This is a genomic window from Arcobacter sp. CECT 8985 (genome assembly GCF_004116495.1).
In the GTDB taxonomy this organism is placed as follows: Bacteria; Campylobacterota; Campylobacteria; order Campylobacterales; family Arcobacteraceae; genus Malaciobacter.
On sequence record NZ_PDKC01000018.1, the window covers coordinates 1 to 57,671 of the forward strand.

Sequence of the window (57,671 nt, forward strand, 5' to 3'; positions counted from 1 at the left end):
TAAATAAACTTAGACTCAAAATTATTTTTCTATTAAAAGATATCTTTTTCTTATTTTGAATAATATTAAATTTATTATAGTTAATTAATGAATAATAACAAATAGTTAAGTAATTAATAGCTACTATTTTTAAAACAATATAAGGGATAAGATGTCAAATAGCAGTAAAATAAATGAAATTTATGAAAAGATAAAGGGTTTAGAAGAAGAATTAAAACAAGAATATGAAAAAAATAAACATAGTTTTCACTTTAGAAAAGCTTTTAATAAATTCCAATTTGATAGGGATTATATAAATAAATATAAAAGTAAAGTTATGAACTCTTTTAAATATTTATGGAGAGAAAGAGTTAGCATAATCTTAACTATTCCTATTATATGGTCAGTTTTAATACCAGCATTTTTATTAGATATATTTGTTACTTTATATCAAAATATATGTTTTCCTATTTATAGAATTCCAAAAGTAATTAGAAAAGAGTATATAATTATTGATAGATATAATCTTTTTTATTTAAATAAAATACAACAGATAAATTGCTTATATTGTGAATATTTCAATGGACTTATGGGATATGTAAGAGAAGTTGCAGGAAGAACAGAACAATATTGGTGTCCTATCAAACACGCAGAAAAAATGCATGATAATCACTCACGATATAATAAATTTTTTGATTATGGTGATGCAAAATCATATCAAGAAAATATTGATAAAGTAAGAGAAGACTTTGAAGATATAAAAAAGGAAAAATAAATGAATTTAAGATTTAATTTAGAAGATATTTCTCAGCTTATTATTGGAGCATTTGCCCTTTGTGTTCCTATTTGTTTTTCACAAGAAGCTTGGAATATTGCTGAAACTTTACCCGAATTAAATCTAATTTTATTAGCAGTTTTAACTATATTTTTTCTTAGTTTTTATGTTTATGGAAGTATTTTTCAATCAAATATAAAATCAAGATTTTTAGTATTTTTATTTAGAATAATTATTGCTTATTTGATTACTATGCTAGTAGTAGCTTTAACTTTGTTTGCTTTGCATAAATTACCAATTTTTACTGATATTTTATTATCAATAAAAAGAGTAATTGTAATATCAATGCCAGCATCAATTGGAGCAATAATCGTAGATGGATTAGATAAGGAGTAAACTCCTTATTCTAATGCATCTTGAACTTTTTCAAAAATAGATACATCTTTAAATATATTAGACTTATCTAATGATTCAATCTTTTTAATATGTCTTTGTTTTAAAACTAGGCATATATCTATACCCAAATCTTTCAATTTTAAAATCAATTCTTCCAAAGTAAAAATTGCAGATATATCCATAAAAGGTACATTTTTACAATTTATAACTAATTTCTTTGTATCTAAAAGTTTATTTATTTCTTCTTCAAAAAAAGATGCAGAACCAAAGAAAAAAGCTCCATTTATATCCAATACTCGAACTTTACTATCTTCTTCATTTATATTTTTATTCTGTATATTTTTTTCTAAGGAAATCTTTAAATTAGCTTCTTTTGATATTCTATAAACAATTAATAAAGAAGCAAGAGTTATTCCCACTCCAACTGCCATAATTAAATCAACAAATACTGTTAAAATAAAAACTATAACCATTACAATCATATCATTTCTAGGAGCAAATCTTGCAACTTTCAAGAATTTATAATCTAATATATCTAATCCTACTTTCATTAAAATACCAGCAAGAACTGCAAGAGGTATTTTTGAAGCAATAGGAGCTAAAAATAGTACAATCAATAATAAAACTACTGCATGGATTATTCCAGATAATTTAGTTCTTCCACCACTTTTAACATTTACTACTGTTCTCATTGTAGCACCTGCGCCTGGAATACCACCTATTAAAGATACTAAAGTATTACCAATACCTTGACCAATTAATTCTTTATTTGAATTATGTTTTGTTTTCGTAATAGAATCTGCAACCAAAGAAGTTAATAAAGTATCAATAGTCCCTAATAAAGCTAAAGTTATAGCTAATACTATAATATCTTTACTTTTTGCAAAGTCAAATGAAGGTATTACAAATTCAGGAATAGAAGTAGGAATTTCACCTATAGTCTTAATATCAAAATTCAATACAATACTAAGAATAGTCATAGAAGTTAATGCTAATAATGCAGGTGGAATTATATTTGCTATTTTTTTAGGAGTTCCTAACATTATTGCTAAAGTTAAAGAAGATAATAACAATGCCTTATAATTCATATTTGAAAAGGTATCACCTAAATGTGATACTGTTTGTATAATTGAACTATGTGCATCAACACCAACAAAAGGATTTATTTGTAGAATTATTATAATTATTCCAATTCCACTCATAAAACCTGAAATAACTGGATAAGGTATATATCTTACAAATTTACCAATTTTAAAAACACCAAACAATATTTGAAATACTCCAGCAAGAAAAACTACACACATTACAGCTTTTAAATCATTATGAAAAACAGTAATTGTACTTGCCATTACAACAGTCATAGGTCCAGTAGGACCTGAAATCTGTGAAGAAGTACCTCCGAATAAAGAAGCAAAGAAACCTAATACTATTGCCCCATAAAGTCCAGCAACTGCACCTGCTCCACTTGCTACTCCAAAAGCTAGAGCTAATGGTAGTGCTATAATTGCAGCTGTTAAACCACCAAAAAAATCACCTTTTAAATTTGACAATTATTCATTCCTTTTATAACTTATCTAAAAGATAAAAATAACTTTAACTTATTTATCTTGACGTGAAGTGTACTCCTTTTTTCCTTATAGTGTATTTTTTCTTTTGTTATATATCTATCACTAAAAAGCTTATATTTAACTACTTTATTTTTATATTTAATCCAAAATTTAGAATCATTTATCAATACATAAACCACTCTTTTTTGTTTAAATTTTAAAAATCTATTTTTTCTTCTTTCAAAAGTTAGATTTATTTTATATTGGTTATTTCCAATAAATAAAACATCACTTTTTTTTAGTTTATATTTACCATCAATAACATTTCCTAAAGCATCTACTTTTAAAGATCCTTTTTCTATACTAAAAGGCATTGAATTATTAAAGTCTTCAATTTCATCTGTCAAAAAAGAACTATTTTTAGCAAAGATTACCCCTGAAATAAAAAATATCAATATAAAAACTTTTTTCATTGTATTTCCTTTTTTATTTGATACAATAATTTTAAAAGATTTTTGTGGAAAAATAGTTTAAGACTCAAAGGATTTGAAAATGAAAATATTTGATTTAATAGTAATTGGAGCAGGAAGAGGAAGTAATTTAGCAGTAAAAGCAGCAAAACTTGGGAAAAAAGTTGCTATTATAGAAAAAGACAAATTAGGTGGAACTTGCCCCAATAGAGGTTGTGTTCCTTCAAAACTTTTGATTGGTTATGCAAATAAAATAAGAGAAATAAAATCATCAAAAAAACACTATATAAACTCTTATATTGATACTATTGACAAAGAAAAAATATTTGAAGATACAAATGATTATATTGATTCAGTAGAAAGTTTTTACGAAAAAAAATTTAATGAAAATGTTACCGTTTATAAGGGTGAAGCTTCATTTATTGAAAATAAAATAATACAAATAAATGAAGATAAAATTACTGCAGAAAATATTGTCATCTCAACAGGTTCAAGACCGGCTGAACCTTTAACAAAAGAATCTTGGACTAGTGATGATATTTTTCCTTTAGAAAAAATACCTAAATCCATTACTATTGTAGGTGCTGGATTTATAGCATGTGAATTAGCAAATTTCTTTGATGCTATTGAAGTAAAAACTATTCAATTAGTAAGAGGAGAAACTTTACTTGAAAATGAAGATAAAGATATTCAAGAGATTTTCAAAAATGAATATACAAAAAATGTAGATGTAAGATTTAATTCATCTATAAAAGAAGCAAAACAAAAAGAAGATTATTTTGATATAGAATTAGAAGATGGTAACTTTATTCAAACCCAAGCTCTTCTTTATGCCATTGGAAGAGTTTCAAATGCAGATACATTAAATTTAGAAAATACAGATATTAAACTAACAAAAAGAGGTTTCATAAAAAGAGACGAATTTTTCCAAACTGATGTAAAAGGTGTTTATGTTGTAGGTGATGCAAGTGGAGAGAATATGCTTCAACACGCCGCTGCATATGAAGTAAACTATCTTTTCAAAATACTTTTTGAAGAAGAGAATAAGCCATTAAAATTTAAATATATGCCACACGCAGTATTTTCAAATCCTGAAGTTGCAAGCGTTGGATTCACAGAGCAAAAAGCTAAAGAACTGAATTTAAATTATGTAATATCAACTACAAGTTGGAAAGCAAGTGCAAAAGCTAAATCTTTAAAAATAGATTATCCAAAAACAAAATTTATATTAAATCCTTATACATATGAAATTTTAGGTTGTCATTTAATTGGTTTTGAAAGTGCAACAATTATTCATCAAGTCCTTGCAATAATGCACATAGAAAACGATATAAGACACTTAAAAGATATGCTATATATTCATCCTGCATTAAGTGAAGTTTTATTGCCAGCTGCTGTAAATGCAGTAAAAGTTATTGAAGAGTATAAAAAGTCACAAGAATCGTGACTTTTTATTGCTTAGTTATTTTGCAAGATTTTCAGCTACGAAATCCCAATTAACTAATTTCCAGAAATTTTCTAAATATGCTGGTCTTGCATTTCTACAGTCAATATAGTATGCATGTTCCCAAACATCACATGTTAATAGTGGTGTTAAACCTTCAGTAATTGGTGTTGCAGCATTTGGAGTTGAAATAATACTTAGTTTTCCACTTGCATCTTTTACTAACCATGCCCAACCTGAACCAAAGTGTGTAACGGCTTTATTTGTAAATTCAGTTTTAAACTCTTCAACAGAACCAAAATTTTCAACTAATGCAGCTTCTAATTCAGATGAAACTGTTGTTTCATTAGGAGTTAAACTATTCCAGAAGAAATCATGATTAAATACTTGTGCAGCATTGTTAAAAACCCCACCTTCTGAATCTTTAATAATATCTTCTAAACTTGAATCTTCGTGCTTTGTACCTGCAATTAATTCATTTAATTTATTTACATATGTTTGATGGTGTTTACCATAATGAAATTCTAAAGTCTCTTTAGACATTAAAGGTGCTAAAGCATCTAAGCTATAAGGTAAAGTCATTAATTCATGTTTCATTTTTAATCCTTTGTTAAATTTGTTTTTGTACTTTCAGAATACAATTAAAAGCTTAAAAGAATTATTATACATAGAAACTAATTTTTATTTTAAGACAATTTTTGTCCTATATAAGAAAGCCTGTTATCTTGTTAAATAAAGGATTCTTCCTTTAAAAGGTTTGTCTAAATAAGAAGCTGTAGGTTTTTTAAATTCAGAACTAAATCCATATGTACTCATTTTTTTACAAAATGTATTATGATTTCCCCTACCTGGATCAACAATTATTATTTCACATTTTTCATTTGCATAAAGATTAATAAAAGAAGATAATAAATCTACATGAGTTCTTTCATATAAAACATCACTTCCTATAATAAGATCAAATTTATTTGTAACAAGCTTTTTATTATGCCAATCTGCTTGAAAGTAAGGAATATTATGATTACTATTTAATGAGCAATTGTATTTTAAAAATCGCCCCACCTCTGGATGATAATCTGTTGCAGTTATATCAGCATCTCTTTCATTTAATAGTAAACTAGCTAACCCTAACCCACAACCTAATTCTAATATACGTTTATTTTTAATATTATATGATGCCATTAAATGTGATAAAACTTTTGAAGAATCCCAAACAATACCAAATAATGGCCACTGTGCAGAAGAAATCCCCATATCTTCTGCAATATGATTTTTATCATAAAATTGTTGATTATCCCTTAACATTGTTAAATGTATATCGAAAGATTCAATCTCCACTGTTGCGTATCTGACCCTATAATTGTCATGTTGAAACATAATAAAATACCTTAATTTATATAATAATTGAAATGTATTAATCGTGGTATTAGGAAGTAGATTTTACTTAAGTAGTTATGTAGTTAGGCAGAATTTATTTGATAAAAACCAGTTTTTCAATTACTTCATCATAGCTAAAATATAAGATAATAGCAAATAATAATTAATCTAATTGCCTTAATTTTAACCTTGAAGCCTTATCTACAAAAGAAAATATTTTATCTATTTCATCTTTTGTTTCACTTTTTTTATGTCCTTTTATCTTTATAATTTCAAAGTCGTACTTTTCATATAATAAAAAAAACTCTTTATAAAGTTCTTTATTTTTAACTTCTTTTCCTGTTTTTGTTAGATAATTATTTGATTGTAATTTTTCTTTTCTATTTAATAAAGACAAGATATTTTGACAATCAGTATATACTATAAATTTATGTTTCAAATCTATATCTTTTAAAGCCCACAAAAAAGTTTGCACTTCTAATTTTGTAGAAGAAGTATCTTCAAAAAATTTTGATTTAATTAACTTCTTATCACAATTTACTATTTCTTCACAAAGTAAATAAGAACCAAAACCAATCTTCTTCTGAGGATTTACACTTCCATCTACAAAAAGTTTATATTTTTTATTCATGTTAAATTATAACATTAAAACTATAAACCTAACTTGCTCATACAAGGATAATCATCCGGTCTTACATCTGTTTCCCAAAGAAGCTTTCTATCTTGTTCATTGATTTTTATATCATTTATACAAGCAAATCTTTTTTGCATAAGACCATTTTCATCAAATTCCCAATTTTCATTTCCATAACTTCTATACCATTGATTATTTTCATCGCACCATTCATATGCAAATCTAACTGCAATTTTGTTTTCTGTATAAGCCCAAAGTTCTTTTATCAATTTATAATTTAACTCTTTTTCAAACTTATTTTTTAAAAAATCAACAATTTGTTCTCTTCCATTTATAAATTGATCTCTATTTCGCCAATAACTATCTATTGTGTATGAAAGACTTATATTTTCTGCATTTTTACTATTCCAAGCATTTTCAGCTAATCTTGCTTTTTTTATTGCACCTTCTAAATTAAATGGTGGTAATGGTTTTTTTTGAATTTTCATAATTTTTCCTTTTATTAACCAAACGATTGTTTGATTTTAAATACAAAAAAAATATTAGTCAAAAAGACTAATAATTTCTTCACCTACTCTTAAATAATCTTCTTTTTTATCATATAGATTCATCATCATTATTGCTCCTTGAGTTAAAGCTACATATTTTTTTGATAGTAAAATTGCTTCTTCTTTATTATATTTATTTTCCAATATATTACTCAAAGAATTTTGCCAATTTAAAAAATAACTTCTTATCTCTTTAGCAAATACTTCATTTTGAAGTGATGTTTCCAATGCAAGATTTCCTAATAAACAACCACCTTCACTATTTAAAAAATATTCATCAACTTTTTTTACAAAAAGTTTCAATTTATCCTTTGCTGTTAACTCATCTTTATAAGAAATAGAATATATATTATTAATAAAATAACTATGTATATATTTTAATGACTCTATGCCTATTTCATCTTTACTTTTAAAATGGTGGTAAATACTTCCTTTTATTAATCCACATGCATCAGCAATATTTGCCATTGAAGTGTTATAATAACCATTTACTTTAAAAAGATGAATTGAATTTTTAAGAATCTCTTCTTTTGATGTTTTTTTTATTGCCATAGTTTTTCCCAAACGATTGTTTGGCAAAATTTTAGCAATATTATTTATAATTGTCAAGAAACAATAAGTAAACTTATATAAAATATAAAAAATTAAAAGGTAATTTATGAAATTTGAAAAACTATATGAAGGTAAGCTAATAAAAAGATATAAAAGATTTTTAGCAGATATAAAACTAAATAATGGTGAAGAGATAACAGCCCATGTACCAAATAGTGGAGCCATGACTTCATGTATTGAAGAAAATTGCCCTGTTTGGGTAACTTTTCATGATAACCCAAAAAGAAAATTAAAGTACACTTTAGAACTAACAAAAATGGGTGAAAACTTAATTTGTACAAACACAGGTGTTGCAAATAAAATTGCAATTGAAGCTATAAAAAATGGAACAATAAAAGAGCTTCAAGGTTATGATAGTTTAAAACCAGAACAAAAATATGGACAAAATAGTAGGATTGATATTTTATTAGAAAATGAAAACAGTGATAAAAAATGTTACGTGGAAGTAAAAAGTGTAAGTTTAAAACTAAATGATACATTAGCTTTTCCAGATGCAGTTACGACAAGAGGAACAAAACACTTAAATGAATTAAGAGATATGGCAAAACAAGGTCATAGAGCTGTAATGTTATATGTTATTCAAAGAACTGATAATGAAAATTTTAGACTTGCAAAAGAGATTGATTTAAAATATTATGAAACATTTCAAGAAGTAATAAAAGATGGAGTAGAAGTTATAGTGTACCAATCAAATATAAATTTTAATGAGATATATATAAGTAAAAGAAAAGAAATTATATAATTTTTTCTTATAATATTACTTTAAAGATACATAACATATAATTATATATCTTTTATAAAGGAAACTTATATGAATAAATTTGACAAAATTAGAAATTTTTGCAGAACTTTTAGAATTTTTCTAGGAATTGCTTTAATTATTGCAGGAATTGTTACAGGAATTTATTGGTTTTATTTAGGAGTAATTCCTTTAATTATTGGACTTACAAACTTTTGTCCATTATGTAAAATTACAAAAAAATGTAGTATTAATTAACTACATTTTTTTCTTTGTTTTATTTGTAGCTTGAGCTTCATGGGGATTTTCTGGCCAATAGTGCTTTTTATATTTTCCCCTAAGTTCTTTTCTTACCTCAGCATAAGAGTTTTGCCAAAAACTTTTTAAATCATACGTAATTTGTATAGGTCTTAAAGCAGGAGTTAATAACTCTATTTGTAAAGGAATTTTTCCATCTAAAACTTTTGGTGTTTCATAAGTACCAAATATCTCTTGTATTTTAATACTTATTTTTGGTTTATTTATATCTGTGTAATTTATTTTTATTTTTGAACCACTTGGAGCATCAAAAAAAACTGGAGCTAATTTTTCTAAATTTTGCTGTTGTTCCCAAGATAAACGATTAATCAAAATATTATATAAATCTAATTTTTTTAGTTCATCAACTGATTTAATGTTTAATAAATATATTTCAAGCCACTCGTCTAAAGTATTAATTAATTCATCATTACAAAAAGATGGAAAATTTAAACTACGATTATTTTTATTTACAAACTCAACTCTTTGTTTTAATGATATTGCTTTTTTATCCCAGTTTAATAACTCCAACCCTTCTGTTTTTATAAGATTAAGTATCAAACTAGGTATTTTATTATTTTGTATTTTTAAAGGTTGAGAACTTAAAGACAAATCTAAAAATGTAGTAAACTCTTTAGCAATAAGTTTGTTTAATTGTCTATCAAAATTCACTATTTGCTGTATTTTTACAAATTCTTTAAAATATTTTAAAATATTAGCAAGTTTTATTTTTAATGCTTGAATTATAAAAGAATCTTTTGACTTAGCATTTATATTAACTGCAACTAAAAATTTTTCATTAAATAAATAACTATTTTTATGAAGTTTTGCACCTTTATTATTACTAAGTTTATACCTAATATCATTTTCATCTCTAATTTTTGCCAACCTATCAGGATAAGCATAAAGAGCCAAAACTCCTAGCATTTCATAATCAAATTTTTCTTTTTTAATTTTTTGTATTTTTTCTAATTTTTTTAAATATAGTCTTGATTCTTTTAAAATAGCATTATTATTACCATATTCATAACAATCAACAAAAGTATTATAAATATCACCTTCTAAATTATTAGTATTTAATATTGAAGCTAAAAGTGAAGCTTCATAAGCAAAACCCAACTCATTTGCTTTTAAAATCATGTATGCAAATCTTGGGTGAATTCCTAAACTTATAGCTTTTTTACCAAAAGAAGTTATATTATATTTTTCATCAATCATTTTTAAATCTATTAAAAGTTTTTTTGCATGTAATATTGAAATTTCATCAGGAATATCAAGCCATTTTAAATCTTCAAAACTATCAATTTGCCATAAAGATAATTCTAATAATGTCTGAGTCAAATCAGTTCTTAATATCTCAGGTTTTGAACTTTTTTCTAAAATCTTTGATTTGTGCCACAACTTATAACAAGTTCCTTCTTCCAATCGCCCTGCTCTTCCTTGTCTTTGAGTAGCAGATTCTAAGGAAATAAAACATAATTCTAAATGGTTCATACCAGTTGAACTATCATATCTTGATATTTTTTCTAATCCCGTATCAATTACTATATTTACACCTTCTATTGTCAAAGAAGTTTGAGCAACATTAGTAGCTAAAATGACTTTTCTTTTCTCTTGTTTATTTATTGCTAAATCTTGTTGTTTTTTATCAAGATTGGAATACAAAGGTAAAACCAAAATATCATCACTCAATTTTAAACTATTTTTTACTTCCATTATTTGTTTAAATCCAGGTAAAAAAACTAAAATATCTTTTTTACTACTCTTTACAGCTTTATTAATAGTTTGCATTACAAGAGTTAAATCATCATAACTTGGCTGTTTTATATTTGGATCTAAATAAATAGTTTTTACTTCATAATTTTTAGCAATTGATGTAACTATTGAAGCTTGTAAAAAACTAGACAATTTTTCGCAATTTAATGTTGCAGACATTATTAAAAGTTTTAAATCGTCTCTTAAAAACTCTTGTATTTGTAAACAAAAAGCCAAAGATAAATCAGTATAAATACTTCTTTCATGAAATTCATCAAAGATAATCAATCCAATATCATCTAAACTTTGACTTGCTTGTATTTTCCTAATTAAAATAGCTTCTGTAACAACTAAAATCTTTGTTTCATCACAAAAACAACTATCTAGTTTCACTTGATAACCTACAGTTTTTCCTACTTCTTCCCCTAAGTTCTTTGCAAGACGCGTTGCAACTACTCTTGCGGCTACTCTTCTTGGTTCTAATACTATAATTTTTTTATTTTTTATATATTGTTCTTGTAAAAGCTCAATTGGAACAACTGTACTTTTACCTACACCAGTTGTAGCTTGAAGGATTATTCTGTTGTTTTCATTTAGTTTTGATTTTAAATCATCTAAGACTTCATATATTGGTAGTTTATTCATCAATATAATTATACTTAAAAAATCTTTTAGCTAATATTTCATATTAAAAAGGATAATTATGGCAAAACAAGCAACAGCTAGACATATTTTAGTTACAACTGAAAAACTAGCAAAAAAATTAAAAAAAGAGATATCAAATAAAGAGATAACTTTTGAAAAGGCTGCAAAAAAGTTTTCAAAGTGTCCATCAGGTAAAAAAGGTGGAGAGCTTGGAATGTTTAAAAAAGGTGATATGGTAAAAGAGTTTGATGAAGTAGTTTTTAACAAAGAGTTAAACAAAGTTCATGGACCAGTTGAAACTGAATTTGGATTTCATCTAATAGAAATAACAGGAAGAATCTAAAGAGATTCTTCTTACGCAAGAGATAAAGCTGAAGCTAAAACCTCTTTTGAAACACTATTTGTTATTAAATCTTTCCAATATGCTTTTCTGTCTTCTAATTCATCAGCAAATTGAAGTTGCATCTTTACATCAAAAAAACCATCATTCATAATCTTCTCATGATAAGAATCATAAACTTTATCTTTATTTGTCAAATCTTTATTATTATCAACAAAATCTTTTAAAGCATGCAAAAAGGCATTTACTTTCAAGTTATCTTCATATATCTGTTCAAAATCTTCATCATCATGAAAATTTGTAATTAATTTAATCATTACATTTAATACATTTTCAACATTTATATCAAGACTTAACTCTTCAAGTTTTGAAGCCATTTCATCTTCATCAAAACAAGTCTCTCTTACAAGAGTTCCTAAAGCCATTTGATAATATATTTGATATTTTGATATGGCATCAACTAAACCATCTTTTTGAAATTTTTGTCTTATTAATTGTTCTTTTTCCATGAAAATATTTTATATTATTTATTGTTGTTTTTAGCTTATATATAATAAAAGTTTTTTTATTGTCATAATTCTTTGGTATAATAAAAATAAAAGATAAAATTTGTTTAAATACAAAAAAGAAAAGAGGTGATCAAAATATTTCTAAATCTAAAAAAAACTAAAATAGCACTTTATGCTATGTTCTTGACAAATAAGTATGGACTAAAACTAAAAAAAACTAAAAATTCAAAAGAGAAAATGAACCTTAGGTTAGAATACTCTTCAAAACTTTTAGAAAAACTCAACATTAGTGTAAATGTTTTAAATAAAGATAAAATACCTTCATCAGGACAATTTTTATTGGTTTCAAATCATAGAAGTATAATTGATCCATTAATTATTGAAATTGCTTTAAAAAACAGTTCTATAAAAGGTTTTTGGGTAGCAAAAAAAGAGTTATACAATTCACTTTTTTTTGGAAGTTTTACAAAAAATGCGGGGTCAATATTAATTGATAGAGAATCAAGTAATATGTCTGATTTTTTCAAAAGAACAAAAGAGATAGTAAAAGAAGGTCATTCAATTTTCATCTTTCCTGAAGGAACAAGAAATACTACAAATGAAGTATTAAATGGATTCAAAGATGGTTCAAAATTAATTGCTTTAAAAAATAGATTAGATATTTTACCAATTTTTATAAAAACAAATGCAAATGAAGCACTAAAACAAGCAATAGAAAATGGTAAAGAAAACATAAAAATTGATGTTTTAATGGGTGAACCTATTAGTTACAAAGATAGAACCTCTTTAGAAGAAAATTATAAAAAACAGTTTAATATCTAAACTGTTTTTTACTATCTATTCATCCAATCAATAATTTGTAAACTAAGATTTTGGGCATCTTCTAAAGGTATATTATGACTATTACCTACTCTACTTTTTATTACAATATTCTCTAAATTCATTTGCTCTAATTTTGCTATTGAATCATGATTTAACAATCTGTCATTTTTACTAAAATAATAATTTATAGGATGTTTAAGTTTACTTATTTTTTCGTATAAATCTTCTCTATTTAATGTAGAGGCTAATTGGGCTAAAAATACATCTTTGCCTAAATCTTCATACATTTTTTGTATTAAATCAATTACAATTTGATCATCTTTATTCTCTAATAAAGAGATTGCTTTTCTCTTGCCTAACAAAGAAAAGCCATTTTTTTTAATTGCTTCAATTCTATCTTTTCTTCTAAATATCTCAATTGAGTTTGTTTTGCTTGGTGTTCCTGCAAGATTAAAAAGTTTTTTTACTCTATGTGGATATTTTATTGTAAAATATGTAGCAATATAACTTCCAAGAGAAAAACCTAAAATATTAATTTTTTCATCTTCAATTTGTTCATTTAAAATCTCATTTATTTCATCATAATCTTCACTATTTGGTATTTTGATATATACAAATTCAAATTTATCATCTAATAAATGTATTAATCTTTGCCATAATCTCTCATCTGTCATAAGTCCAGGTATTAAATATATTTTCTCTTTCATCTCTCATCTTCAAGTATTTTTTTTAAAATATCATATTTATTCTAAAAAGTGACAATAATTAAACACTAAAATGTTCAAAATAGATCATAAATAAATTATAATAATAGAAATTATACATTAGGAGAACTATGAATTCTTTTATAAAAGAAGAGTTAAGAAATTATACGTATATTATTATAGGCTCTATTTTATTAGCACTTTCAGTTAGCATATTTTTTTCACCAAATGAACTTCTTACAGGAGGAACAGCTGGTTTTGCACTTTTACTTCATTATATTACACCACTTAGTATTGGTACTTTAATAATATTGATAAATATTCCTCTTTTACTTATTGGTATTAAGTATTTAGGCAAGATGTTTGCTATTAGAACAATCATTACTCTTATTCTAATTTCAGTTTTTGTAGATTACTTTGATAAATTTCTAGATATTCCAGCATTAGTTCATGACTCAGCACTTAGTGCAATTTTTGGTGGTATTTTAATAGGAATTGGAATTACATTAGTTATAAAAGCTGATTCAAGTGCAGGAGGTTCTACAATTGTAGCTAGAATAGTAAGTACAAAAACAGAGATAAAAGCAGGAGTTATACTTCTTGTAATTGATTCAATGATTATTTTATCTTCATTTCTAGTATTAGAAAATAAAGAAAAAATACTATGGAGTATAGTAAGTATTTATGTTACATCAAAAGTTATTGATACTATTTTAACTGGTAGATTAGATAAAAAAGTTGTATATTTAGTTACAGATAAAACAGAAGAATTAAAAGTAAAAATAAGAGAAGAGCTAGGTCCTAAAGGTACTATTATAAATGGTGATGGACTTTTTGAAGGTGAAAATAAAAAAATGATTTTAATTGTAGTTGAAGTAAGTAAATTACAAAATTTAAGAAAAATGGTTAAAATAATAGATCCTGAAGGCTTTTTAATCATCACAGAAGCAACAGAGATGCTAGGAAGAGGAAACTAAAATAGGCATACGCCTATTTTAAATTGATACAAATTTTTATATATCAATGTAACCTTGTAAATAATTAATAGCTTTACCACTAACTAATACTCTATCATCTTTTACTTCACAATGTAATACCCCTGTTCTTTTAGAAGCTTGAAGAGCAATAAGTTTATTTTTATTTAATTTATCTTTCCATAAAGGAGCAAGTCCTGCATGAATTGAACCAGTTACTGGATCTTCATCTCCTCCATTTGCAGGCCAAAAATATCTAGAAATAAAATCATATTTACCACTATTATCTAAAGCTGTTACAACTACATCTAAAGGTGCTAGTTTTTTAAGAATCTCACTTTTATATGTTACATTTAAAACATCTTCTTTTTTCTCATAAACAGCAAAATATGCTTGTTCACTTTTATAAACCTCTTTAGGAGTTATAGATAAACCTTCTATTATATCTTTTGGCATTTCATCTAAAAATTCTGGTTTTCTATTTGGGAAGTCCATTTGTATTAAATCATCAACTTTTTTTACTTCAAACTCTCCAATAGCTTTTGCAAAAAATGTTAAATTATTAAGCTGTTTATTTTCAGAAAATAAAATATGAGAACTTGCTAATGTTGCATGTCCACAAAATTCTATTTCACAAATAGGAGAAAACCATCTTATATGGTATATATCATCTTTATCTTGAACTAAAAATGCAGTTTCTGATAGATTGTTTTCTATTGCAATATTTTGCATTACACTTTCATCTAACCACTCATTTAAAATAATTACAGCTGCTTGATTTCCTTTAAATAATTCATCTGCAAAAGCATCTACTATATCAATTTTTAATCTCATTTTATACCTTATTTATTTTAAATATTAAAAACCATTTTTTTTAGTTTTTCTAAATAATTTTCAAATGCTATATTATTATAATTTTTTGACTTTTTATTCATAAAACCATGATTATATATACTTATTTCAACTTTTATATTTTCTTTTTCTAATAAAATATTTGATATTTGTTTTGTATCAAAGCATTTTTCATATTTTGCAAAAAATATATTCGTATTAACTTTTGGTTCTAATTGCAAATATTTTCTAATTAAAGAAGGATAAAAACATATTACTTTTTTTAGATTATGCAAATGTAAAGAAGCTAATCTCCATGCAACAGTTCCTCCTGCACTAAATCCAAGAATAACATCAATATTTTCTTTTTTACAAATATTCAATGCTTTTTCAAAATATTTTTCATGTCCGCACTTTTTTATAAAACTCTCATAAGCTTCTTGTTCATCTAAAAAAAAGAGTTTTTCATCTTCATAAGGATCTAAAATATTCAAATTACTTGTAAAGTTTATTAATTCATTAGACAAATAAACTTTACCAAAAATATCTGTCAAAACAAGAATTTTCAAATTTTATAAACCATTAACTATATTAATTGGTTTTTTACCTTCAATTACTCTTTTTGCATTCAATGCAGCTTTATTTCTCATATCAAATTCTGCTTTATCACTATAAAATGCTGTATGCGGATTGATAATAAATCTTCCATCAAGCCATTGTTCTTTGGCTCTCCATGCATCTAACATTAAGCCATCACCAGCTGGCTCATTTGGTAATACATCTAAGTTTACACAATTTAATTGTCCACTTTTTAAAGGTTCATAAAAAACATCTAAATCTTTCACAATTGCACCACGTGCTGTATTTACAATAGAAGCACCCTTTTTCATCTTTGCAATAAATTTTTCATCTATCATCGCTCTTGTTTCATCAGTTAAAGGACAATTTATTGAGATAATATCGCAAGTTTCCAAAAGTTCATCAAGTGTATCAAACCTTTTTGCTCCAAGCATTTTTTCTGTTCCTGCTGATAAATAAGGATCATAAAAATGTGTTTGAAATCTAAGTGCATTTGCTTTTAAAATAACACTTCCTCCAATTCTTCCTGCACCAATTACACCAAGTTTATAATCACTTGTTCTTTTTATATAATCTAGTGTATTTATTTGCCAAGAATCTCTATAATCTCTACATTTATAATCATATCTTGAAATACCTCTTGCAATATTCATAATCATTGCAATGGCACTATCACTAACTTCATCTGTACCATAATCAGGAGTATTTGCTGCGTAAATTCCTTTTTGCTTAAAATAGTCTAATTCTTGAAAAACATCATACCCAACACCATATCTAATCATTGCTTTTAATTTTGGTAATTTATCTACAAACTCTTTTGTAATTTGTTTATGCCAAACTATTATTACTTCTATATCTTCATGTAAACTATCTGATAATTCATCACCTAATACATCTTTTTCAATATAAGGATCAACAACTTTATCAGTTATATAAACTTTATTCATTTATACTCTCTCCTAAAAAATTATATTTATATTTCTTTTGATTTTAAACCTTGTTTTTCATCAAGTCCTAACATAATATTCATACATTGAACTGCTGCACCTGATGCACCTTTTCCAAGATTATCTAATCTTGAAATTACTACCATATCAGTTTCATTTTCATATACAGATATTTCTAATGTATTTGTATTATTACATTTCATTGGATTTAATAACCCATTATCTAAATACTCGTCATTATTTTCTATTATATTTATAAATTTTTCATCTTTATAATATTCTTTATATATATTTAGTATCTCTTCTCTTGAAACTTTTGTTTTAAAATCTTTCTTAACTAAATAACTCATTACAAGCATACCTTGTTTAAAGTTACCAACACTTGGCGTAAAAAGTGGAGCTTCATCTAAATCTAACATATATTTCATTTCTGGTAAATGCTTATGATTTAATCCTAATGAATATGGTCTTTGACCTGCTATATTTTCAAAGCTTCCGCTTTCATAATCATCAATCATACCTTTTCCTCCACCACTAAATCCAGTAATTGAGTGACAAATTAATTTATATGATTTATCTAAAATATCTTTTTTAATTAATGGTTTCATTGCAACTATTAAACCACTTGCATGACATCCTGGAACACAAACTTTAGTTGAGTTTTTTATCTCATCTCTTTGAGTTGGTGTAAGTTCAGGAACACCATATGTCCATTTTGGATTTGTTCTATGTGCTGTACTTGCATCAATAACTTTTACTTTTTCATTTGATATTAAACTAACAGAGTGTTTTGAAGCAGCATCAGGTAGACATAAAAAAACTAAATCTGCACTATTTAATAACTGTTTTTTTACTTCATCATTCTTTTTATCTTCTTCATTAATTGTAAGTAATTCTATTTCATCTCTATTTTCTAACATTTCATGAATTTTTAGACCTGTTGTACCATATTGTCCATCTACAAAAATTTTATATTTCATTTTTACCTCTAAAATATTATAATTATTACTTCACAAGTTTATCTAAAATTTGTTTTCATTAGGATTTTATAAAATAAGGAGTTTCATTGAACAATCAAAAAAATCTTTTCATTTCTACATTTATAGTTATGATATGCACATATTTATATATATTTGGAGAAGAAAAAACTATAAATCTAATTTCAAAAGAGTACATTTATATAATAGCATTTACAATAGTATCACTAACTTTTTGTTTTTTTAAATTTAAACTGAAAGATTTTCAAGTAGTAGAATTTATTCCCACAAATAATGTTTCACTAAAATCAACAGTTATATTTTTTATAATTTTTGAAATATACGATTATTTTAGTGAAGATGGTTTTAAAGGAATGATATCACAATGGTTTATATATTGGATACTTGGAGTTACAATACTTATTTTAACTCATACAATAAATTATTATAAAAATTATCAAATACTACGAAAAATAAGTTAATTTTTTTATTCTATAATAAAACCTAACTTTTTTATTTTTTATAAAACACCATAAAATGGCTATTTTCCACTAGTGTTACAATAATTGTAACCAAGATGTTACCAGCTTAATTTATAATTCCAACATCAAATTTCAAAAAAGGAAAATAGTCAATGAAGAAAGTATTATTATTCACAGCTTTAGCATTAAGTACAACAATAGCTTCAGCAGCAGATATTAAAGGTAGTGGAGCATCGTTCCCATATAGTGTTTACCAATCATGGATTAAAGCATATCACAATGCAACACAAGTTCAAGTTGATTACGTAAAAAAAGGTAGTTCAAGTGGAATTAAAGATATTAAAGCAAGAGCAGTTGATTTTGCTGGTTCTGATGCACCTTTAAATCCAAACCAATTAAAAAAAGCTAGATTATATCAATTCCCTGCAGTTGTTGGTGCAGTTGCAATTAGTTATAACGTTCCAAATGCAAAAGGTTTAAAATTAAGTAGAGAAGCTTTAGCTCAAATTGCTTTAGGAAAAGTAAAATATTGGGATAACTCTTTAATTACAAAAACAAATCCAAATATAGATCTTCCACATAAAAAATTAACTTTTGTTCATAGAGCTGATGGTTCTGGTACTACATTTAACTTCACATACTACTTAAGTAAAATTTCTAAAGAGTGGAGAAAAGAATTCGGTGCTAAAAAATCTTTAAATTGGCCTGGAGATCATCATGTAGGTGGTAAAACAAATACAGGTGTTGCAGCATTAGTAAAACAAACTCCATACTCAATTGGTTATATCGATTATGCAGATGCTAAAAATAATAACTTACATATGGCTACAGTAGAAAATAAAGCAGGAAACTATATTAAACCTGAATTAAAATCTTTTCAAGCAGCAGCAGCAAAAGCTGATTTAGATCCTAAAAAAGATTTCTTTGCAGTAATTGGTGATCCAGCAGGTGAAAAAGTATATCCAATCGTTGCAGCTACATTTATCCTTTTACCAAAAGAAAAACCAGAAGTTAATAAAAAAGTTACAGCTTTTTATAACTACTCGTTTAAAAATAGTGCTCATTTAGCAACTGAATTAGGTTATGTTCCATTACCAGATAGTTTAACTAGTAAAATTAGAAAATACTGGTCAGAAAAAGGTGTAAACTAATCAGTAAAAATAAAGCGTAAGTCTTATGACTTACGTTAATCTCAAATTGATGGTCAGGTAATATGGAAAAAATTTTTAAAAACGTCTCTTTATTAAGTGCTTCACTTGTACTTGTAATATTAATCGGAATATTCGTTACTCTATTTATGTCTTCAAAACATGCAATGAATGAGTTTGGTCTTGGTTTTATAACAAACCCAGCATGGCAAACAGAAGTTGCATTAACTCCACAAGAAGCTAAAAACACGGTTGTTGATGAATATAGTCTTTTCCCAGATGAAGAGCCTACAAAAACAATTTATGGTGGTTTAGTTCCAATTATTGGTACTGTTCTTTCAACTTTAATTGCATTAGCATTTGCACTTCCAATTGCAATGGGAATTGCAGTATTTTTAGCAGAAATTGCACCCAAAAATGTATCACATGTTGTAGGAATAGCTATTGAGTTGCTTGCTGCAATTCCTAGTATTATATTTGGTATGTGGGGGCTATTTTATTTTGCTCCTATAATTCAAAAGTTAGTTGGAGGTTATCAAGTATCTTTACTAACAGCAGGACTTGTTCTTGGTATTATGATTTTACCATTTATGGCTGCAATTACTAGAGATAGTATGAAAACTACTCCTGATATTTTAAAGGAGTCTGCATACGCTTTAGGTGCAACAAAATTTGAAGTTATTAAAGATGTAATTTTCCCTTATTCAAAAGTTGGTATTATAGGTTCAATTATTTTAGCATTGGGTCGTGCATTAGGTGAAACAATGGCCGTTGCTTTTCTAATTGGTTCAGTTTTCGAACTTCCAAAAGCATTAAATTCACCTACAATTTCAATTCCAGTAGCACTAGCAAACAACTTTGGTGAAGCAACAGGACTTGGTGCTTCTTCATTATTTTATTTAGCATTTTTACTATTTTTAATTAGTTTTATAGTTATTTCAATTGCTAAGTTTTATTTTCTTAAAAAGGTTAAATAATGAGATTACTACTAAATAAAATAGTACTTCTTTTAGCTATTTTATCTGCGTGCACGGGTTTAGCTTTTTTAGCTTGGATTTTAATAACACTATTTTTAAAAGGAATTACTTCATTTCATTTTAGTTTATTTGTAGATGATTTAATTAGTAATGGACTAAGAAATTTAATTGTTGGTCAATTTATTATGGCAGGACTTGCTTCATTAGTTGGTATTCCAATTGGTGTTCTAGCTGGAGTATATCTTCAAGAATATGGATATAACAGCAAGTTCACTAGAATAGTAAGAGACTTAAACGATATTATGGTTAGTGCTCCATCAATTGTAATAGGTGCTTTTGTTTATGCAATTATTGTTATTCCATCTGGAGGAGCAAGTGGTTTTGCAGGAAGTATTGCTCTTACAATTATGATGATTCCAATTGTAATTAATACAACAGATAATATGCTTTCATTAGTTCCTACAGAACTAAGAGAAGCTGGTATTGCAATTGGAGCTAGTAAATATAGAGTTATTATGGATATTATTGTAAAAGCTGCAAAAGTTGGTATTATGACAGGACTTCTTTTATCTTTTGCAAGAATTATAGGAGAAACTGCACCATTACTATTTACAAGTGGTACAAGTAACTATTTTACTTTAGATTTAACACAAACATTTCCATCTTTAACTGTAAGTATTTATGACTTAGCAAATGACCCAGTACAAGCAAGTAGAGATTTAGCGTGGGCTGCTTCATTCATTTTAACAGCATTAGTTCTAATGATTAATCTACTTGGAAGATATTTAACAAGACACAAAGGATAAAATTAATGTCAATTATGAATATAGAAAAATTTAGCTTCAAATATGCAGGGGCTAGTGAAGACTCTTTAAAAAATATAAATTTACCTATCAAAAAAAATAAAATCACTGCATTAATTGGTCCTAGTGGTTGTGGTAAATCAACACTTCTTAGATCATTAAATAGAATTCATGATTTATATCCAAATAATAAATATGATGGAAGATTGATGCTTCTAAACCAAAATTCAAATAAAATGGAAAATATTTTAGATATAAAAAAAGAAAATGATTTTATAAAACTAAGACAAAGAGTTGGAATGATTTTCCAAAAACCAACTCCATTTCCAATGAGTATATTTGATAATGTTGCCTATGGCCTTAAAATAGCAGGTGTAAAAAACAAAACTGAACTTGAAGATAAAGTTGAAGCTGCTTTAAAAGGTAGTGCACTTTGGGATGAAGTTTCTGATAGACTAGATAAAAGTGCGATGGGTCTTAGTGGTGGTCAACAACAAAGATTATGTATTGCAAGAGCAGTTGCTGTAAAACCAGATTTATTGCTATTTGATGAACCAACTTCTGCACTTGATCCAATATCAACAGCAGCAATTGAAGAACTTATTACAAGATTGAGAAATGAAGTAAGTATTGCTATTGTTACACATAATATGCAACAAGCTAGTAGAATTAGTGATTATACAGCATTTATGTATCTTGGAAATTTAGTTGAATACAATCATACAGAAGACATTTTCATCAATCCAAAAGAGAAGAAGACAGAAGATTATATTACAGGGAGATTTGGTTAATGTTAAAAAAATATACTCAAGATTTAGAAAATTTACATGATAAAGGTGTAAATATTGTAAGAAATATTCTAAAATCAAACAATTATATCCTTGAAGCATTGCAGACTAATAATCTTAATGTTTTAGATGATGCAAGAAATTGTTTAAAGCCTATTTCAAATGAGAGTTTAGAAATAGACAATGGGATAGTTAAACTCTTAGCACTAGAGACACCAGAAGCAAGTGATTTAAGAAGAATTGTTTCTTTTTTTAAAATAACAAATGAACTTCAAAGAACTGCTTCTAATACAAAAGGTATTATTAAAAATTTTGAACTTTGTTATAATACATTAGATAAAAAATATATAGAAGAGTACACAATTCCACTTCAAAAAACAGCAGTTTCTTGCCTTGAAGGTCTTTTAGCCATGACTGAAAGTACAAATGAAAATGTAAAAGAAAAATTTAATCTAGTTTTTGAAGCACAAGAAAAAACTGATGAACTATATAACCTTTTTCAAGATAATTTAATGAAAGAGAACAAAGAAATTGAAGAGTTCAATCAATATGCAAAAGTTCTTAATACATTAAGAAAATATGACAAAATTGCTAATAGATCACTTGATATTGCTTATTTAATTGTTTATGCAAAACTTGGTGGAGTATTAGGTGAAGTAGAGATTTAATCTCTACTTCATCAAATCTCTTCAATACTTACCTAAAATAAAGTAATAATACTTTAAGTCTACAAGATGTAAAATATTTTTCTCAAAGGAGAAAATATGAATGATATTTTAAAACCAAGAAATATAAATAACTTAAATTTAAAAAATTCACTAATTATGGCACCATGTTGTATGTATAGCGCACAAAAAGATGGAAAACTTACACATTTTCACTTTTCTCATTATGAAGCAAGAGCAATTGGTGGAGTTGGACTTATTATAATTGAAGCAACTGCAATTGAACCAAAAGGTAGAATTTCTGATAAAGATTTAGCATTATATAATGAAGAGCAAGCATTACTACACAAACAACTTGTAGAAAATTGCAAAAGTTATGGAACAAAAATGGGAATTCAATTAGCCCATGCAGGAAGAAAAAGTCAAGTTGAAAATTCAACTCCTATTGCTCCAAGTAGTATAAGATTCAATGAAGAATATAAACTGCCCAAAGAAATAACAATTGAAGAGATTGAAAAAATTAAAAAGTCTTTTGTAGATTCTGCAATTTTAGCAAAAGAAGCAGGATATGATTTAATTGAACTTCATAGTGCACATGGATATTTACTTTGTGAATTCAATTCACCACTTACAAATAAAAGAGATGATATTTATGGTGGAAGCTTAGAAAATAGATGTAGATTAACAGTTGAAATAGCAAAAGAGATAAAAGAAGCAACAAATATTGCTTTAAGTGTAAGAATTAGTGCAACAGAATGGAGTAAAGGAGGATGGAGCATAGAAGATAGTATTTACTTATCAAAAGAGCTTGAAAAAGTTGGAGTTGATGTAATTCATGTATCTGCTGGTGGAAATCAATCAAATCCAGAAAATATGCCAAAACTTGAACCTTTATATCAAGCTAATTATGCAAAACAAATAAAAGAAAATATTAATATTCCTGTTATTGCAGTTGGATTGATCAATACATATGAACAATGTCAAGAAGTTTATGATAAAAATTGTGCTGATTTTATTGCAATGGGAAGAGAACTACTTAGAAATCCAAATTTAATTCAATATTTCTTAAAAAAAGAAAATAAGCAAGATGAGTTCCAAGGACAATATTCAAGAGCTTTTAAATAAGAAAGAGTTAATTCTCTTTCTTATACTCCCTATTAAACATATGTTTTCTTACAAATCTTCCATATAAAACTTCAAATAATATTGAAACTAAAATAAATGCAAAAAATATTATAACTGCATTTTTATCAGTTTGATAAGTATGAATAATTAGAGTTGATAAAGCAATAAAACTAATAATACAACTTATAATAAGTATAATTTTACTTGCTTTTATTTGCTTATATAATTTTAATGCTGCTACGTTTACTATAAAAAAAATCAGTAAAAAACTAGCACTACCAATAATAGCAATTTGGGCTAAATTTATACTATTTGCTAAAATTAAACTAAAAAAAGCAGTAATAATAACACTTAATGTTGGAATATTGTTTTTTTCTGTATTAAAAACAGTTGGTAACTCACCATCAACTGCTAAAATATACCCTAACCTACCATTTCCATATATAGTTGCATTTATTGCTGAAAAAGTAGCTAATAAAGCAGTAACTGAAACTATTGTAAAACCGATTTGTCCAAGAGCAGGTTTTGCTGCTATTGCTAATGCATAATCTTTTGCTTCAAGTAGTTTATCTTCACTTACAGTTCCTATTGAAGTTACTGCAATTAATAAATATAAAATAATTACTAAAATAACAGAAATGTAAAATGCTTTTGGAAGATTTGATTTTGGATTTTTTATATCTTCTGCTGAATTTGCAATAAGTTCAAAACCTTCATATGCTACAAAGATTATCATACCAGCAACAAGAAGTGAAATACTTCCTTCCCAATGTTTAGGAGACAATCTATCATAATCAAGATATGAATAACTTGCAACTATTACAACAATCAATAAAACTACTTTTATAAATACAATAAAAGACTCTGATTTACTTACAAAAGAAGCACTAATTAAGTTTATAACCAAAGGTAATAAGATAGCTAAAGATATAAAAAAATGATTAAAAAATTTTGTTTCATTATCCAAAAATAATACTTGAGAATAAGAAGAAAACGCAACTGCATATAAAGATATAGTAACTAAATAACTAAGCCAAAGCATAAAATTTACACTTCCAGATAGATAATTGTGCCCAAAAGCTTCATCTATAAAACTTACAGTTCCACCTTTACTTTGAAACTTCACAGATAGTTTTGCATAAGAGTATGCAGTTAATATAGCTACAATTCCAGCGAGCAAAAAAGCAATAACTGTTGCGCCATGAGCTAAAGAAACAGCTTCACCTAAAACAGCAAAGATTCCTCCACCAACCATGCCACCAACACCAATAGAAATAGCTCCTAATAGACCAATTGTTCTAGTGTTATTTTTATTATTCAAAAATAAATCCTTTATAAATATAATTTAATCAAACACTTTTTATAATTTTTAAAACATATAATAATACAACTGCTCCAATAGTTGACATAATTATTGAGCCTATAAATCCACCTGCACTAAGACCAACTGCTGAAAATACAAAACCACCAATTACAGCACCTATAATACCAATTACAATATTTCCAATAAGTCCAAATCCTCCACCAGTCATTATTTTACCGGCTAACCAGCCTGCAATTGCACCTATTAATAAAAATACTATTATATTCATTCGCAATCCTTTTTATAACTTATTTAATATTAACTGAATTATCTTTAAGTTTAGAAAATAAAAAGATATTTATTTTAACTACACAGAAAGTAAAATTAAGAGATTATATATGTTGCACATAGTTTTAACTATGTGCAATCTTTTTTTCTGTAAAAAGATAATCTTTTAGCTCTTTATCAAAAGTTGCATCTTTTCGACGAATCCATTCTAAAACCATTGCTGCATGCTCTTTTTCTTCATCTCTATTATGAATTAAAATTGCTTTTAGTTCCTCATCTTTACAGGCATCTACTCTTTGATTGTACCAATCAACAGCTTCTAGTTCTTCCATTAAAGAGACTATTGCTCTGTGCATATCACGTGTTTCTACACTTATTTCTTCAATTGGTTCATGATAACCTTCACTTGCCATTTTTTCTCCTTTTTATTTAATGTAACTTAATCATATTTTTTTTTACTGTAAAAAAGCTTACAATTATGAACTTATTATCTATTTTATTTTTATAATTGAACTTAATAAAAAGGTTATTTTATTTTTATTGGAAGTAAACTTAAAAAACTCAAAGCCTCTGGAAGTGAAAATTGTGCATTTTTTAAATCATTATTTTTAGGATTAATAAGATAGTTTCTTGAAGTTTCAAAGTTTGCTTTTTTTAGATTGTTATTGATAAACACAGTAAGTTCCAAATCACAATTATCAAATAATGAACCTTCTAAATTACACTCTTCAAATCCACAATCTTTTATAACTGTATTTATAAATTTCATCTTTCTTAAATCTAATAAATGAAATGAGTTTTGTGAAATATTACAATCATTAAATTTTATATCAAAAGGTTCATCACAATTACTCCAAGAAATCCCTATAAGTTTTGAGTTTTCAAAAGTGATATCATTAAAAATACAAGATTTTAGAATACTTAAAGACAAATCACATCCAATAAAAGTACACTCAGTAAATTTACAACCAATCATAATACTTTTAGAAAAATCGCAATTTTTAAAAGTACAATTATCAAAATAGATTTTATGCAATTCTTTTTCTTCTAATTTATTAAACTCTTCTTCCCAATAATCATCAGTTTTAAGCATATTTCTCTTTTTATTTCCATTTTAACATATTAATATTAAGTTATATTGGATTTTTTTTGAAAATTAAGTTTATTTTAAGCAATAAAGACAAAAATTATTGTACAATGTTTTTACACAAAGATGGTTCGAGTTACATCTTTAGTATGCTTTATTGATAACTTTGTTATACAGTACAATCAACCTAAAAGAAGAATCTCTCATTATTTTAATAAGACCATAATTGATACAAAATTAAAAAGGAATTACAATGGCAACATTAGTAAACGGAACAGTAAAATGGTTCAATAGCGAAAAAGGTTTCGGATTTATTGAACAAGAAAACGGTGGAAAAGATGTATTCGTACATTACAGACAAATTAATAACAATAATGGTTATGGTAGAGTTTCTTTAGAAGACGGACAAAAAGTAACATTTGAAATTGCTCAAGGTGAAAAAGGTCCACAAGCAGAAAACGTTACTGCTGTATAATTTTAAGTTTTAAGTAGCAAAATTGCTACTTAATTCGCTTTTCTTAATTTCTCAACGTTGCAATCAATCGATTTTTATCTTTCAAAAAACCAAATACATCAAATATAGAATTTACTAGAATATCAGAACTTAATAAAGTTTGAGTACATAACCCTTCGTCTTGTAAAATTGAAATACCAATAATAGACTCTTTTAACATTAAAGTATCATTTCTTCCATTTCCCACACAAAGTGTAGTTTTTGAATCTAAACTTTTTATAAATTCCAATTTTTTTTCATCTTGTTTTTCTTTACTTATAGTAATAACTTTGCAATTAGTATTTTTTAATTCACGCTCAACACTTCCATAAGTATCAGCAGTAATTACATAAAAATCAAAATATTTAGAAAATTCATTTATCATTTTATCTACATTTTCAATTAATTTACCATCAATTGCTATTGTTCCATTATAATCAAATACTATATTTTTAAGTTCAAAACTTTTTTTACTAGGTATATCTATTTTCATTTTACTTTCTCAAACTTCATTTCTAATTCTTCTTGATTTGTATTAGAATCAATTTGTTCTTTAATAATATTAAAACCATTTGATAGATAAAAATTGCATGCTTTTTTATTCTTTTTATATACAGTAAGAAATAAAGTATCATTTTTACTTTTTGCATCATCTATCAATTTTTTACCCAATCCTTTAGATTGATATTGACTTTTTATAAAAATTGCAGCCAAAGTAGTTTTGTATAAAGAATAAAATCCTACAATTTCAGAATCTTTTTCAATAACATAAGTTAAAGAATTTGGAATATAAATATCTTTCATATTTTGCACTTGTGATTCCCAAAAACTAGAACTTATAAAATTATGTGCAATTATAGATGCTTCTAACCAAATATCAACAATTTTATTAATATCTTGTTTGTTTGCTTTTCTTATCACTTCAAGAAACCTTCTTTTTTCTACTAACCAAAATACCACCAATAACAATAAGTATAATACCAATTAAAGTATAAATATCAGGAATCATATCACCAAGTAAAACACCAAAACCTATTGCAAAAGGAATATTTGTATAACTTACAACACCAATAATACTTGCTTTACTTAAACTATAAGCTCTTGTTAAAAACCATTGAGAACCAGTAGATATAACTGCCATCAATAAAACAAGAATCCATATAAAATAATCTGCATGTACTTTAAAATGTGCATAAGGAGTAAAAGATAGTATTACTGGAATAATCACACCTACACCCATAAAAGATAACATAATAACTCTTGCATCATAAATATCTTTTATTTTTTTTATTGTGGCATATGCTGCTGCTGCAAAAAAACCACCTAATACTCCAAGAATGTGTTCATACGATATCTCTATTCCAAATGGTTTCATTATAAAAATAATTCCTAAAAAACCTATGATTAAAGCAATAAAAGTATTAAAACTTATTGACTCTTTCATCAAATAATAAGCTAATATTGTCACAAAAAAAGGTGATGTCTTATTTAATACAACAGCTTCACCAAGAGGAATAGTAGCAATTGTAAAAAAGAACAAAATCATGGCTAAACTACCAAATAAACCCCTTAAAAAAAGCAGATGTAATTTTGAAGTATCTATTTTAATATGAGATTTTTTTATACTAAAAATCACCATCATTGCACCTAATAAATTTCTATAAAAAACTATTTCCATTGGATCCATATGAAAAGATAGATATTTTGCAATAGCGCCATTTACTGCTCCAAGTAAAGCACTTAATAGCATAAATAAAACGCCTTTGTCTATTGATTTAAATTTTTCTTGCATTAAAACTATTTTAATCCTTGTTCTCTTAATTTATCTTTTTTACTTTTTCTTTTACCCTTTGTTGGTTGAGGGCCTTTTTGTTTTTTTTGTTCTTTAAAAGTAAAATCAAATCCGTCAATTTGTTCTTTTTTTATATCAAGTTTATATCTTTTTTCTATTAATTTAAAATGAGCTAAATTATCATTGTCTAAAAATGATATTGCAGTTCCACTCTTCCCTGCCCTTGCAGTTCTTCCAATTCTATGTATATAATCTTCTGTACTTCTTGGCAAATCATAATTTACAACACAATCAATATCATCAATATGTAATCCTCTTGAGGCAATATCAGTAGAAAAAAGTACACGAATTTTTTTATCTTTAAAATCATCAAGCGTAAGAATCCTTTCTTCTTGAGTTAAATCTCCATGAAAAGACTCTGCACTAAAGCCATTTTTTCTGAACTTATAAGCTATATTATCAGCTGCTCTTTTTGTTGGCATAAAAACTAATACTGATTTAAACTTATTTTTCTTTATTAAATATCTTAACAATGCACTTTTATTCTGTTTATCTACAAGTATTGCTCTTTGTATTACTTCTTCTACATGTGATGTTTTACTTTTTATTTCTACTTTTTTTGCACTTGTAGTTACTTTTGAAGCTATATCTATAACTTTTTGTGAATATGTTGCTGAAAAAAATAGATTTTGTCTTTGTGTTGGAAGATGTTTTAAAAGTACATCTAACTCCTCTTTAAAACCCAAATCAAGCATTTTATCAGCCTCATCCAATACAAAATATTCAAGATTAGATAAATTGATCTGTTTTTTATCTATAATATCAAGTAATCTTCCTGAAGTTGCAACTACTACATCACAACCTTTTTGAATCTTTAAAAGTTGATCTCCTATTCCCTCACCACCAATAACTGAAACAATAGAAGGTTTATGAGTAAAAAATTGACTCATATTTGAAAAAGTATCAGCAATTTGTAAAGTCAATTCTCTTGTTGGCGCTAATACCAATACTTTTATCTTTGCTTTTTTTTCTATTTTATTTTGTTTTAAAAGTTCTAATAAAGGAATTACAAAACTTGCAGTTTTTCCACTTCCTGTTTGTGCTTGTGCCATCACATCTTGTTTTGTTTTAATAAGAGGAATAACCTCTTTTTGTATATCTGTTGGTATTTTATAGTTATTTTTTTCTAATGCTTTATTTAGCTCTTTAGATAAATTAAATATATCAAATGACAAATTTTTCCTTTTGTTTTCTAATAAAATTTTTTAAGTAATTCTTTCTCTTCATCAAGTGAAAGAAACCTATATTTCCCTAATTCTAAGTCAAGTTTAAAACTTCCAATACTAACTCTTTCAAGTTTCAAAACTTTTAAAGGTGTTCCAAATTTAAAGTCTTTCATTGCCCCAAAAAGTCTACGAATATGACGATTTTTACCTTCATCTATGCTTATTCTTAACTTTGTTTTTGCTCCACCAGTACCTATTTTTTCTACTTGTAAAGCTTTTAATAATCCATATTTTGTATCTATACCTTTTAAAGCTAATGAAATATGTTCATCTGTAACATACCCTCTAACCCAAATTTCATAGATTTTTATACAATTTTTTGGCTTTGTTAAAAAATTTCCTACTTTTCCATCTTTTGTAAAAAGTAGCAATCCTCTTGATTCCAAATCCAAACGTCCTATAGGCATCCACTCATCTTCATAAACCCAACCAGGAAGAAGATCATAAACAGTTTTTCTTCCTAACTCATCTGAACGAGTAACAACATACCCTTTTGGTTTATTTAAAGCCAATAATTTTGTCGAATTTTTTGTTGTATTCATAAGGTTTGTTCCTTAGGTTTTAAAAGAGAAATTGAATTAAGATTGTTAGTAATAATTAATATTGAGTTTTCTTCTTATTCAAGACTCTTAAAAAAACAAAAGTTTTATTAAGAGTATTAAAACCTTTTAATTAATATGTATTATATATTTAAAAGTCTTAATTTAATGATATTTTAGTAGTTATAACTTTTATTATTTCCAGTTGACTTCTCTTCACATTGTTGATTATAAACTCTTGCTACATGAACCATACTAATAAGCTTTATTAGAGGTTTTAGTAAAAATTGTGCACTTCCTACGATAAATAGCCAAGTACCACTTTTCATTAAAGAGTCATACAAAAAGAAAAAACTACCTATCAAAAACCAAAGAGCAATAAAAAAATCATTTATTGCAACTAAAAATTCATATCTTCGTTGAATAACAATATGTCGGTTTCCAATATCAACATCTAGTTCATTTTCCTTCTCATAAAAAATCAATCTAAATCCTTTTTTTATCTTTTTTACAATATAAAATAACAAAAAGTTATAAAAATAATTTTAATTTTCTGTATTAGAATTTTTATTTTCTGATGATTCAGAAATTTCCTCTTCTATTTTATTCTCTTTATTAGCTAATTTTTTAAGACGCTTTTCCTCTTTTTTCTTCTGTTTTTCAATCTCTCTTGCTCTTTTTTCATAGTTATAATTTGGTTTTGCCATGTACGTCCTTTTTTAGTATATAAACTAATAGAACAGTTAATTATTAAAAATATACCAAATGCCCTAAAAATCTAAGTTTTTATAATAACTTAGAGTATAACAAAGTTTTTGATATTTTTTCTTAAATATAAAGTATTGTGATTTTTTTAGTTATAAAAGTAATTTAATCAATTATAATCTTACAGCATAATAATAAAGAGAAGAAAATGAAAAATATGCCCTCAATCATCTTTCTTATTCTCCATTTAATACAGACATAACAGTAGCTCTACTTGTATTTAATTCTTTTGTTATTTTGGTTATATTTATATCACCACTATTAGTATAATAGTTTTCATCATCTAACATACGTAAAATCTCATCTTTTTTATCTAAAAGCTCTTGTGATGTTGCTCTTTTGGCAAATGTAAAATCCTCTTCACTCATAGTTTTCATAGCTTCTAAATCTCTTTTTATTGTTGGTACTGTAACACCAAGTTCTTTTGCTAAATCTTTTGCTTCTTCTATACCATTTGATATTAGCTCTTTTATAGCTATTCTTCTTGTTTTGATTTTACGTCTACGATGATATGAAATTTTCATCTTTAATAACCCTTTTTTATATCTATTGAAATCGGGATTATTCCTTTTTCATAATATTGCTTAAGATTTTTTGAAACTATTTTTGAAGCACTTGCCATATCTGTTGGGCCAGAGATATGTGGTAAAATTGTTATATTTTCATTTTCCCATAACAAAGAGTCGCAATTAAGAGGCTCTTCATAAAATACATCCAAAATAGCATGGGAAAGCTCAGATTTATTAAGTTTTTCAACTAAATAATCATAGTCAATAATTCCAGCTCTTGCAAAATTTATTATTGAAGCATTTGAATTAAGTAAATCTAACTTTTGTTTATTTAGTAAATTATTTGTTTGTTTTGTTAAAGGTAATAAACAAACTACAATATGGGCTAATTTAAGTGCAGTTTCTAACCCTTCATCTCCATGATAAGTAATAACCTCATCTATTTGTTTTTTACTTTTTGACCATCCTAAAACATTAAAACCATTCTTTTTTAATTTAAATGCACTTGCAAGTCCTAATTTACCTAAACCTAAAATTAAAATATTTTTATCTTTTGATAGTGTTTCTATATGAGGTTTCCATATTTTTTGTCTTTGTTGACTATGGTATAAATGCATATTTTTATGTAAATATAAAGTCCAAGCTAAAACTGATTCAGCCATGGTATTAGATAAAACTGGATCAACCATACGCACAATTTGAAAGGAAGGATTTGGTATTGAATCAAGAAGTTTTTCAACACCAGCCCAAAGACTTTGAACCCATTTTAAATTTTTCATTTGTAAAATATTTGAGGGATTAGGATTTGCGATAATTGCAAACTTTGCATTTAATTTTTGTTCTTTTGATAAATCATCAAATAGTACAATATTATATTCACTCATTTCATCTTGTAAGTATTTCAACCACAAGTGTGTTATTTGTCTATCTGAGCCACTTACAAAAGGAATTATTTTTTTCATAATACTCCATTTTTCTTTTATATTCTATACATATTTATAATTTTATTTTATCATAAAGTTTATTATTGAAATTAGTATAACATCTCAAACTTTCTAATTTTTAAAGTTATATAAAATTAATAGAAAAAAATTGTTATAATTCCACAGTAAGGGTAAAAATGAATAAAACAATCAATTTAAAAATAAAATCGAGATTTGTAGAAGAGTACCAAGATAAATATCCACTTATCCAAAAAGAGATTTTTCAAAATATTGAAGATTTAAATGAAGAAGGAATTATTATAAATCTTCTTTCACCAAATAATAAATTTATAGCAAAAGGATATTATGGTAGACAAAATAAAGGATATGGATGGGTTCTATCATACAATAAAGAAGAACAAATAGATAAAACATTTTTCATAAATAAAATAAAAAATGCAATAACTTATAGAAAAGATTTTTATGAAGATGCAAAAAATAATATTACAACTGCATTTAGAGTTTTAAACGGAGAAGGTGATAAACTAGGTGGACTTACTATAGATTATTTTGATGGATACTATATGCTTACTTGGTATAGCTTAGGTATTTATAGTTTCAAAAATACAATATTAGAAGCATTACAAGAGGTTTTAAAACAAGATAAAACATACAAAGGTATCTATGAGAAAAAAAGATTTGATACAAAAGGACAGTATCTAGATAGTAAAAGTGATTTTGTTTGTGGGCTTCAGGCCCCTGCCCCAATAATAGTTCGTGAAAATAACGTCAACTTTGCAGTATATTTAGACGATGGTGCAATGACAGGAATATTTTTAGATCAAAAAGATGTAAGAAAAAATATACGAGACAAATATGCAAATAAAAAAACAATGTTAAATGCTTTTTCATATACAGGTGCATTTTCTATTTATGCTGCCTTAGGTGGTGCAAAAAAAACAACAAGTGTAGACTTAGCCAAAAGAAGTCTACTTAAAACAAGTGAGCAATTTGAAGTAAATAATATAGATGTAAACTCTCAAGAAATAATAGTTGATGATGTTTTCAATTACTTTAAATATGCCGTAAAAAAACAGTTTAAATTTGACATGGTAGTACTTGATCCACCAAGTTTTGCAAGAAGTAAAAAAATCACATTTAGTGTCTCAAAAGATTATGTAAAACTTTTAAAAGAAGCTATTCAAATCACAAATAAAAATGGAATTATTGTAGCCTCTACAAACTCAGCAAACTTTGGAATAATGAAGTTTCGACAGTTTATAGAAAAAGCTTTTAAGGAACTAAAAGAAAAATATGAGATTTTAGAAACATTCTCTTTGCCAAAAGATTTCAAAGTTGATGATAATTTTAGACAAGGTAATTACCTAAAAGTAGTCTTTATCAAAAAAAAATAAAAAGAAGTATTGAGTGAATATTTTTATGATTTTGCATCCAATAACTCTTTTATTGACAAAGGAAGAAATGAGCGAGATTTTTGAGTAATAGCTTTTTCATGTTTTTGCCAAAGTACGCCAAGATAAATAATAGTAAATCCAATAGCTGTTAAGGCTATAGGAAATAACAAACTATCTTTAAATACATCAGATGCTAGATAACCTAAATAACCACAACAACCCAAAGCACCAAAAACAACAAAAACTCTACGAACTAACAATACACCAACGCCAATCATTAAAAGGTTTATACAAAAATAAATAAATTTTGAAAGTTCACTATCTGAGCTTTGAAAAGACAAACCACCCCAGAATGCAATCACACCAAATATATAAATCCAAAAAGCATAATCAGCTTTTTTATATAAACGAATATCAATCAAAAATCCAAGGACTATCATTAATAAACCAGAATATAAAGAAACTAATTTTCTTAATTCCCAAGTAACATCACCACCAGAAATCATCGCAGTAACATCCATAGTCATGTACCATAGTGTTACAGCAATAGGCATTATTAAAAAAGGATATTTATATTTCCATGCAACAAAAGTACCAACGGCTAGTGTGCCTAACTCCATATATAACCAATGCCACTTTATATATCTATGGTAATCTTTGTATACAGTTTCATCAGGCCAAACTCCTATGTATTGTTGTAAGCCATAGATTGCTAATGGTGTTAGACAAACAACAAATGTTGCACAAATACCTGCTGGTATAATCAGATGTTTACTAGAAAATGAATTGCTAAGTTTTAAACCTATTCCAGCATATAAAAGTGAGATGAAAAATATTCCAGCTCCTCCAAATGACTCCCATCCAAGATTCATAAAAAGCGTCATAGCACCTATAGCTATAAGCCCACCAAGGTAATAAAGAACATGAGTAAAAGTAAATCTTGGTACACTTTCAGGCTGAACAATCAAAAATTCATACAAAGCATCTGCTTGTTGAAGTGAAATTATATTTTTATCAACTGCTTTTTTTAATTTTTTCTTTGTTACTTCCATTTTATGCCTCATTATTTAAGTAGTGTCTAATTATCAAATATACATTTATTATAATATGTTAACAAGTGGGATTTTTTGGTATATAATATTTTTAAATACAAATTTTATTTTTTATAATCAATATGCATATTTTATATCTAAATATAGTTGACAAATATATAAAACTTATAATTATTGAAGCTGTAATTTATAATCTATTTTCAATCTTCATTACTTGATAAAATTTTAATTAGAAAACTATAACGAATAAATATTACAAAATTTAATTTCAACTACCACCAAGTTATAAAAAAGCTTTGAATTTTATCTTCTTTTTTGTTTTTTAACCAAACAAGAGAAGATTTTTTATAACTTAATAATAGTTCAATTTCAGTTATAACTTCATCAAAACTTTTCCATATTTGGTTTGAGTTACAATCACTAACCCAATCATCTCTTAAAGGTAAAAAGTATTCAAACTCTTTAAAATATTCTTGATTTACAAACTCTTTATACTTTATATAAAAACCTTTTATACAATTATTATTTACAATAGGTATCTTTTTAGCTAATAAGTGTAAAGGAACATATATATTTCCTTTGAAACAAACCTTTTGTTCAATATTATTTATATCAATTCCATATAAATACTGTCTAGTCTCACTTTTATATAACAAAGGAAGTTGCTTGTTTTTTAATTTATCTATTTTCTTTATAAAAGAGTCATCTTTATTTGGACCAATAAACCTATCAATCTCATTGTTAAAAGAGGTATCATACAAATAATATTTATAAATATGCTCTATGTGCAAATATTTTTGATTTTTTTTATCATAGATTAAAAAATCTAATTCACCAAGTGTTTGTTTATTATGAATAATTTGAACATTGCTTTTTATGAACTCATAATTTGATGATTGATTTATATAAAACTCAAAAAAACGCTCTATTCTTTTGCCTAAAGGAAGTTTTTCTGTAATATTTAGTTTGTTAAAATCAAACTCATTTATCTTTTTTATATCTAGTTTAAACTGAGTAAGGGTATTTATTTCATCAAATAAATAAGGTGTATTTATAAATCCTAAAAATTGAGTTTTTAAATTATTCATTTTGTTAAAATCTTTAATAAAGAACCAGAACTTATTCCATGTATCCATTTTGGACGAGATATAATGCCTTTTGAAAGTAATACATAATGAAGAAGATACAAGTAAAAACCATACACGGGCCAGATAATAAAATTTAATTGAAAAGTAAAAGCATCAATCATTACCCATCTTAATAATATAAGTGAAGCCAATATATAAATAATCACTATACCTACTATTGCATCAGATAAACCTTCTAATAAAAGAATCCCTGTCATCTTGATTTTCTCACAAGTATCATCTACTTTTTATTCCTTTTAAAAAAAACTATTATCTCATCAAATTATATACTGAAAATACTATTATAAAGTTATCATTATCCTTTGTGACGATTCATAATCTCTATAGCAACCTGCAATCTTGCTGCTAAATTTAGGTCATTACGTGACAATGCATTCTCTACTCCCAAACGTGCTTTTTCAATAAAGTTGATGCGTGTATCATCTGTATTCATATCTACTGGATGACCAGATATTACTGAAATTTTCATTGTCATACCCAAAAAAGTAGAACTATCATCAAGCGACAATTTTCCATTGCAGATTTGCTCATTCATCCAATCAAACATTTCCTTGCGCGTCATACTAGTAAAATCTGCTTGCTTAACAACAGGCGTTTCAACTGTTGTAGCGTCTGCAAGTACAGATGAAAATGATGATTTACTAGTATTTGCAGTAGTAGATATCTGTGTATGTTGGTTGAAATAATTGTTTTCAGTGTTAATTTTCATAAAATCTCCTTACAGGTATAATAAAAGTTAATAAAATATTTTTTCAAATAATTACACAAACTGATACAAAACAATTTCATTAACAGCATCTGAATCTAACTATTGATACTGCTTTTTTTATACTTATTATGATAACGCATTAAACATAAATATCTCATATTAAAATCTGCCCTATTTTTCTCTATACTTTTCTATTTAAAAAGTGAGCTTTTTTTATACAAAAATATCTAAATATGTTGTGTTTATTGAATCTTTATATTTTAGTGTAGAATCATCAAGTCCTAGTCCTTTTTCTAATTGTCTAATTAATTTTGAACTATCATTTTTATATAAATAATTTTCAATATTAACCATAAAATTTTTTTCAAAATCTTTGTCAGTATTTAATCTTTCATATAATTTACTAAAATCTATACTTTCTTTTTCTTTTTCTAGTTCAAAATTTAATTGAAGTTCTTTTTGTTCATTTACACTTTTTTCATAGTAGCTAGCATGAAAAGCAATTCTACTAACTTTTGTTTGACCTTCTCTTGTATAGTTTTCATCATCATATGCCAAATGTGTTGTAGTATAATCTACTTGTGCATATATATTATAGTAATGTGTTCTTTCATCACCATCATATACAGTGAAGCTATCTTGAGAATTAGATGTTATAGTAAAATCTCCTGAGCCATCTTTCCCATTTTTGAAGTCTTCTATTATATCAGAAACTTTTCTTATGCCATTTACAGCATTTTTCAACCAAGGATATTCTTTTAATTGTTCTTTTGTTGCTTCATATTCTTTTCGTTGATTATCTACTTCTGAAATAGCAGAATTTATTTTATTTACTGTTTTTTCATCAAGTTTTTGTGCTTTGGGTAAAGGTAATATCTCTTTAAAAGAGTTTAATATGCTGTTTGAAGAATCTACTATCATAGGAGTCCTTTTTAAACTAATAATAAGAATTATATTATTTACATTATTAATAATAGTTTAAATTATATTTAATTTAATGTTACCATTTGAAGGATTTGTTATACGTTACTTTACCTCTGACAATACTGAAATTCTTTCTACATCTCGGCTAGGAAAATCAGGATTTTCATATACATGCGACTAATAAGTTTTTCCCTTTTTTTGTCCAAATTTAGGAAAGAAAAAATCAACATCCTGTGAGAAGAGATCCAAATAACTAGAATCACCACATCTATCTTCTCGAAATACTTAATTACTAGCTCAACTAAATCATTTTTTTTTCATAATCATTCCTTCATTTTTATTAATTTACATATTTCTTTATAATAATTTGTTATGTAAAAATTGGTTCATTTAAAATCAATGGTTTTATTAACAATATACTATTAATAAAACCATAAGCTATATACATCATAAATAAAAAATTGGTGTTATACTTATATCTGTAAATGGTGCATAAATAACACTAAAATTAAATAAATGGCCTGTTCTTATATTTTTTTTGCAACTTGGACATTCATAAAAATTACAATTTTTTTTCAAAATTTGATGAAATAAAATCCATTCCATAGGAATTGTCTTTTCATGACAATTAGGACATTGCTTCATATTTAACCTTTGCATAACGGTTGTCGTGAGCCAATACTAAACCCGCTCTTGGTTTTAGTATTGGTTTCCTCGTTTTTGTTATATTTAGTGATCTTCAAGTTTTTTAATAAAATCACTTCCCACATAGTCCTTAAATTGATTATATTTAAATCTATAAAATTCATTCCAATAGCTTACGATTCTATCTTTAGTTAATCTCCAATAGCTAGGGTTTTCTTGGATAAACTCTATATATGATTTTACATTGCTTTCATTAATATTTTCATTGATTATATTCAAAATTTCTATTAAATAACTTCCTGCATTAGAAATCATAAAGGGAATGATGAAATAATCATCTAACCCTAATAAATTTTCAATTCTTTTTTGTCTTACGTATCCGTCAGAATGACGAGTATAAAGACAATTAAGTATCTTTTTTTGTTGAGAGGTTAACCTTTCTTCTTTTAATAGGTTTGGTTCATCAAAATATATTCTTGAATTTATTGTTATTAATTCAGTTTCTAATTCAACTTGTTCACCTATTTCATGAATATAAGAAATTTCAACACCTAAACAATTTGTTACAGGCTTGTTGATAGGTAAAATTTTAATGACCTGTTTTACATCTAATTCAAGTTTTTTTGGAAAAGATTTATAAATTAGTTCTTTAACATCAGAAAGCTTTTGCTTATTATCTTCCATCTTTTCCTTTCATCATATAACTATTTATTAGTATTACATTAAAAAAGCAAAATATTCAAGCTTTAAGTAAAATCTGGGGACAGTATACCAATTAATCTAAATTTTTCTTTTATTTCAGTAAAAATCCGGGGACATTATGTATAATTAAATAGATATCAAAAAAATTTATAATTTTATTGATACTGTAAGCTTTTATTTGTAATAAATTATTGCTGTAAAATCAGCTCATTATCAGTAGGATTTAACTTTATTAAAATAACATCATAAAAATAAGCTAACGCCTCAAGTAAGGAACCAATTATAAGAAAAACAAATGATGAATTAATTGGAACATTGTCTAAAAAGAAACTTATAATAAGACCTAAAACACAAAGACCTGCCAATAAATGAACAATTCTCAAAAATAATCCTCGTATTAGCATCATAGGGTAAAACAATAACGATTTAAGTATTTTCATATTTATTTCCTAATTTATATTCTTTTTTCTAAAATTAAAAGTTTACTTTAGGTTGTGCTAGGTTTAGGTGAAGATGTACTAAAAGTACCTCGAACCTAAACCTAGTGTAAGATGAATAAAAGCTATCGCTTTTATTCCCATTCGATAGTTGCTGGTGGTTTAGATGAAATATCATAAACAACTCTATTAATCCCATCAACTTCGTTGATGATTCTTCTAGAGATAGTTTCTAATATATCGTGTGGAATATATGCAAAAGTTGCTGTCATTCCATCTGTTGCTTCTACTATTCTTACACAAACTGTGTTGTCATAAGTTCTGTTATCACCCATAACACCAACAGATTTTACATTTAGCAATACTGTAAATGCTTGCCATGTTTTATCATAGTATCCTGTTGATCTAAGAACATCAAGCATAATAACATCTGCTTTTCTTAATAATTCTAAGTCTGGTTTATTTACATCTCCCATAACTCTAATAGCAAGTCCTGGTCCAGGGAAAGGGTGTCTTCCAATCATATCTTTTGGAAGTCCAAGTTCTAATCCTAAAGCTCTTACTTCATCTTTAAAGATTTCTCTTAATGGCTCGATTAATTCAAATGTCATCCAATCAGGTAAGCCACCTACATTGTGGTGAGATTTGATTGTTTTAGAAGGCCCTTTAACAGAAACAGATTCAATAACATCAGTATAAAGTGTACCTTGAGCTAAGAACTCAATACCATCATGTTTTTTTGCTTCTTTATCAAATACTTCAATAAAAGTTTCACCAATAATTTTTCTTTTTTTCTCTGGGTCTGTAACTCCAGCTAATCTTTCTAAAAAGATTTCACTAGCATCTACTGTTATTAGGTTTACACCACGTGCAGCAAACATTGTTTCTACTTGTTCTCTTTCATTTGCTCTTAAAAGTCCATTATCAACAAATACTGGAATTAGTTGTTCACCAATTGCTTCAGCTAAAAGTGTTGCAACTACAGAAGAATCAACTCCTCCACTTACACCACAAAGAACTTTTTTATCTCCAACTTTTTCTTGGATTTTTGCAATTTGTTCTTTAGCAAAAGAACCCATATTCCAAGTAGAATCACATCCACAAATATGTTTTGCAAAGTTTTTAAGAAGTTTACTACCTTGCTCTGAATGATATACTTCTGGGTGAAATTGAAATGCATATACAAGTCTATTCATATCTGCAATTGCAGCATATGGAGAGTTTTCACTTATTGCAATTTTTTCAAATCCTTCTGGGATTTTTTCTACTCTATCTCCATGTGACATCCATACTGTTTGTCCATCACTTGTATCTTTAAATAGATCACTATCTTTTACGAAATTTAATTTAGCTTTTCCATACTCATGATGAGATGCTGGTATAACACTTCCTCCGAAATGTTGTGCGATTAATTGCATACCATAACAAATACCTAAAATAGGAAGTCCTAATTCAAAAATTTCACTATCTGGGTGATAAGAGTCTTCTGCATATACAGATGCTGGACCACCACTTAAAATAATCCCTTTAGGAGTTCTTGCTTTAATAGCTTCGATACTTTCACTAAATGGAACAATTTCACTGTATACACCAGATTCTCTTAGTTTTCTAGCAATGATTTGTGTATATTGACTACCAAAATCTAATACAACTATTGGCACATGTTTCATATATTATATTCCTTAATTAATTTCACATAAGAAGTGAGTTCTTATTTTTATTTTTTAATCTTAATATAATATCTAATAAGTGGTAAATTTTAAGTTAAATGAGTTTTTTTAAGAAGCGAAAAAGCTACTAAAAAATTAGTAGCTTTTTTATAATTTAGAAGTGGCTTACATGTAGAACTTCATATTGAAGATACCATACTAAAACAGATACAACATATCCAATAAACACAACCCATGCATATTTCATATGTGAACCGAATGTATAAATTCCATGTAGTTTACCCATAACACCAACACCAGCTGCACTACCAAATGAGATTAAAGAACCACCAACACCAGCTGTTAATGTAACCAACATCCATTGGTCAAGTCCCATTTCAGGATTTGCTTTTAATACTGCTGACATTACTGGAACATTATCAACTATTGCAGATAAGAAACCTACTCCAATATTTGACCAAGTTGGTCCTAATACTGATGGATCATATACATGTGATGCAAGTGCTAACCATCCAATAAAGTATAATCCTCCAACTGCTGCTAAAATACCAAAGAAAAATAATAGTGTATTATTTTCTATTTTTGCAATGTTATTAAAGATATTGAAGTGATCTTTACCATGTCTTTTCTTAAGTCCATAAGAATAAACTTTAAGTAAAGATAGACCAAACATCATACCCCACATTGCTGGTAAATGTAATACTTGATGTGACATTACTGCACAGAAGATTGTAAATACACCAAGAGCCATAACAACTTTTGCTCCTGCTGCCATTTCAGGTTTTTCTTCTTTTGAAGCATCAAAAACTGGTTTTTCATTTGGAACAAATCTAGCTAAGATAAATGCAGTTGCTAAGTATCCTAAAACTGCTGCTGGGAATAGATATAAGAAATCTGTAAATACACCTTTTCCTGCTGTCCATGCCATAAGTGTAGTAATATCACCAAAAGGAGACCATGCCCCACCAGCATTTGCTGCAACAACGATATTAATTGCACCTGGAACTAAAAACTCTTTTTTCTCTTTTTCAATAGTGATTAAAACTGTTGATAAAATAAGTGCAGTTGTCAAGTTATCTGCAATTGGAGATAAGAAGAATGCAATAAATCCAGTTACCCAGAAAAGTTTTCTATATGTATAACCTTTTGAAACTAGATTGTATTTTAGCCTATCAAATACATTCATATGAATCAGTGATTCTATATATGTCATAGCAACAAATAAGAAGAAGAAAATCTCTGCAATTTCAAGAATCAAATGCTCTGCTTGAACATGAACCAAGTCCATGTTTAGACCATTTATTGCATAGTAAAGTGCAATTAGAATAAAAATAAAAGTACCAATAAATAATGCAGGTTTAGCCTTATCTATTTCATATTTTTCTTCTGCTGCAACAAAGTAGTAACCTACTACAAAAATTAATAACGAAGCGAACCCTATCCATGTCATCGTTAAATCTGGGATTTGCTCTTGCGCTGAGCTTGAAGCAAACGCCGCTACTGTACAAAGAAAAAGTGACAGTATAACTTTAAACATTAAATCTCCTTGAAGTGTTTCTTCAAATAAATATAAAATCTATTTGAAAATTTAAAATTAAATTCTGCCTAAAAAAGACTTAAATCTAACCTATTACTTCAATTTTGATAGTTATCTGGGCTGTTTTTTAGTCCTTTTTAAGAAAATGCGCACCTAAAGACTCTTTTCTATTTAAAGCAGCTTTTAAAATCTGTCTTGCTGTTAACAATCTTAAATATAAAAGTCGCCCAACGTCTTGTTTTAAAAACTCATTAACTTGCGATAAGGCTTGTTTTAAGACATTTTCTTCTCTTACAATAGCAGCACTTTTCCACATGATTTTACGTAATGAATTTTTAATATCTTTATCTATTGGTTTATTTCTTGTATATGATTTTATTGGTTTTGTATAGTTTTTATAAGATATTTGAAACTTTTCATTTAAACTATGTTTAACTGCTAAATTTGAAAATACAATACCTTCAATAAGTGAATTAGATGCCAATCTATTTGCACCATGAAGACCTGTACATGCAGCTTCACCAACAGCATATAAATTTTTCATTCCAGGAACTAATGCATTGTTATCTGTAGGAATTCCACCCATAGTGTAGTGAAATGCAGGAGAAATAGGAACTCTTTCAAAAGGTAATTCAAATCCAAGTTCTTTTAGGTTTGCATAGATATTTGGAAATCTCTTTTTAAAAAAAGATTTTTCAAATTTTTCAAAAGATAAAAAAACTCCTTTTTTATTTTTTACTGCATAATCAAAAATAGCACGGCTTACTACATCTCTTGGAGCTAATTCTCCATCTTTATGGTAATCAAATAAAAATCTATAATTATCTTCATCAACTATATGAGCACCCTCACCTCTTAAAGCTTCACTTAACAAAGGTTTTCTTGCAAAATGTGTACCTTTTACAACTGTAGGATGAAATTGAAGCATTTCCATATCTTTTAAAGCAATGCCCTTTTCAAGACATATACCTTGAAGTTCTCCAGCAATAGTTGTTGAATTTGTATGATACTTATATAAAGAACCAACACCACCACTTGCAATAATAGTATTATGTGCATAAATTACTTTTTGTTCTGTCTCACTTACAAATACTTGTGCTCCATAACAAACACCATCTTCAATTAGTAAATCAGAAACAACAGTATCTGTTAACATTTCGTGAGGAAATTTTTGAACTAAAAAATAGTGAATCATTCTACCAGTGGCATCACCATCTGCATGGATTATTCTATCTCTTGAGTGTGCAGCTTCCCTTGTAAATGCAAGTTCACCTTTTGAATTTAAATCAAACTGTAATCCAGCATCAATCAAATCTTCTACTGATTTCAAAGAGTTTTTACTTAATATTTCAACTGCTTTTATGTCATTATAATGAGCACCTGCAACAAGTGTATCTTGAATATGTACAGGTATATCTTCATCATCAACTGCAGTTGCTACTCCACCTTGGGCCCAAAAAGTATTACAATCCCATGGAGATTTTTTTGTAACAAGTAATACTTTTTTATCTTTAGGAATTAACCTAGCAGCATTTAACCCAGCAACCCCTGAACCAATTATCAGATAGTCATAAGTTATTTGCATTATTTTGATGCTTCTTGCTTACTATCCACATATACAGGATCGGCTTTAAATCCACATCCACTAAGAACTAATAAAAAACTTGTTATAATAACAATATGAAAAATATGAGTGCAATTCTTAATCATCTTAAACAACATCCTGAATTTAGGAAAATTAATACTAACGAAAAGATTCAAAGGTTAATAAATATACTACCATTGAAACTAAAAAAAGGTATAAAGTTTGCCTATGTAAAAGGTGAAATATTATACTTTGTATTAACTCATCCCGTATTTAAATTAGAATTCAATCATAACAAAGATTCCATAAAATCACAATTAATTAACGCTAATTTGGCGAATATTGAAGATATAAAGTTTTTTGTTACAAATAAAAGAGAAAAAAAGCAAGAAATTAAAATCAAAGAGAAATATGATGAACGTTCATATGGAATATTTGAAAACAAAGTTGAAGATCCAAGATTACATAATCTTTTTGAGGATATAAGAGATATTATAAAAAGCTCTTAAGTAAATTCTCCCTTTGTTTGTAATCAGGACAATACTCATAAACTAAATTCCAAAAATTCTTTGAATGGTTTTTATGTTCTATATGGCATAACTCATGAATCACAACATACTCTATTACTTCAATAGGAAACTTAACAAGTAAAATATTAAAATTTAATCCATTTTTATAATTACAAGAGCCCCATGTTCTTTTATTTTTTCTATATTTTATAGAAGTTGGGAAAAGTTTCATCTTTTTTGAAAATTTTTCAAGTATTGGAGGTATTATTTCTTGAGCTTGCTTTTTATAAAAAAAATCAATATCTCTATTATCTAAATTTTTATGCTTTACACCTAAAAAATAAAATTCATTTTCTTCTAAATTATTTATAGAAACCTTTGAAATATTATTTAAAATCCATTGAGATTTACTTTCTATTATCTGTTCTATATCATATTTATTTAGATAAAAATTGGTTTTAATTTCTATTGAATTTATATCTTTAATTCTTATATAAGTATGTTTCAAACCTCGTTTTTTAAGTACATTGACATTAATTTTCAAATTGCTTATTTCAGTTATAAACTCCAAACAAATCCTTAAGTTACTTTTTGATAAAATTTCGCATTATATTAGCCGTATAATATTAACATAATGAAAATTATTTAGAGGAAAAAAACTAATGAAAATTGCCCAGAGAATGGAGAAACTGTCTCCGTCAGTTACAATGGCTATTACTGCTTTAGGGAGAGAACTAAAAGCGCAAGGTAAAGACATTTTAAGTTTTAGTGCAGGTGAACCTGATTTTGATACACCAGATGTGATTAAAGATGCAGCTATTAAAGCTATTAAGGCTGGATTTACGAAATATACATCTGTTGAGGGTATAACTGAAACAAAGCAAGCAATTATTGATAAACTAAAAAGAGACCATGGATTAGAGTATAATCTTGATAATATTGTAATAAGTAATGGGGCTAAACACTCACTTTTCAACCTATTTCAACTATTAATTAATGAAGGTGATGAAGTAATTATTCCTTCACCTTACTGGGTTACTTATCCAGAGCAAGTAAAATATTCTGATGGTGTACCTGTTTTTATTGAAACAGATGATAAATCTGATTTTAAAATTACAGCAAAACAATTAAAAGATGCAATTACACCAAAAACAAAAATTCTTGTATTAAATTCACCTTCTAACCCAGCAGGTTCTGTTTATTCAAAAAAAGAGTTAACTGAAATTGCAAAAGTATTAGAAGGAACTGATATTTTAGTATTGTCTGATGAAATGTATGAAAAAATCATTTACGATAAAGCAGCTTTCACTTCAACTGCACAAATTAGTAAGGACATGTATGATAGAACAGTAACTATCAATGGACTTAGTAAAGCTGTTGCAATGACTGGATGGAGATTTGGATATATTGCAACTCCAAGAGTTGATATCGTAAAAGCAATGATTAAACTTCAAGGACAAGTTACTTCAAATATCAACAGCATGACTCAAGTAGCTTCTATTTCTGCACTTGAAGGTGAAGCAGATAAAGATATAGAAAGAATGAGAAAAGAGTTTGAAAAAAGAAGAGACTTCGCAGTTAAAGCATTTAATGATATAGAAGGTATTAGCTGTGTTAAACCAAAAGGTGCTTTTTATTTATTTGTAAATGTAAAAGAAATCACTGAAAATTCTATTAAATTCTGTGAACAACTACTAGCAGAAGAAGGCGTTGCAGTTGTTCCTGGATTAGCTTTTGGTAAAGAAGGATACTTTAGATTCTCTTATGCTACTGATTTAGAAAGTATTAAAAAAGGTATAAAAAGAATTGAAAGATTTGTAGATAGAATTAAAAATGTGGATTACAACGAGTAATGACACTTCAAAAAAAGGCTACACTAGTATCTTCTAGTGTAGCTGCAATACTAACAGTTTTAAAACTTATCATTGGAGTATTTAGTGGTTCTGTGGCTGTTTTAGCTTCAGCAATTGACTCTACTCTTGATATGTTTGTTTCTGTATTTAACTACTTTGCAATTTCAAATGCTGAAAAACCAGCTGATAAAACATTTAATTATGGTAGAGGTAAAATTGAGGCACTAGCTTCTGTTATTGAAGGCTCGATAATAACATTATCCGGTATATTTTTACTTTATGAAGCAGTAAAAAAATACTTCACAAATGCAAAAGCTGCATATTTAGAGATATCACTAACAATAATGGTTATTTCATTAATTATTACAATAAGCTTAGTTATTTACTTAAATTATGTTTCTAAAAAGACTAATAATATGGTAATAAAAGCTGATGCATTACATTATAAAACAGATGTTTATTCAAATATTGCAGTTTTAGCTTCTTTGATTTTAGTTAAAGTCACAGGATATGAAATTGTTGATGTAATTGTAGGTGCAAGTATTGCAATTTTTATTATTTATTCAGCATATGAACTTATATCTGATGGGGTATTAATTCTATTAGATAGAGCAGTAGATGAAAAAATAGTAGAAGAAATTAAAAATATTATAACAAGCTCTTCAAAAAGAGTAACAACATATCATTTATTAAAAACAAGAGAGGCTGCAAACCAAACTTTTGTAGATGTACATATAGTATTTGATAAAGAGATTTCATTATTAGAAGCACATAAAATAAGTGATAATATTGAGGACTCAATTCAAGCTATTGATAAATCAAAAGAATGGGTTATAAATATTCATTTAGATCCATATGATGACTTAAAAACTAATTTAGCAAATATGTAAAAAAATTAAATAATTTTTTTTAGATTATATTAATACTTCTTATATTACAATACGATAATTTTTTTCCAATAATAAATTTTATTAATAAAAGGCTAGCAATGATAAGCAACTTATCAATTTCAAAGAAACTATATTTAGGTTTTTCTCTAATGATTTCAATTATTATAATTATAACAATAATTGGAATTTTAAAAGTTAAATTTATTGATGATACTTTATATAAAGTAGTTGATATAAATTCTGTAAAACAAAGGTATGCTATAAACTTTAGAGGCAGTGTTCACGATAGAGCAATTGCAATTAGAGATTTAGTAATAGCAAAAGATAAAGAAGATAAACTTTTTAAAACTTCACTTGAAAATATCAAAAGATTAGAAAAATATTATGAAAAATATCAAAGACCTCTTAATAATATGCTAAAAAAAGGGTTGAATGTTGAAAACAAAGAGTTAGAATTAATAAACAAAATTAATAATATTGAAGCTATAACTCAACCATTGGTAAAAAAAATAATATTTTTAAAACAAAATGATCAAAATGAAAAAGCAAAAAAACTTTTATTAGAACATGTAAGTAAAGATTTTAGAATATGGTTAAATAGTATAAATGATTTTATTGATTATCAAGAAGACAAAAATCAAATAGAAACTCCAAAAGCAAGAGAAGTTGCAAGTAGTTTCTCTTACACTATGATTACTATTTTAATAGTATCATTAATTTTAGCAATATTTTTTTCAATTCTAATATCAAATCAAATGATAAAATCAGTACAAAAAGTTCAGTTAGGATTACAAAACTTTTTTGATTTTTTAAATAAAAAAAGACAAAAAGCCTCAATTATTGAACTAAAAGGAAAAGATGAATTTGTTCAAATGGCAAAGATTATAAATGAAAATATAAAAACAATTGAACAAAAGACACTTACAGATGAACTTTTTGTAAAAGATATTGCGAAGTTTGCAAAAGAGATTGGAGATGGTAATTTTCAAGCAAAAATAAACAAATCAACAAATACAGATTCTTTACTTGAATTAAAACATATATTAACTAATATGCAAAAAGAGTTAGAAAAAACTATTACAAATAGTATCCCTAAACTTTTAGAAGTATTGCAAAGTTTTAAAAATTATGATTTTACTAAATCATATGAAGATTCTGATGCAAAAGTAACTGTAGCAATAAATCAACTAGGTGAAGAGATTTCAACACTGCTTAGAAACTCTTATGATATTGGTAAAACATTAGAAAATTCTTCTGATATATTAATAAATAATGTTAATAAATTGAATATTAGTTCAAATGAAGCAGCAAGTTCTTTAGAACAAACATCTGCATCATTATCAAATATTATGAATAATGTAGAGACAAATTCAAATTATGTTGAAGAGATGGCTGTCTATGCTAAAGAGGTAAATACTTCTGCAATTGAAGGTCAAAAACAAGCAAAAAATACAAGCAATGCAATGACAGAACTTTCAGTACAAGTAAACGAAATAAATGAAGCTATTGGAATAATTGATAAAATTGCATTTCAAACAAATATTTTATCTTTAAATGCAGCGGTTGAAGCAGCAGGTGCAGGTGAAGCTGGTAAAGGATTTGCAGTAGTTGCACAAGAAGTGAGAAACTTAGCATCAAGAAGTTCTCAAGCTGCAAATGAAATAAAACAAATTGTAGAAGAAGCGACAAATAAAGCTAATTTTGGGAAACAAACAAGTGATAAAATGATTGAAGGGTATGAAGTTTTATTTAATAATATTGATAAAACAACAAAAATAATTGATAATATTGAAACATCGTTTAAAGAGCAAGAGCAAGGAATCTCTCAAATAAATGAAGCTATTTTATTGATTGAGGAACAGACACAAAAAAATGCTACAATTGCAACACAAACAAAACAAATTGCTATAGAAAATGATGAAATAGCAAAAGAAATTGTAAATGACTTAAGCAATAAAAAATTCTAAAAGTAGGAGGGAACTCCTACTTTTATTTTCTATTTTCTCTTACTATATTTACTGCTTTTACCATATTTTCTAAACTTTGTTTAACTTCAGGCCATTTTCTTGTTTTTAGTCCACAATCTGGATTTATCCATAATTGCTCTTTTGGTAGTACTTCAAGTAATGCATCAATTTGATTTACCATCTCTTCTACACTAGGAACTCTTGGACTATGAATATCATAAATTCCTGGCCCTACTTCTTGCTTATATCCAACTTCTTTAAAGATTTTAAGTAACTCATTTCCACTTCTTGCAGTCTCTATTGAGATTACATCTGCATCCATTGCTTCAATTGTTTTTATAATATCATTAAATTCACTATAACACATATGAGTATGAATTTGAGTATCTATTTTAGATTTACTAACACTTAATTTAAAGTTATCAACTGCCCATTTTTCATAAGTAGAAATATTTTCTTTTCTTAAAGGATACCCTTCTTTAAAAGCAGCTTCATCAACTTGAATCATTTTAATACCTGCATTTTGAAGATCATCAACTTCTTTTGCAATAGCAAGTCCTATTTGTTTTGCAACTTCATTTCTAGGTTTATCATCTCTAACAAAAGACCAGTTTAAAATAGTAACAGGACCTGTTAACATTCCTTTTACTACTTTTTTTGTTTTGCTTTGTGCATATTTAATCCACTCAACAGTCATTGGATTTTCTCTACTAACATCACCAAAAATCAGTGGTGGCTTAACGCATCTACTTCCATATGATTGAACCCAAGCATTTTTTGTAAATGCAAAACCATCAAGTAACTCACCAAAATACTCAACCATATCATTTCTTTCTGGTTCACCATGAACTAAAACATCTAAGCCAATACTCTCTTGAAATGAAATACAATCATCAATATAATCTTTTATATTTGATTCATACTCATCTTTTAAAATAGTACCAGTTTTATAATCTCTTCTATTTTTTCTTATTTCAGGAGTTTGAGGAAAAGAACCAATTGTTGTTGTTGTTAAATCATCATATTTAAAAAACTCTCTTTGCGCTTTTATTCTATCTTCAAATGCATCTTCTCTTTGAACTAATTTTAAAGATAAAATTTCATCTTGAACTTTTTTATTATGAATTTTTGTAGATTCTTCTCTACTTTTATTATCTTCTTCATTTGATTTTAACGATGATTTATCTTCAAGTGTTAACTCTTGTTTAAAAAATAACTTTGAGATAAGTTTTAACTCAACAAGTTTTTCTTTTGCAAAACTTAGCCATGATTTAATATCGCTATCTAATGCGATTTCATACTCCAATGTAAATGGTACATGTAATAAAGAACAAGATGTTGAAACTAAAATATTATCTTTGTTTACAACTTTTGAAATATCTTCTAAAAGTTTTACTTTTTTTGCAATATTACTTTTCCAAACATTTCTTCCATCAACAACACCAGCAATTAAAACTTTATTTGAAGCTTGAATATCTTCTAAAATGTCAAAGTTTTTTTCTCCATAAACAAAGTCAAGTGCTAAAGCCCAAATTGGAGTATTAACTAAAATTTTAGTAGCTTCATTTGAGTGTTCAAAATATGTTGCAACTGCAATTTTTATATTAGCAGAAACATTAGCTAATTTGTCATAAGCTGGTTTAATAAGTGATAATACTTTTGAGTCTAAATCTTTTACAAATAAAGGTTCATCAAATTGAATAGTAATATTTTCTTCAAGAGAAGATATCTCTTCTAATAACTTAGTATACTGTTCAACAACAGAATTAATATGTAAAAAAGTATCACTATTATCAACTGATTTACTAAGCCCTAAATATGTAATTGGCCCAATTAAATTAATTTTAGTATTTACTCCATGCTCTTTTGCTTGTTTAAATTCATTTATAACTTTTTTGCTATTAAGCTCAAATTTTGTATCTTTTGATATTTCTGGAACAATATAGTGATAATTTGTATTAAACCATTTAGTCATCTCCATTGCAACAGCATCCTTATTACCTCTTGCCATTGCAAAATATTGTTCATGACCTTCTAAATCTTGAAATCTTTTTGGAATTGCTCCTAACAAGATTGTAGTATCTAACATATTATCATAGTATGAAAAATCATTTGATGAGATATACTCAACTTTTGCTTTCTTTTGATATGACCAATGTCTTTTCTTTAATTCACTTGCTACATATTCAACTTCACCAAAGTCAACATCACCCGCCCAAAAGCTTTCTAAAACTTTTTTAAGCTCTCTTTTTTCTCCAATTCTTGGAAATCCGATTACATAATTTTTAGACATTATTTTATCCTTTAATTTTCTAAATATTTTTATATTGTTATGATTTTTTATTTATATTATTAAGTATTAAAGGAATTGTGGGGGATGTACGCCAGTTCTTCTAAAGGCGAAGAATTTACAATAATATGGACATCTTGGAATAAATTTAAATAGTGATACTGCTAATTGAGTTTTTCTTCTAAAAACACAATCACAATGACAAGGTTTATTATTTTTGATTATAGTATTTAATAAACTTTGCTCTTCGCAACAGAGTATTTCATCTTCATTTTCATCTGAAAAGCTATATTTTGTAAAATTAAGATTGTTTTTAAAAGTTGTAGTCATGCCATGAAGTCTTTGTGCTACTGCATAAGCAAGTATTGAAGACAATGAAAAATACTTTTTAAAACCAAGAGGCTTTATCATGACTACTCCTTTATTTTTTTGGAATTATATCTTAAGAAATCTTAAGTATTTCAAAAAGAGTAAAATTAATTATTTACTCTTTTTTGCTTTTGGGTTTGGAAGATCTGTAATGCTTCCTTCATAAATCTCTGCTGTTAATCCAACTGATTCATGTAAAGTTGGGTGAGCGTGAATAGTAAGACCTATATCTTCTGCATCACAATCCATTTCTAACGCAAGTCCAATTTCACCAAGTAATTCACCTGCATTATCACCAACAATAGCTCCACCAATTAATGTATTATCTTTTTTATCAAAGATAAGTTTTGTAAATGCATTTTCACTTACATCACTTGCTAATGCTCTACCTGAAGCAGACCAAGGGAAAGTTGAAACTTCATAATCTATTCCAGCTTCTTTTGCTTCTTTTTCAGTCATACCTGCCCATGCAATTTCTGGGAAAGTATATGCAATTGAAGGAATCATTTTTGGTGCAAAATAGTGTTTTTTACCTGCAATTACTTCAGCTGCAACATGACCTTCATGTACACCTTTGTGTGCAAGCATTGGTTGACCAACTATATCACCAATTGCAAATATATTATCTACGTTTGTTCTCATTTGCTTGTCAACATCAATAATTCCCCAATCATTAACATTTACACCTGCATTTTCAAGACTTAACATTTTTCCATTTGCAGCTCTACCAATAGCTACTAATACTGCATCATAAACGATAGGTTCAGCACTTACACCTTCACCTTCCATTGATACATGAATTCCATCATCTTTTGCTTCAACTTTAGCAACTTTAGTATTTAACATAATATTAAATCTATCTTTGTTTGCTTTTGTATATGCTTTGATAACATCTTTATCTGCAACAGGAACTAATTGATCTTGCATCTCAACAACATCAATACTTGATCCTAGTTTTTGATAAACTGTACCCATCTCAAGTCCAATAATTCCACCACCCATAATAAGTAGTTTTTTTGGTACTTCTTTAAGTCTTAATGCATCTGTAGAGTCCCAAATTCTAGGATCTTCATGTGGAATAAATGGCAATTCAATTGGTCTAGAACCTGCTGCAATAATTGCATTATCAAATTTAACAATTGTCTCTTCATCACCATTTTTAACAGATACACTATTTTTATCAATAAAGTTAGCAGTTCCATTTACAACAGTAACTTTTCTCATTTTTGCCATTGCTGATAATCCATCAGTTAATTTTTTTACAACTGAACTTTTATATCCTTCAATTTTTTTGATATCAATTTCAGGTTTACCAAAACTAACACCATGATGAGAAATCTCTTCTGCTTCTTCTATTACTTTAGCAACATGAAGAAGTGCTTTTGATGGAATACAACCTACATTTAGACAAACTCCACCTAAAGTATTATGTTTTTCAACTAAAACAACATCAAAACCTAAATCTGCACTTCTAAAAGCAGCAGAATAACCAGCTGGTCCTGCTCCTATTACTAATATTTGTCCTTTAATTTCTTTACTCATAATTACCTCGATTTATTATAAAAGTAATAATCTAATATCACTTAATAGTTTTGAAAGTGTAGTTGTAAATCTTGCTCCATCAGCTCCATCAATAACTCTATGGTCATAAGATAAAGAAAGTGGTAACATTAATCTTGGTTCAAAATCTTTACCATTATATTTTGGTTTTATTTCTGATTTTGATAATCCTAAAATTGCAACTTCTGGTGCATTAATAATTGGAGTAAATGCTGTTCCACCAATTCCACCAAGACTTGAAATTGTAAAACAAGCACCTTGCATATCTTGTGGTTTTAATTTCCCATCTCTTGCTTTTTTAGAGATCTCTTTTAATTCATTTGATAAATCTTCGATTCCTTTTTTATCAACATCTTTGATAACTGGAACTACAAGTCCATTTGGAGTATCTACTGCAACTGCAATATTTATATATTTTTTAAAGATAATACTTTGACCATCTGGGCTTAATGATGAGTTAAAATTAGGGTGTAATTCTAATGCTTTTGCAACTGCTTTAAGTGCAAATACAAGTGGAGAAATCTTAACACCATTCTCTTTTTTTGCATTAAGTGCATTTTGAGTTTTTCTAAACTCTTCAAGTTCAGTAATATCAGCTTCTTCAAATTGTGTAACATGAGGAATACCAACCCAATTTCTATGTAAGCTTGGTCCAGATATTTTTTGAATTTTTGACATTTCAACTGTTTCAATTTCTCCAAATTTAGAAAAATCAATAGGTTTAAGTTCAGGTAAATCAAATCCTAAAGAACCACCACCAACTGTACCATTAGCTTCAGCTTTATTTATAGTTTTAATTTTAGTTTTGATGTATTCTCTTACATCTTCTCTTAAAATTCTACCTTTTCTTGCACTACCTTTTACTAAAGATAAGTCAATTCCAAACTCTCTTGCTAATTTTCTAACAGATGGTGAAGCATAAACTTTTCCAGTAGTTTTTACAAAATCACCTTTTGGTGCTGTTGTTTCTTGTGCAACTGAATCTTCTTTTGTAGGAGTTTCAACTTTTGCAGTTGGCTCTTTTGTTTCTGATTTTACAGGAGCTTCTTCTTTTACTGGTTCAGAAGTTGAACCTTCTACAACTCTTTGCATTTTTGCAATTAATGAACCTGTTTTAACTTTATCACCAGATTTAACTAATAGTTCAACTACTTTTCCATCAAATGGTGCAGGAACATCCATAGTTGCTTTTTCTGTTTCTAAAGTAATAAGTCCAGTCTCTTCTTCAACATCATCACCAATTGCAACTGCAATTTCGATAACATCAACTGCATCATCTTGTCCTAAATCAGGAACAAGTACATCTTCAATTACTGTTTTTGATTCTGTATTAGTTGCTGCTGATGTTTCTTCTTTTTTTGGCTCTTCTTTTGCTTCTTCTTTAACTTCTTCTACTTTTTCTTCAGCTTTAGGCTCTTCTTTTGCAGGTGCAGAATCTTCTGCTCCTGCTTTTTTTATAGTACCAACTACATCACCTTCTGAAATTTTATCACCTACTTTTACTTTTATTGAGTCAATAGTTCCTGCAAAATCTACAGGAATATCCATAGAAGCTTTTTCTGTTTCTACAACAATTACAGCTTCTTCTTCCTCAATACTATCACCGGGGTTAACACAAATTTCAATAACTTCTACTGCTTCTCCACCAACATCTGGTAGTTTAATCTCTTCTATACTCATTATTTCACCTTATGCATTTAATGGGTTAATTTTTTCTGTATCAATATTGTATTTTTTAATTGTATCTAATACAACTGATTTATCAATTAAACCTTTTTCTGCTAATTGAGAAATTGTTGTAAATACAATAAAGTTAGAATCAACTTCAAAGTGTGCTCTTAAGTTAGCTCTACTATCAGATCTACCAAAACCATCTGTACCTAAAGCTTTAAAGCTTCCTTTTACATATGCTCTAATTTGATCAGAGTATAATTTCATATAATCTGTTGCAGAAACAATAATGTTATCTTCATTATCTCCAAGAACTTGTGTTACATATGGAACTTTTTTGTCTTCATTTGGATGTAACATATTGTATCTTTCAATATCTTGACCTTCTCTTGTTAATTCATTATAAGAAGTTACAGAATAAATATCAGAAGAAATTCCATACTCATCAGCTAAAATTGTAGCTGCTTTTCTAACTTGTTCTAAAATTGAACCAGAACCTAATAATTTAACATTATAATTATTTTTAGATTCAATAGTATCTAATTTATAAATACCTTTAATAATACCCTCTTCTACACCTTCTGGCATAGCTGGTTGAACATAGTTTTCATTCAATGTTGTTAAATAATAGAAAATATTTTCTTGTTTTTCACCATACATTCTTTCAATACCATTTTGAACAATAACTGCAAGTTCATAACCATAAGTTGGGTCATATGAAACACAATTTGGAATAGTGTTTGCTAATATATGTGAATGACCATCTTCATGTTGTAAACCTTCACCATTTAATGTAGTTCTACCTGATGTTCCACCAACTAAGAAACCTCTAGCTTGTAAGTCACCAGCTGCCCATGCCATATCTCCAATTCTTTGGAAACCGAACATTGAGTAGTAAACATAAAATGGAATCATTGGACAATCATTTACAGAGTATGAAGTAGCAGCAGCAACCCAAGAACCCATTGCTCCAAGTTCATTAATACCTTCTTGAAGTACTTGTCCTTTTTTATCTTCTTTATAGTATGCAACTTGATCTCTATCTTGAGGAACATATTTTTGCCCTTCATGTGCATAAATACCAATTTGTCTAAACATACCTTCCATACCAAATGTTCTTGCTTCATCAGGAACAATTGGAACAATTTTTTTACCAATATTTTTATCTTTTACTAATGCATTTAATACTCTAACAAGTACCATAGTTGTAGAAACTTCTCTATCTCCACTACCTTTTAATACTGCATCAAATGCTTCTAATGAAGGGATTTCTAATTTTTCAGAAAACTCTTTTCTTCTTTGTGGAATATAACCACCAAGTGCAGATCTTCTTTCTCTTAAGTATTGCATCTCTTCACTATCTTCTGCTGGTTTATAGTATGGTAAATTTTCCATCTCTTCATCAGAAATAGGAATATCAAATCTATCTCTAAATTTTCTTAATGTCGCAAAATCAACTTTTTTTACACCATGAGCAATATTTTTACCTTCAGCAGCATCACCCATTCCATAACCTTTTACAGTTTTTGCTAAAATAACTGTTGGTCTACCTTTTGTTTCATTTGCTTTTTTATAAGCTGCATAAACTTTTACTGGGTCATGTCCACCTCTGTTTAATCTCCAGATTTCATCATCACCCATGTTTGCTACTAGATCTTTCGTCTCTTCATATTTATTAAAGAAGTTTTCTCTAGTGTAAGCTCCACCTTTTTGTTTATAGTTTTGGTATTCACCATCAACTGTTTCATTCATAAGTTTAACAAGCTTACCTGATTTATCTTTTTCTAATAATGGATCCCAATATCTACCCCAAATTACTTTAATAACTTCCCAGTTTGCACCTCTAAACTCACCTTCTAGTTCT

The 57,671-nt window shown here is 27.1% G+C and carries 64 protein-coding genes (1 of these 64 running past the window's edge); 21 read left to right on the forward strand and 43 right to left on the reverse strand.

Going from position 1 to position 57,671, the window contains the following annotated elements; all coding sequences use genetic code 11:
- Positions 1 to 151 precede the first annotated feature (151 nt).
- Entirely contained in the window at positions 152 to 754 is a 603-nt protein-coding gene (locus CRU93_RS08675) for a hypothetical protein (protein ID WP_129103806.1), read from the forward strand.
- Complete coding sequence (locus tag CRU93_RS08680) at positions 755 to 1,150, forward strand: DUF2391 family protein (RefSeq protein ID WP_129103807.1); 396 nt, start codon at positions 755 to 757, stop codon at positions 1,148 to 1,150.
- Between the two features lie 5 nt (positions 1,151 to 1,155).
- On the opposite strand, the gene CRU93_RS08685 is transcribed toward CRU93_RS08680, so the two are convergent.
- Both CRU93_RS08685 and CRU93_RS08690 read right to left on the reverse strand, forming a co-directional pair.
- Positions 1,156 to 2,700 (reverse strand): SulP family inorganic anion transporter, encoded by a 1,545-nt coding sequence (locus tag CRU93_RS08685; protein ID WP_129103808.1) that lies wholly within the window; start codon positions 2,698 to 2,700, stop codon positions 1,156 to 1,158.
- A 20-nt stretch (positions 2,701 to 2,720) separates the two neighbouring features.
- A complete protein-coding gene (locus CRU93_RS08690; RefSeq protein ID WP_129103809.1) occupies positions 2,721 to 3,170 on the reverse strand; it encodes a hypothetical protein in 450 nt (149 codons plus the stop codon).
- A gap of 79 nt (positions 3,171 to 3,249) precedes the next feature.
- Between CRU93_RS08690 and CRU93_RS08695 the strand changes: the two genes are divergently transcribed.
- Complete coding sequence (locus CRU93_RS08695; RefSeq protein ID WP_129103810.1) at positions 3,250 to 4,614, forward strand: NAD(P)/FAD-dependent oxidoreductase; 1,365 nt, start codon at positions 3,250 to 3,252, stop codon at positions 4,612 to 4,614.
- Positions 4,615 to 4,629: 15 nt separating this feature from the next.
- On the opposite strand, the gene CRU93_RS08700 is transcribed toward CRU93_RS08695, so the two are convergent.
- From CRU93_RS08700 to CRU93_RS08720, 5 genes are all read right to left on the reverse strand, one after another.
- Entirely contained in the window at positions 4,630 to 5,208 is a 579-nt protein-coding gene (locus CRU93_RS08700; protein ID WP_129103811.1) for a superoxide dismutase, read from the reverse strand.
- Between the two features lie 123 nt (positions 5,209 to 5,331).
- The gene (locus CRU93_RS08705; protein WP_129103812.1) at positions 5,332 to 5,988 is read right to left on the reverse strand and encodes a methyltransferase; all 657 of its coding nucleotides are present in this window, start codon (positions 5,986 to 5,988) and stop codon (positions 5,332 to 5,334) included.
- Positions 5,989 to 6,151: 163 nt separating this feature from the next.
- A complete protein-coding gene (locus tag CRU93_RS08710; RefSeq protein WP_129103813.1) occupies positions 6,152 to 6,619 on the reverse strand; it encodes a ribonuclease HI in 468 nt (155 codons plus the stop codon).
- A 20-nt stretch (positions 6,620 to 6,639) separates the two neighbouring features.
- Entirely contained in the window at positions 6,640 to 7,110 is a 471-nt protein-coding gene (locus CRU93_RS08715) for a nuclear transport factor 2 family protein (protein ID WP_129103814.1), read from the reverse strand.
- A gap of 54 nt (positions 7,111 to 7,164) precedes the next feature.
- The gene (locus CRU93_RS08720) at positions 7,165 to 7,722 is read right to left on the reverse strand and encodes a TetR/AcrR family transcriptional regulator (RefSeq protein WP_164967657.1); all 558 of its coding nucleotides are present in this window, start codon (positions 7,720 to 7,722) and stop codon (positions 7,165 to 7,167) included.
- Between the two features lie 106 nt (positions 7,723 to 7,828).
- Between CRU93_RS08720 and sfsA the strand changes: the two genes are divergently transcribed.
- Together sfsA and CRU93_RS08730 are read left to right on the forward strand one after the other, a co-directional pair.
- Positions 7,829 to 8,524 (forward strand): DNA/RNA nuclease SfsA, encoded by a 696-nt coding sequence (gene sfsA / locus CRU93_RS08725; RefSeq protein ID WP_129103816.1) that lies wholly within the window; start codon positions 7,829 to 7,831, stop codon positions 8,522 to 8,524.
- A 69-nt stretch (positions 8,525 to 8,593) separates the two neighbouring features.
- Positions 8,594 to 8,779, forward strand: coding sequence for a DUF2892 domain-containing protein (locus tag CRU93_RS08730; protein ID WP_129103817.1), 186 nt, complete (start codon positions 8,594 to 8,596; stop codon positions 8,777 to 8,779).
- Here the strand turns inward: CRU93_RS08730 and hrpB are convergent, their stop codons facing one another.
- Complete coding sequence (gene hrpB / locus CRU93_RS08735) at positions 8,780 to 11,218, reverse strand: ATP-dependent helicase HrpB (RefSeq protein ID WP_129103818.1); 2,439 nt, start codon at positions 11,216 to 11,218, stop codon at positions 8,780 to 8,782.
- Positions 11,219 to 11,276: 58 nt separating this feature from the next.
- Between hrpB and CRU93_RS08740 the strand changes: the two genes are divergently transcribed.
- Positions 11,277 to 11,561: a peptidylprolyl isomerase gene (locus CRU93_RS08740; RefSeq protein ID WP_129103819.1), complete on the forward strand. Its 285-nt coding sequence runs from the start codon at positions 11,277 to 11,279 to the stop codon at positions 11,559 to 11,561.
- A gap of 11 nt (positions 11,562 to 11,572) precedes the next feature.
- Here CRU93_RS08740 and CRU93_RS08745 read toward each other — a convergent pair whose 3' ends face one another.
- The gene (locus CRU93_RS08745) at positions 11,573 to 12,067 is read right to left on the reverse strand and encodes a hypothetical protein (RefSeq protein ID WP_129103820.1); all 495 of its coding nucleotides are present in this window, start codon (positions 12,065 to 12,067) and stop codon (positions 11,573 to 11,575) included.
- Between the two features lie 126 nt (positions 12,068 to 12,193).
- On the opposite strand from CRU93_RS08745, the gene CRU93_RS08750 reads away from it, so the two are divergent.
- Positions 12,194 to 12,889 carry a lysophospholipid acyltransferase family protein gene (locus CRU93_RS08750; protein ID WP_258238870.1) on the forward strand — a complete coding sequence of 232 codons (696 nt, stop codon included), beginning with the start codon at positions 12,194 to 12,196 and terminating at the stop codon, positions 12,887 to 12,889.
- 11 nt (positions 12,890 to 12,900) lie between these two features.
- On the opposite strand, the gene CRU93_RS08755 is transcribed toward CRU93_RS08750, so the two are convergent.
- Positions 12,901 to 13,596, reverse strand: a complete 696-nt coding sequence (locus CRU93_RS08755; protein ID WP_129103821.1) for an alpha/beta fold hydrolase — start codon at positions 13,594 to 13,596, stop codon at positions 12,901 to 12,903.
- A 128-nt stretch (positions 13,597 to 13,724) separates the two neighbouring features.
- On the opposite strand from CRU93_RS08755, the gene CRU93_RS08760 reads away from it, so the two are divergent.
- Positions 13,725 to 14,570, forward strand: coding sequence for a YitT family protein (locus CRU93_RS08760; RefSeq protein WP_129103822.1), 846 nt, complete (start codon positions 13,725 to 13,727; stop codon positions 14,568 to 14,570).
- Between the two features lie 36 nt (positions 14,571 to 14,606).
- Here the strand turns inward: CRU93_RS08760 and CRU93_RS08765 are convergent, their stop codons facing one another.
- Genes CRU93_RS08765 through argC form a run of 4 tightly spaced genes read right to left on the reverse strand, consistent with a single transcriptional unit; the run spans position 14,607 to position 17,904 of the window.
- Positions 14,607 to 15,401, reverse strand: a complete 795-nt coding sequence (locus tag CRU93_RS08765; RefSeq protein WP_129103823.1) for a PhzF family phenazine biosynthesis protein — start codon at positions 15,399 to 15,401, stop codon at positions 14,607 to 14,609.
- Between the two features lie 17 nt (positions 15,402 to 15,418).
- Entirely contained in the window at positions 15,419 to 15,967 is a 549-nt protein-coding gene (locus CRU93_RS08770; protein ID WP_129103824.1) for a dienelactone hydrolase family protein, read from the reverse strand.
- Between the two features lie 3 nt (positions 15,968 to 15,970).
- A complete protein-coding gene (locus CRU93_RS08775; protein ID WP_129103825.1) occupies positions 15,971 to 16,924 on the reverse strand; it encodes an NAD(P)-dependent oxidoreductase in 954 nt (317 codons plus the stop codon).
- A 26-nt stretch (positions 16,925 to 16,950) separates the two neighbouring features.
- On the reverse strand, positions 16,951 to 17,904 hold the full coding sequence (gene argC / locus CRU93_RS08780) for an N-acetyl-gamma-glutamyl-phosphate reductase (RefSeq protein ID WP_129103826.1): 954 nt from the start codon (positions 17,902 to 17,904) through the stop codon (positions 16,951 to 16,953).
- Between the two features lie 86 nt (positions 17,905 to 17,990).
- On the opposite strand from argC, the gene CRU93_RS08785 reads away from it, so the two are divergent.
- From CRU93_RS08785 to CRU93_RS08815, 7 genes are all read left to right on the forward strand, one after another.
- On the forward strand, positions 17,991 to 18,383 hold the full coding sequence (locus tag CRU93_RS08785) for a hypothetical protein (protein ID WP_129103827.1): 393 nt from the start codon (positions 17,991 to 17,993) through the stop codon (positions 18,381 to 18,383).
- Positions 18,384 to 18,535: 152 nt separating this feature from the next.
- A complete protein-coding gene (gene pstS, locus CRU93_RS08790) occupies positions 18,536 to 19,534 on the forward strand; it encodes a phosphate ABC transporter substrate-binding protein PstS (RefSeq protein ID WP_129103828.1) in 999 nt (332 codons plus the stop codon).
- A 62-nt stretch (positions 19,535 to 19,596) separates the two neighbouring features.
- A complete protein-coding gene (pstC, locus tag CRU93_RS08795) occupies positions 19,597 to 20,508 on the forward strand; it encodes a phosphate ABC transporter permease subunit PstC (protein ID WP_129103829.1) in 912 nt (303 codons plus the stop codon).
- Positions 20,508 to 21,314: a phosphate ABC transporter permease PstA gene (gene pstA / locus CRU93_RS08800; protein WP_129103830.1), complete on the forward strand. Its 807-nt coding sequence runs from the start codon at positions 20,508 to 20,510 to the stop codon at positions 21,312 to 21,314. Before pstC ends, pstA begins: the two co-directional genes overlap by 1 nt.
- Before the next feature lie 5 nt (positions 21,315 to 21,319).
- Positions 21,320 to 22,102, forward strand: coding sequence for a phosphate ABC transporter ATP-binding protein PstB (gene pstB, locus CRU93_RS08805; protein WP_129103831.1), 783 nt, complete (start codon positions 21,320 to 21,322; stop codon positions 22,100 to 22,102).
- Entirely contained in the window at positions 22,102 to 22,767 is a 666-nt protein-coding gene (locus CRU93_RS08810) for a PhoU domain-containing protein (RefSeq protein WP_129103832.1), read from the forward strand. The genes pstB and CRU93_RS08810 overlap by 1 nt, the downstream gene beginning before the upstream one ends.
- Positions 22,768 to 22,863: 96 nt before the next feature.
- Entirely contained in the window at positions 22,864 to 23,889 is a 1,026-nt protein-coding gene (locus tag CRU93_RS08815) for a tRNA-dihydrouridine synthase (RefSeq protein WP_129103833.1), read from the forward strand.
- 7 nt (positions 23,890 to 23,896) lie between these two features.
- Here the strand turns inward: CRU93_RS08815 and CRU93_RS08820 are convergent, their stop codons facing one another.
- From CRU93_RS08820 to CRU93_RS08835, 4 genes are all read right to left on the reverse strand, one after another.
- Positions 23,897 to 25,210: an APC family permease gene (locus CRU93_RS08820; RefSeq protein WP_258238871.1), complete on the reverse strand. Its 1,314-nt coding sequence runs from the start codon at positions 25,208 to 25,210 to the stop codon at positions 23,897 to 23,899.
- A 28-nt stretch (positions 25,211 to 25,238) separates the two neighbouring features.
- Entirely contained in the window at positions 25,239 to 25,481 is a 243-nt protein-coding gene (locus CRU93_RS08825) for a GlsB/YeaQ/YmgE family stress response membrane protein (protein WP_129103834.1), read from the reverse strand.
- 124 nt (positions 25,482 to 25,605) lie between these two features.
- Positions 25,606 to 25,893, reverse strand: coding sequence for an encapsulin-associated ferritin-like protein (locus CRU93_RS08830; protein ID WP_129103835.1), 288 nt, complete (start codon positions 25,891 to 25,893; stop codon positions 25,606 to 25,608).
- A gap of 113 nt (positions 25,894 to 26,006) precedes the next feature.
- Positions 26,007 to 26,573, reverse strand: a complete 567-nt coding sequence (locus CRU93_RS08835) for a pentapeptide repeat-containing protein (RefSeq protein WP_129103836.1) — start codon at positions 26,571 to 26,573, stop codon at positions 26,007 to 26,009.
- A 247-nt stretch (positions 26,574 to 26,820) separates the two neighbouring features.
- Between CRU93_RS08835 and CRU93_RS08840 the strand changes: the two genes are divergently transcribed.
- Entirely contained in the window at positions 26,821 to 27,042 is a 222-nt protein-coding gene (locus CRU93_RS08840; RefSeq protein WP_129103837.1) for a cold-shock protein, read from the forward strand.
- 43 nt (positions 27,043 to 27,085) lie between these two features.
- Here the strand turns inward: CRU93_RS08840 and CRU93_RS08845 are convergent, their stop codons facing one another.
- From CRU93_RS08845 to CRU93_RS08880, 9 genes are all read right to left on the reverse strand, one after another.
- Positions 27,086 to 27,553: an HAD family hydrolase gene (locus CRU93_RS08845; protein WP_129103838.1), complete on the reverse strand. Its 468-nt coding sequence runs from the start codon at positions 27,551 to 27,553 to the stop codon at positions 27,086 to 27,088.
- The gene (locus CRU93_RS08850) at positions 27,550 to 27,981 is read right to left on the reverse strand and encodes an N-acetyltransferase (protein WP_129103839.1); all 432 of its coding nucleotides are present in this window, start codon (positions 27,979 to 27,981) and stop codon (positions 27,550 to 27,552) included. Before CRU93_RS08850 ends, CRU93_RS08845 begins: the two co-directional genes overlap by 4 nt.
- 1 nt (position 27,982) lies before the next feature.
- On the reverse strand, positions 27,983 to 28,852 hold the full coding sequence (locus tag CRU93_RS08855) for a DMT family transporter (RefSeq protein ID WP_258238872.1): 870 nt from the start codon (positions 28,850 to 28,852) through the stop codon (positions 27,983 to 27,985).
- 5 nt (positions 28,853 to 28,857) lie between these two features.
- Positions 28,858 to 30,087, reverse strand: coding sequence for a DEAD/DEAH box helicase (locus CRU93_RS08860; RefSeq protein WP_129103840.1), 1,230 nt, complete (start codon positions 30,085 to 30,087; stop codon positions 28,858 to 28,860).
- Between the two features lie 17 nt (positions 30,088 to 30,104).
- Positions 30,105 to 30,680 (reverse strand): pseudouridine synthase, encoded by a 576-nt coding sequence (locus CRU93_RS08865; protein WP_129103841.1) that lies wholly within the window; start codon positions 30,678 to 30,680, stop codon positions 30,105 to 30,107.
- A 173-nt stretch (positions 30,681 to 30,853) separates the two neighbouring features.
- A complete protein-coding gene (locus CRU93_RS08870) occupies positions 30,854 to 31,162 on the reverse strand; it encodes a YrhK family protein (protein ID WP_129103842.1) in 309 nt (102 codons plus the stop codon).
- 60 nt (positions 31,163 to 31,222) lie between these two features.
- Positions 31,223 to 31,384, reverse strand: a complete 162-nt coding sequence (locus tag CRU93_RS14170; protein ID WP_164967658.1) for a hypothetical protein — start codon at positions 31,382 to 31,384, stop codon at positions 31,223 to 31,225.
- A gap of 234 nt (positions 31,385 to 31,618) precedes the next feature.
- Entirely contained in the window at positions 31,619 to 31,966 is a 348-nt protein-coding gene (locus tag CRU93_RS08875; RefSeq protein WP_129103843.1) for a hypothetical protein, read from the reverse strand.
- Positions 31,967 to 31,968: 2 nt separating this feature from the next.
- Entirely contained in the window at positions 31,969 to 32,913 is a 945-nt protein-coding gene (locus CRU93_RS08880) for an NAD(P)-dependent oxidoreductase (protein WP_129103844.1), read from the reverse strand.
- Between the two features lie 158 nt (positions 32,914 to 33,071).
- Between CRU93_RS08880 and CRU93_RS08885 the strand changes: the two genes are divergently transcribed.
- The gene (locus CRU93_RS08885; protein ID WP_129103845.1) at positions 33,072 to 34,289 is read left to right on the forward strand and encodes a class I SAM-dependent rRNA methyltransferase; all 1,218 of its coding nucleotides are present in this window, start codon (positions 33,072 to 33,074) and stop codon (positions 34,287 to 34,289) included.
- Positions 34,290 to 34,312: 23 nt separating this feature from the next.
- Here CRU93_RS08885 and CRU93_RS08890 read toward each other — a convergent pair whose 3' ends face one another.
- From CRU93_RS08890 to nadB, 10 genes are all read right to left on the reverse strand, one after another.
- Complete coding sequence (locus CRU93_RS08890; RefSeq protein ID WP_129103846.1) at positions 34,313 to 35,341, reverse strand: DUF2157 domain-containing protein; 1,029 nt, start codon at positions 35,339 to 35,341, stop codon at positions 34,313 to 34,315.
- 272 nt (positions 35,342 to 35,613) lie between these two features.
- Entirely contained in the window at positions 35,614 to 36,429 is an 816-nt protein-coding gene (locus CRU93_RS08895; RefSeq protein ID WP_164967659.1) for a DUF1853 family protein, read from the reverse strand.
- Positions 36,426 to 36,686, reverse strand: coding sequence for a hypothetical protein (locus tag CRU93_RS14175; RefSeq protein ID WP_164967660.1), 261 nt, complete (start codon positions 36,684 to 36,686; stop codon positions 36,426 to 36,428). Before CRU93_RS14175 ends, CRU93_RS08895 begins: the two co-directional genes overlap by 4 nt.
- A 98-nt stretch (positions 36,687 to 36,784) precedes the next feature.
- Entirely contained in the window at positions 36,785 to 37,198 is a 414-nt protein-coding gene (locus CRU93_RS08900; protein ID WP_258238873.1) for a hypothetical protein, read from the reverse strand.
- A 213-nt stretch (positions 37,199 to 37,411) separates the two neighbouring features.
- The gene (locus CRU93_RS08905; protein ID WP_129103848.1) at positions 37,412 to 38,119 is read right to left on the reverse strand and encodes a hypothetical protein; all 708 of its coding nucleotides are present in this window, start codon (positions 38,117 to 38,119) and stop codon (positions 37,412 to 37,414) included.
- Between the two features lie 732 nt (positions 38,120 to 38,851).
- The gene (locus CRU93_RS08915) at positions 38,852 to 39,451 is read right to left on the reverse strand and encodes a hypothetical protein (protein ID WP_129103849.1); all 600 of its coding nucleotides are present in this window, start codon (positions 39,449 to 39,451) and stop codon (positions 38,852 to 38,854) included.
- A 206-nt stretch (positions 39,452 to 39,657) separates the two neighbouring features.
- Positions 39,658 to 39,852: a hypothetical protein gene (locus CRU93_RS08920; protein ID WP_129103850.1), complete on the reverse strand. Its 195-nt coding sequence runs from the start codon at positions 39,850 to 39,852 to the stop codon at positions 39,658 to 39,660.
- Positions 39,853 to 40,040: 188 nt separating this feature from the next.
- Positions 40,041 to 41,576, reverse strand: coding sequence for a glutamine-hydrolyzing GMP synthase (guaA, locus tag CRU93_RS08925; protein WP_129103851.1), 1,536 nt, complete (start codon positions 41,574 to 41,576; stop codon positions 40,041 to 40,043).
- 154 nt (positions 41,577 to 41,730) lie between these two features.
- Entirely contained in the window at positions 41,731 to 43,113 is a 1,383-nt protein-coding gene (gene nhaD / locus CRU93_RS08930) for a sodium:proton antiporter NhaD (RefSeq protein WP_129103852.1), read from the reverse strand.
- 127 nt (positions 43,114 to 43,240) lie between these two features.
- Positions 43,241 to 44,692, reverse strand: coding sequence for an L-aspartate oxidase (nadB, locus tag CRU93_RS08935; protein ID WP_129103866.1), 1,452 nt, complete (start codon positions 44,690 to 44,692; stop codon positions 43,241 to 43,243).
- Positions 44,693 to 44,793: 101 nt separating this feature from the next.
- On the opposite strand from nadB, the gene CRU93_RS08940 reads away from it, so the two are divergent.
- Positions 44,794 to 45,207 carry a DUF721 domain-containing protein gene (locus tag CRU93_RS08940; RefSeq protein WP_129103853.1) on the forward strand — a complete coding sequence of 138 codons (414 nt, stop codon included), beginning with the start codon at positions 44,794 to 44,796 and terminating at the stop codon, positions 45,205 to 45,207.
- Here CRU93_RS08940 and CRU93_RS08945 read toward each other — a convergent pair.
- Positions 45,191 to 45,778 carry a M48 family metallopeptidase gene (locus CRU93_RS08945; RefSeq protein WP_129103854.1) on the reverse strand — a complete coding sequence of 196 codons (588 nt, stop codon included), beginning with the start codon at positions 45,776 to 45,778 and terminating at the stop codon, positions 45,191 to 45,193. The genes CRU93_RS08940 and CRU93_RS08945 overlap by 17 nt on opposite strands.
- Positions 45,779 to 45,869: 91 nt before the next feature.
- Here CRU93_RS08945 and CRU93_RS08950 point away from each other — a divergent pair, with 91 nt between their 5' ends.
- The 3 genes from CRU93_RS08950 to CRU93_RS08960 all read left to right on the forward strand — a co-directional run bounded on the left by CRU93_RS08950 (position 45,870) and on the right by CRU93_RS08960 (position 49,917).
- Positions 45,870 to 47,060, forward strand: coding sequence for a pyridoxal phosphate-dependent aminotransferase (locus CRU93_RS08950; RefSeq protein ID WP_129103855.1), 1,191 nt, complete (start codon positions 45,870 to 45,872; stop codon positions 47,058 to 47,060).
- Positions 47,060 to 47,950, forward strand: a complete 891-nt coding sequence (locus CRU93_RS08955; RefSeq protein WP_129103856.1) for a cation diffusion facilitator family transporter — start codon at positions 47,060 to 47,062, stop codon at positions 47,948 to 47,950. Before CRU93_RS08950 ends, CRU93_RS08955 begins: the two co-directional genes overlap by 1 nt.
- Before the next feature lie 98 nt (positions 47,951 to 48,048).
- Positions 48,049 to 49,917, forward strand: a complete 1,869-nt coding sequence (locus CRU93_RS08960; protein WP_129103857.1) for a methyl-accepting chemotaxis protein — start codon at positions 48,049 to 48,051, stop codon at positions 49,915 to 49,917.
- 22 nt (positions 49,918 to 49,939) lie between these two features.
- On the opposite strand, the gene metE is transcribed toward CRU93_RS08960, so the two are convergent.
- The 5 genes from metE to aceE form a co-directional block, all read right to left on the reverse strand.
- The gene (gene metE, locus CRU93_RS08965) at positions 49,940 to 52,210 is read right to left on the reverse strand and encodes a 5-methyltetrahydropteroyltriglutamate--homocysteine S-methyltransferase (RefSeq protein WP_129103858.1); all 2,271 of its coding nucleotides are present in this window, start codon (positions 52,208 to 52,210) and stop codon (positions 49,940 to 49,942) included.
- 66 nt (positions 52,211 to 52,276) lie between these two features.
- Entirely contained in the window at positions 52,277 to 52,618 is a 342-nt protein-coding gene (locus tag CRU93_RS08970; protein ID WP_258238874.1) for a hypothetical protein, read from the reverse strand.
- Positions 52,619 to 52,687: 69 nt separating this feature from the next.
- Positions 52,688 to 54,118, reverse strand: coding sequence for a dihydrolipoyl dehydrogenase (gene lpdA / locus CRU93_RS08975; RefSeq protein WP_129103859.1), 1,431 nt, complete (start codon positions 54,116 to 54,118; stop codon positions 52,688 to 52,690).
- 15 nt (positions 54,119 to 54,133) lie between these two features.
- Positions 54,134 to 55,816: a dihydrolipoyllysine-residue acetyltransferase gene (gene aceF / locus CRU93_RS08980; RefSeq protein ID WP_258238875.1), complete on the reverse strand. Its 1,683-nt coding sequence runs from the start codon at positions 55,814 to 55,816 to the stop codon at positions 54,134 to 54,136.
- A 9-nt stretch (positions 55,817 to 55,825) separates the two neighbouring features.
- A protein-coding gene (aceE, locus tag CRU93_RS08985; RefSeq protein ID WP_129103861.1) for a pyruvate dehydrogenase (acetyl-transferring), homodimeric type crosses the window boundary here: on the reverse strand, positions 55,826 to 57,671 show its 3' portion. It continues 827 nt past the right edge of the window; only the last 1,846 of its 2,673 coding nucleotides appear in the window; the start codon falls outside the window, past its right edge; its stop codon occupies positions 55,826 to 55,828.

What these genes read in the sequence shown, in the direction of transcription:
- CRU93_RS08900 (WP_258238873.1), bottom strand. Translation starts at nt 37,198, where the DNA reads ATGAAAATTAACACTGAAAACAATTATTTCAACCAACATACACAGATA.
- CRU93_RS08690 (WP_129103809.1), bottom strand. Translation starts at nt 3,170, where the DNA reads ATGAAAAAAGTTTTTATATTGATATTTTTTATTTCAGGGGTAATCTTT.
- CRU93_RS08740 (WP_129103819.1), top strand. Translation starts at nt 11,277, where the DNA reads ATGGCAAAACAAGCAACAGCTAGACATATTTTAGTTACAACTGAAAAA.
- CRU93_RS08830 (WP_129103835.1), bottom strand. Translation starts at nt 25,893, where the DNA reads ATGGCAAGTGAAGGTTATCATGAACCAATTGAAGAAATAAGTGTAGAA.
- CRU93_RS08835 (WP_129103836.1), bottom strand. Translation starts at nt 26,573, where the DNA reads ATGCTTAAAACTGATGATTATTGGGAAGAAGAGTTTAATAAATTAGAA.
- aceF (WP_258238875.1), bottom strand. Translation starts at nt 55,816, where the DNA reads ATGAGTATAGAAGAGATTAAACTACCAGATGTTGGTGGAGAAGCAGTA.
- CRU93_RS08875 (WP_129103843.1), bottom strand. Translation starts at nt 31,966, where the DNA reads ATGAAAATTTCATATCATCGTAGACGTAAAATCAAAACAAGAAGAATA.
- pstC (WP_129103829.1), top strand. Translation starts at nt 19,597, where the DNA reads ATGGAAAAAATTTTTAAAAACGTCTCTTTATTAAGTGCTTCACTTGTA.
- guaA (WP_129103851.1), bottom strand. Translation starts at nt 41,576, where the DNA reads ATGAAACATGTGCCAATAGTTGTATTAGATTTTGGTAGTCAATATACA.
- CRU93_RS08695 (WP_129103810.1), top strand. Translation starts at nt 3,250, where the DNA reads ATGAAAATATTTGATTTAATAGTAATTGGAGCAGGAAGAGGAAGTAAT.
- CRU93_RS08840 (WP_129103837.1), top strand. Translation starts at nt 26,821, where the DNA reads ATGGCAACATTAGTAAACGGAACAGTAAAATGGTTCAATAGCGAAAAA.
- CRU93_RS14170 (WP_164967658.1), bottom strand. Translation starts at nt 31,384, where the DNA reads ATGGCAAAACCAAATTATAACTATGAAAAAAGAGCAAGAGAGATTGAA.
- CRU93_RS08775 (WP_129103825.1), bottom strand. Translation starts at nt 16,924, where the DNA reads ATGAATAAAGTTTATATAACTGATAAAGTTGTTGATCCTTATATTGAA.
- CRU93_RS08825 (WP_129103834.1), bottom strand. Translation starts at nt 25,481, where the DNA reads ATGAATATAATAGTATTTTTATTAATAGGTGCAATTGCAGGCTGGTTA.
- CRU93_RS08715 (WP_129103814.1), bottom strand. Translation starts at nt 7,110, where the DNA reads ATGAAAATTCAAAAAAAACCATTACCACCATTTAATTTAGAAGGTGCA.
- CRU93_RS08845 (WP_129103838.1), bottom strand. Translation starts at nt 27,553, where the DNA reads ATGAAAATAGATATACCTAGTAAAAAAAGTTTTGAACTTAAAAATATA.
- CRU93_RS08880 (WP_129103844.1), bottom strand. Translation starts at nt 32,913, where the DNA reads ATGAAAAAAATAATTCCTTTTGTAAGTGGCTCAGATAGACAAATAACA.
- CRU93_RS08765 (WP_129103823.1), bottom strand. Translation starts at nt 15,401, where the DNA reads ATGAGATTAAAAATTGATATAGTAGATGCTTTTGCAGATGAATTATTT.
- CRU93_RS08755 (WP_129103821.1), bottom strand. Translation starts at nt 13,596, where the DNA reads ATGAAAGAGAAAATATATTTAATACCTGGACTTATGACAGATGAGAGA.
- pstB (WP_129103831.1), top strand. Translation starts at nt 21,320, where the DNA reads ATGTCAATTATGAATATAGAAAAATTTAGCTTCAAATATGCAGGGGCT.
- pstS (WP_129103828.1), top strand. Translation starts at nt 18,536, where the DNA reads ATGAAGAAAGTATTATTATTCACAGCTTTAGCATTAAGTACAACAATA.
- CRU93_RS08890 (WP_129103846.1), bottom strand. Translation starts at nt 35,341, where the DNA reads ATGGAAGTAACAAAGAAAAAATTAAAAAAAGCAGTTGATAAAAATATA.
- nhaD (WP_129103852.1), bottom strand. Translation starts at nt 43,113, where the DNA reads ATGTTTAAAGTTATACTGTCACTTTTTCTTTGTACAGTAGCGGCGTTT.
- CRU93_RS08680 (WP_129103807.1), top strand. Translation starts at nt 755, where the DNA reads ATGAATTTAAGATTTAATTTAGAAGATATTTCTCAGCTTATTATTGGA.
- argC (WP_129103826.1), bottom strand. Translation starts at nt 17,904, where the DNA reads ATGAAATATAAAATTTTTGTAGATGGACAATATGGTACAACAGGTCTA.
- CRU93_RS08950 (WP_129103855.1), top strand. Translation starts at nt 45,870, where the DNA reads ATGAAAATTGCCCAGAGAATGGAGAAACTGTCTCCGTCAGTTACAATG.
- CRU93_RS08940 (WP_129103853.1), top strand. Translation starts at nt 44,794, where the DNA reads ATGAAAAATATGAGTGCAATTCTTAATCATCTTAAACAACATCCTGAA.
- CRU93_RS08730 (WP_129103817.1), top strand. Translation starts at nt 8,594, where the DNA reads ATGAATAAATTTGACAAAATTAGAAATTTTTGCAGAACTTTTAGAATT.
- CRU93_RS08705 (WP_129103812.1), bottom strand. Translation starts at nt 5,988, where the DNA reads ATGTTTCAACATGACAATTATAGGGTCAGATACGCAACAGTGGAGATT.
- sfsA (WP_129103816.1), top strand. Translation starts at nt 7,829, where the DNA reads ATGAAATTTGAAAAACTATATGAAGGTAAGCTAATAAAAAGATATAAA.
- CRU93_RS14175 (WP_164967660.1), bottom strand. Translation starts at nt 36,686, where the DNA reads ATGACAGGGATTCTTTTATTAGAAGGTTTATCTGATGCAATAGTAGGT.
- CRU93_RS08760 (WP_129103822.1), top strand. Translation starts at nt 13,725, where the DNA reads ATGAATTCTTTTATAAAAGAAGAGTTAAGAAATTATACGTATATTATT.
- CRU93_RS08815 (WP_129103833.1), top strand. Translation starts at nt 22,864, where the DNA reads ATGAATGATATTTTAAAACCAAGAAATATAAATAACTTAAATTTAAAA.
- CRU93_RS08710 (WP_129103813.1), bottom strand. Translation starts at nt 6,619, where the DNA reads ATGAATAAAAAATATAAACTTTTTGTAGATGGAAGTGTAAATCCTCAG.
- CRU93_RS08955 (WP_129103856.1), top strand. Translation starts at nt 47,060, where the DNA reads ATGACACTTCAAAAAAAGGCTACACTAGTATCTTCTAGTGTAGCTGCA.
- CRU93_RS08915 (WP_129103849.1), bottom strand. Translation starts at nt 39,451, where the DNA reads ATGGAAGATAATAAGCAAAAGCTTTCTGATGTTAAAGAACTAATTTAT.
- CRU93_RS08720 (WP_164967657.1), bottom strand. Translation starts at nt 7,722, where the DNA reads ATGGCAATAAAAAAAACATCAAAAGAAGAGATTCTTAAAAATTCAATT.
- CRU93_RS08895 (WP_164967659.1), bottom strand. Translation starts at nt 36,429, where the DNA reads ATGAATAATTTAAAAACTCAATTTTTAGGATTTATAAATACACCTTAT.
- CRU93_RS08700 (WP_129103811.1), bottom strand. Translation starts at nt 5,208, where the DNA reads ATGAAACATGAATTAATGACTTTACCTTATAGCTTAGATGCTTTAGCA.
- CRU93_RS08865 (WP_129103841.1), bottom strand. Translation starts at nt 30,680, where the DNA reads ATGAATACAACAAAAAATTCGACAAAATTATTGGCTTTAAATAAACCA.
- CRU93_RS08855 (WP_258238872.1), bottom strand. Translation starts at nt 28,852, where the DNA reads ATGCAAGAAAAATTTAAATCAATAGACAAAGGCGTTTTATTTATGCTA.
- CRU93_RS08885 (WP_129103845.1), top strand. Translation starts at nt 33,072, where the DNA reads ATGAATAAAACAATCAATTTAAAAATAAAATCGAGATTTGTAGAAGAG.
- CRU93_RS08675 (WP_129103806.1), top strand. Translation starts at nt 152, where the DNA reads ATGTCAAATAGCAGTAAAATAAATGAAATTTATGAAAAGATAAAGGGT.
- CRU93_RS08970 (WP_258238874.1), bottom strand. Translation starts at nt 52,618, where the DNA reads ATGATAAAGCCTCTTGGTTTTAAAAAGTATTTTTCATTGTCTTCAATA.
- metE (WP_129103858.1), bottom strand. Translation starts at nt 52,210, where the DNA reads ATGTCTAAAAATTATGTAATCGGATTTCCAAGAATTGGAGAAAAAAGA.
- CRU93_RS08960 (WP_129103857.1), top strand. Translation starts at nt 48,049, where the DNA reads ATGATAAGCAACTTATCAATTTCAAAGAAACTATATTTAGGTTTTTCT.
- pstA (WP_129103830.1), top strand. Translation starts at nt 20,508, where the DNA reads ATGAGATTACTACTAAATAAAATAGTACTTCTTTTAGCTATTTTATCT.
- lpdA (WP_129103859.1), bottom strand. Translation starts at nt 54,118, where the DNA reads ATGAGTAAAGAAATTAAAGGACAAATATTAGTAATAGGAGCAGGACCA.
- CRU93_RS08905 (WP_129103848.1), bottom strand. Translation starts at nt 38,119, where the DNA reads ATGATAGTAGATTCTTCAAACAGCATATTAAACTCTTTTAAAGAGATA.
- CRU93_RS08745 (WP_129103820.1), bottom strand. Translation starts at nt 12,067, where the DNA reads ATGGAAAAAGAACAATTAATAAGACAAAAATTTCAAAAAGATGGTTTA.
- CRU93_RS08810 (WP_129103832.1), top strand. Translation starts at nt 22,102, where the DNA reads ATGTTAAAAAAATATACTCAAGATTTAGAAAATTTACATGATAAAGGT.
- hrpB (WP_129103818.1), bottom strand. Translation starts at nt 11,218, where the DNA reads ATGAATAAACTACCAATATATGAAGTCTTAGATGATTTAAAATCAAAA.